Here is a 57,671-nt window from a genome sequence, read left to right as displayed (position 1 = left end):
GAAGCCGCTGGTCATCGCCCACCGCGGCGACAGTGCACACCTGCCAGAGCACACGCTGGCGGCGTATGCGCGTGCGATCGACGCCGGTGCGGACTACATCGAGCCGGATCTGGTCGCCACCCGCGACGGGGTTCTGGTCGCGCGGCACGAGAACGAGATCGGCGGAACCACCGATGTCGCGCAGCGGCCCGAGTTCGCCGCCCGCAAGCGCCGGCAGGTGATCGATGGCGAGGCATTCGAGGGCTGGTTCACCGAAGACTTCACCCTGGCCGAACTGAAGACGCTGCGTGCCCGCGAGCGCCTGCCCGAACTGCGCGGCACCGCGAACGATGGCCGGTACGACATCGCGACGCTGGACGAGATCATCGCGCTGGCGTCGGAACATGCCGCGCGCAGCGGACGCACGATTGGCCTGATCCCCGAGATCAAGCATCCCAGCCACTTCCACTGCATCGGCCTGCCGATGGAGGAACGCCTGCTGGAAATGCTGGCGGCTCACGCGTACACGCGCGAGGCTCCGGTGGTGATCCAATCGTTCGAACAGGCGAACCTGCGTGCGTTGCGCGCGCGCCTTGGCCCGTCGCACGGGAACATCCGTCTGCTGCAACTGCTGGGCCCGGCGGATACGCAACCGGGCGATGCGCTGGCGGCGGGAAAGCCGACACGCTATGCGGACCTGATGACGCCCGCGGGCCTGCAGGACATCGCCGGCTACGCCGACATCATCGGGCCGTGGACGCGCCTGCTGATGCCGGTGGCGGAGGACGGCGCGCTGGGAGCACCGACCGCGCTGATGGCGGATGCACTCAAGGAAGGCCTGCACGTATGGCCCTACACCTTCCGGCCGGAGAACCACTTTCTGCCGAAGGCGCTGCGCGAAGGTGACGATCCGCGCATGCGCAACGAAGCGGGATCCCTTGCCGAGATCCGCGCCTATCTTGCGCTGGGGATCGGCGGCTTCTTCACCGACGATCCGGCGCTGGGGCGTCGTGCGGTCGACGCCCGCTGACCGGCCTCACACCCGGCCGAATACCAGGCTGGCGTTGGTGCCGCCGAAACCGAAGCTGTTCGACATCACCGTGTCGAGCGTCGCCTCGCGGCTGGCCTGCACGATGGGGAAGCTGGCCGCGCCCTCATCCAGCGTCTCGATGTTCGCCGACCCGGCGATGAATCCATCCCGCATCATCAGCAGGCAGTAGATCGCTTCGTGCACGCTGGCGGCGCCCAGTGAGTGACCGGACAGCGCCTTGGTCGACGAGATCGGCGGCAGCGCATCGCCCAGCGCGGTGCGTATGGCGTCGAGTTCGATGATGTCGCCCAGCGGCGTCGAGGTGCCGTGGGTGTTGAGATAGTCCAGCTGCTTGGAGACGCCTTCCAGCGCCATCTGCATGCAGCGAACGGCGCCTTCACCCGACGGCGCGACCATGTCCGCACCGTCGGAGGTCACGCCATAGCCCAGCAGTTCGGCGTGGATGCGCGCGCCGCGCTTCACCGCGTGGTCGTAGTCCTCCAGCACCAGCATGCCGCCGCCACCGGCGATGACGAAGCCGTCGCGGTCCGCATCGTAAGGCCGCGAGGCGTGGGTCGGATCGTCGTTGCGCTTGCTGGACAGCGCGCCCATGGCATCGAACATCATCGTCAGCGCCCAGTGCAGCTCTTCGCCACCACCGGCGAACATGATGTCCTGGCGCCCGGCGCGGATCATGTCCGCCGCCGCGCCGATGCAGTGCGCGGAGGTCGCGCAGGCAGCGGAGATCGAATAGCTGACACCCTTGATCTTGAACGAGGTGGCCAGCGTCGCCGACACCGTCGAGCACATCGTGCGCGGCACCATGTACGGTCCCACCTTGCGGATGCCGCGCGCACGCAACAGGTCGGCGGCTTCGATCTGCCATTCGGCCGAGCCACCGCCGGAGCCGGCGATCAGACCGGTGCGTGGCTGGCTCACCAGTGCTTCATCGAGGCCGGCATCCGCAATGGCGTCGCGCAGCGCGATATGCGCGAACGCGGCCGCATCGCCCATGAAGCGCTTCTGCTTGCGGTCGATCTGCGCGTCCAGATCGATCTCCGGCGCACCGCCTACCTGGCTGCGGAAGCCGAGTTCGGCGTATTGCGGAATGTGGCGGATGCCGGAGCGGCCTTCACGCAGCGCGGCCGACACGGTGTCCGCATCGTTGCCCAGGCAGGAGGTGATGCCCAGGCCGGTGATGGCGACGCGGCGCATCAGAAGCTCTCCGTCGAGGTGAACAGGCCCACACGCAGATCGCGCGCCGTATAGATCTCGCGGCCGTCGACCAGCATGCGGCCATCGGCCATCGCCAGCACCAGCTTGCGGTTGATCACGCGGCTGATGTCGATCTCGTAGCTGACGCGCTTGGCGGTCGGCAGCACCTGGCCGGTGAACTTCACTTCGCCGGAACCCAGCGCGCGGCCGCGACCGGGCGCGCCGATCCAGGTCAGGAAGAAACCGGTGAGCTGCCACATCGCATCCAGCCCCAGGCAGCCCGGCATCACCGGGTCGCCGAGGAAGTGGCACTTGAAGAACCACAGGTCGGGATGGATATCCAGTTCCGCGCGGATGAGGCCCTTGCCGTGCGCGCCACCGTCCTCGCGGATCTCGGTGATGCGGTCGAACATCAGCATCGGGTCATTGGGGAGGCGGCCGCTGTCGGGGCCGAACAGTTCGCCGCGCGCGCTGGCGAGCAGCTGTTCGCGCGAGAAGGAAGCGGGGGCGGTCATTGCGTGATCCGTTCTACGAAGACGCAAATAATGCACACATGTGCATACGCTTGTCTTGATGCAAATCAACCGGGTTTTTCCATACGCCGGCGTACCATCGGCAAAGCGCAATTGCGGCAAGGGTTTCGCGCGGATTGTCCGCATCTCCACACGCGGGCGTATCGTGCGGGCGCGCGCCCATGCGATCGCGTACGGCGACCGATATCATCGCGTGATGCGCAAGATTATCCACATCGACATGGACGCCTTCTACGCGTCGGTGGAGCAGCGCGACGATCCGTCGCTGCGTGGACGACCGGTGGTGGTGGCGTGGCGCGGCGAGCGTTCGGTGGTGTGCGCGGCGTCGTATGAAGCGCGCGTGTTCGGCGTGCGCTCGGCGATGCCGGCGGTGCGCGCGGAGCGGCTGTGTCCGCAGGCGGTGTTCGTGCCGCCGGACTTCATCCGCTACAAGGCGGTGTCGCGACAGGTGCGCGACATCTTCCTGCGCCATACGGATCTGGTCGAGCCGCTGTCGCTGGATGAAGCCTATCTCGACGTCACCGCACCGAAATCGGATCTGCCGACGGCGACCGCCGTGGCCGAGACGATCCGCGCGCAGATCCGCGAGGAGACGCAGCTCACCGCATCGGCTGGCGTGGCACCAAACAAGTTCCTCGCCAAGATCGCGTCGGACTGGCGCAAGCCCGACGGACAGTTCGTGTTGCGTCCGCACCAGGTGGAGGCGTTCCTGACACCCTTGCCGGTCGAACGCATTCCGGGCGTGGGCAAGGTGATGCAGGGCAAGTTGAACGCGGCCGGCATCCACACCGTCGGCGACCTGCGCACCTTCGAGCAGCGCGATCTGGAACAGCGCTTCGGCAGCTTCGGCGGCAGCCTCTACCGGCGCGCACGCGGTATCGACGAGCGCCCGGTGGAGCCCGACCAGCCCGTCCAGTCGATCTCGTCGGAGGATACGTTCGCCACGGACCTGCTGTTGTCCGAGCTGGAACCGCACATCGTCCGCATCGCGGAAAAGGCGTGGCAGGCCAGCCGCAAGACCGAGCGCGTGGGCCGCACCGTCGTGCTGAAGCTGAAGACCTCGCAGTTCCGCCTCCTCACCCGAAGTTTCACGCCGGAGTCGCCTCCGGTGACGGCGCAGGATTTCGTCGGCATCGCACTCGCGCTGCGCGAGCGCGTGGACCTGCCGGCGGCCACGCGTTACCGGTTGGTGGGCGTGGGCCTGTCCGGCTTCCGCGACCGGGACGAGGTGGCGACCCAGCCGGGGTTGTTCGACGAAGCGGAGCGGGCGACGGGGTGATCAGATAAAGAAAGCCCGGCGATGCCGGGCTTTCTTCTGTCGCGTGCTCCGTCGTGTCATTCCGTCGGCTGGTAGCGCAGGCTGAGGCCGTAGGTGCGGCCGGCCTGGTTGTACCAGGCGATGGTTTCGTATTCGCGGTCGAACACGTTGCCCACCTTCGCCTGCAGTGTCCACGCCGGGGCGATCGCGTACTCCAGCCGCAGGTCCAGCGTGCTGTAGCCGCCCAGGCGGTCGGTGTTGGCCAGGTTGTCGTAGCGCTCGCCCGCAGCGTTGAACGTCACGCCGGTGCGGAATGCGCCGAACGCACGGTCCACGTCGATGCGCGCGGTGTCGCGCGGGCGGCGCGCCAGCAGGTTGTCATGGTTGGCGCCGGTGGAACGATTGCGCGGATCGGTGTGGCTCAGCTGGGTGGCGATGTCGAAGCCGCCCAGCGTGAAGTCGACAGTGAACTCCGCGCCGCGGATGCGTGCTTCGTCGATGTTGTTCGGCAGGAAGATCGCCGCGTCGTAGGAGATCAACTGGTCGACTTCGTTCTGGTACACGTTGAACGTCCAGCTCCAACCGTCCACGTACTGCGCGATGCCGAGGTTGATGCTCTCGGATTCTTCGGGCTTCAGGTCGGGGTTGCCGAAGAACGGGTAGTACAGGTCGTTGAAGCTCGGCGCCTTGAAGCCGGTGGCCAGGCTGGCGGTCAGCTTCAGGCCGTTGCCGAAGCCGAAGCCGTAGCCCAGGCTGCCGGTAGTGTGGTTGCCGAACTGCTCGTTGTCGTCGTTGCGGACGCTGGCCTGCAGCTGGTGTGCGCCGAAGCGGCCCTGGTACTCGACGAAGCCGGCCAGGTTGTCGCGCTGGGTGATGTCGAAGTCGGTGGCGCTTTCCACCTCGTCGTCCTGCCAGTCGATGCCGGTGGTCAGCAGCTGGTTGGCGGCCACCGTGAAATCGCCCTGCAGCGACGCCACGTAGCGGCGCGTCTCGAAATAGCCGGACTGCACATCGTCGTTGAAGTCGTCGGACTTGTCGTCGTTGCGGCCCAGGCTCAGCTGCAGGCTCGTCTTCTCGCTGGGCGCATAGCGCAGCTTGGCGCCGATCACCTGCTGCACGGTTTCGGATCGATTGGTGAAGCTGCCGTCGAATTCGCTCTTGCCCTCGGCGCGCAGCGCGTTGGCTTCCATCGTCAGCGTATCGGTGAAGGTGTAGCCGCCGCGCAGGTTGGCCGACGTATTGCGGTAGCCATCACGGTCGGGTTCGTCGGTGAAGCACCCGGCGCCGAAGTCGAACGGAATGCCCGGATCCGGACCGCGTCCACGGCAGGCGTTGAAGCCATCCGTCCGCGCATACGCCACGTCGGCGCCGTACCAGCCGCGCGCATTGCCCCCGCCGATGCCGGCACTGGCTTCACGGGTGCTGTCGCTGGCAACGCCGATGCGGAAGTTCGGGCGCACCTTGCCCGTGTTCCGACGGGTGAACACCTGGATCACGCCGCCGATGGCTTCCGAGCCGTACAGGCTCGAACGCGGGCCGCGCACGATCTCGACGCGATCGATCTGGTCGATCGGCAGATCCTGCAGCGCCGGCAGGCCGGCGGTCGCCGAGCCCATGCGGACGCCATCGATCAGCACCAGCACATGGTCCGATTCGGTGCCGCGCAGGTTGAGCGTGGTGATCTTGCCGGCGCCGCCCTGGTTGCCCAGCGAAATGCCGGCGCGGCCTTGCAGCAGTTCGGACAACGAACGGGCCTGGCTGCGCTGGATCGCTTCGCGGCTGATCACCTGCGCGGGGACCAGGCTGTCCTCGACCGCGACAGCGGTACGGGTGCCGGATACCACGACTTCGTCGAGGTCGGTCGTGTCGCGGTCCTGCGCGTGCACCGTGAACGGCAGTGCCAGCGCGACCGCGAGGGCCAGGTGGGAAAGGGGGAAACGGCTGTACATCGGATTCAACTCCATCGCGCGCCCCGCGCGCATTCTTCGGCGTGGAGTTGCGACGGGGAAGGGAGCGTTGCGGACAGCGCGGCAGACAGGCAGCGGCGCGGCACGCCGCGACGCCCTCCGCATCGCAACCAGTGGACTTCCAGGCCGGTCTCCGGGCTTGCGAAGGCGTGCGCGATGCACGCTGCCAAGGCGCCTTCCCATGCGTTGGACGCACAGTGGCCGATGCCGAGGTTGTCTTCGCCTACCGTTGCGGGGGCAGCGCCGGAATGCCGCCTGCGCGGTTCACCGGCTTCCCGTTTCAACCCGGACGCGGACGCCGCGGGTCACCTGAAAGCGCGCGCAGTATACGGGAAGCCCAAGCGTTCCTGTCCGCAGAGGTGTGGGAGGGGCTTCAGCCCCGATGCTTTTCGACCCGACCCCGACGGCGTTGCTGAAAAGCGTCGGGGCTGAAGCCCCTCCTACAGGAATCAGTCGTCGCTGCCCGGAGAGTCGAACAGGTTCAGCGATGGGCCCGTGTCTTCTTCGCGCTCGGTGTGCGTGGTTGTCACCGGGCCGGCGGCGGGGCGGCCGCGCGGGGGCGGCAGCAGCGCGGCGGCGGCATCGTAGGCCACCAGCAGTGCGCTACGGCGGTCCTCGGGCAGCTGCTGCCAGTGGCAGTCGAGCAGCGCGCCTTCCAGCGCGTAGAGCAGGTTGAGGCTGGGGCGGAACCCCGCGCGCTTGACCCGGATGAAGGCTTCCACCGCGCCTACCGATTCCAGATCCTCCTGCGTACGCAGGCCGACCTGGCGCAGCCAGGCGGCGGACTTGGGGCCGATGTTGCGCAGCTTGGTGCCTGTCATGTCAGCGAATCCACGAAGATGGCGGCGATGCGTTCCATGCCCGCCTGGTCGTCGGCATCGAAGCGCGCCAGGCGTGGGCTGTCCAGGTCGAGCACGCCGACCAGTTCGTCCCCTTTCACCAGCGGTACCACCAACTCCGAGCGTGAAGCCGAATCGCAGGCGATGTGGCCCGGGAAAGCCTCCACATCGTCCACGCGCTGGGTCTGGCGGGTGCGTGCGGCGGCTCCGCAGACCCCCTTGTCCAACGGGATCCGCACGCAGGCTGGTAAGCCTTGGAACGGGCCAACGACCAATTCCCGGCCATCGAAGAAATAGAAGCCGGCCCAGTTGAAGTCCGGCAGCGCGTGGTAGAGCAGTGCCGACAGGTTGGCGGCATTGGCGATCCGGTCGGGTTCGCCGGCCAGCAGGGCACGGGCCTGCGCGGCGAGCTGTGCGTATTGTTCCGGCTTGCTGCCGGTGAGCGTTTGCGAGGCGAATGACATGGGGACGATTCTACTCTGCGGGTCCAGGGAGGGCCGGATATGATCGCCGGCATGAACGTGGATTACCCGAATGCGCCGGCGTCAGGACTGGGCGATGGCAGTGTGGCGGCGGGACCTTGATGGACCGCGCATTGGATCGGCTGTTCGTCACCGGTACCGATACCGGCGTCGGCAAGACCGTCGCCAGCGCGGCCTTGCTACATGCGTTCCGTGCGCGCGGGTTGCGCGCGGTCGGCATGAAACCGGTCGCCAGCGGCTGTACCTCAACGGCGGCCGGCTGGCGCAACGACGATGCACTGGCCCTGCAGGCGGCGAGCGATCCCCTGCCGCCGTACGACGACCTCAATCCCTACGCCCTGCCTGCGCCGCTGGCGCCGGAGATCGCAGCCCGCGATGCGGGCGTCGACGTCCAGCTGGGCGTGCTGGTTTCAGCGTTCGACCGCCTGCATCCGCTGGCTGATCTGGTGCTGGTGGAAGGCGTGGGTGGCTGGGCCGCGCCGCTGACGGCGACGCTCGATCAGCGGCACCTTGTCCAGGAACTGCGCCTGCCGGTGCTGCTGGTGGTGGGCATGCGGTTGGGCTGCATCAACCATGCGCGGCTCAGCGCGCGCGCGATCCAGGACGACGGTGCGCGCCTGGTCGGCTGGATCGCCAACGAGGTCGATCCGGAGATGGAGCGCCGGGACGAGAACTTCGCCCTGCTGTCCGTGCGCATGCCCGTGCCGTGCTGGGGGAGGTTGCCGCATGCGCCGGACATCGACGCCAGGCAGCTCAGCTGGCACATCGCGATTTCCCTGTAGGAGGGCCTTCAGGCCCGACAGGTGATACCGGAAAAGCATCGGGCCTGAAGGCCCTCCACGAGAAAGCTTGGGTGCGCAGGCAATAAAAAACCCGGCAGCGTGGGGGCTGCCGGGTTGGCTGCGCGGAGGGAGGGGGAGCCGCGCAATAAACGAACGGTGGAGCGGGCGGGTCTTACTTGCCCTTGGCGGCCTTGGTCGCCTTGGCCACGGAGGCCTGGACGTTGTCGGTCGCGGTCTCGAACTGGGTCTTCACCAGCTGGCCGAAGGCCTCACCGGTCTTCAGGCCCAGGCCGAACACTTCCTGGCTGGCGGCGACGACGCGCTCGGCGTTGTCCTTGGCCACCTGCATGCCCTTCGGCCACAGGGTCTTGTAGCCTTCGAGGTCGCGGGTTTCAGCCAGCTCGCCGAAGAAGGCGGTGGTGGCGTCGATGTTCTTTTCGAAGGTCTTCAGCTGCACGCCGAACACGGTCTCGGCGCTTTCCAGGGCCAGACGGTTGGCGCGCGAGGCAGCGGCGGCGAACTGGTGCGTGAACTGGCTGAAGCTTTCGTTGAATTGCGTGGTCATGGCGTGCTCCTGAAAGGGGATTCCCATCTGTTGCGACGCAGCATAGACACATCCATGTTGCAGTGCAATAAGTGGCGTATGGAAATCCGACGAACGGTCAGGAGCCGTTAAAAATCAAACGCTTGTATGCGGTGGTATGAAACCGGTTTCATGCCTCAGGGGCCGGTATACCGACACCCGGACGTGCAGGTTTCATGCACCACGATGGCGCTCAGCAGCGGCAGTACCGGTTTGGTCTGGTCCCAGATCCACTTCGCGAGCTGCTCGCTGGTCGGGTTGTCCAGGCCGGGGATGTCGTTGAGGTAGTGATGGTCGAGCCGGTCGTAGATCGGCTTGAAGGCGGCCTTCACATCGGCGAAGTCCATCACCCAGCCGGCCTGCGGGTCGACCGGGCCGGAGAGATGCAGTTCGATGCGGAACGAATGACCGTGCAGGCGTGCGCACTTGTGCCCGTCCGGCACGTGCGGCAGCCGGTGCGCGGCTTCCACGGTGAAGACCTTGAAGATGTCCATGCGGCGATTCTAGAGGGCGTGGCAACAGACGTGCGGCGCCGGTGAGGGCGCCGCACGAACGACTCAACGGGCAGGGCGTGCCTGGCTGGGACGCGCACCACCGGGGCGGCGGTCGCCTTCGCGACGCGGACCGCTTCCGTGCTTCTTCGGGCCGGCGTGGGCGTGGCGCGGGGCCTCGCTGTGCGGACGACGCGCGTGCTTCTGCGGGCCGTTGCGGCGCGGGGTGCGTTCGCCGGCGGGTTGCTCAGCCTTGCCCGGCGCGCTGTTGCCCCAGCGGATCGGTGTCTGCGGTTCGAAGCCCGGCACGTCGCGCAGGTCCACGTCGCGGCCCAGCATGCGCACGATGGCGCGCAGGTACTTGGCTTCATCCTGCGCGACCAGCGAGATCGCTTCGCCCGTCGAGCCGTTGCGGCCCGTGCGGCCAATGCGGTGCACGTAGTCCTCGGCCACCATCGGCAGGTCGAAGTTGATCACCTGCGGCAGCTGGTCGATGTCGATGCCGCGCGCGGCGATGTCGGTCGCCACCAGCACGTTGATGCGGCCGGCCTTGAAGTCGCTGAGCGCGCGCTGGCGGGCACCCTGCGACTTGTTGCCATGGATCGCCGCGGTCTTGATGCCGCTCTTGTCCAGGAACATCGCCAGCTTGTCGCTGCCGTGCTTGGTACGGGCGAACACCAGCGTCTGCAGGCGGCTGTCCTTGGCCAGCAGGTGTAGCAGCAGGTCGCGCTTGCGGCTGCCATCGACCGGGTGGACGCGGTGGGTGATGGTCTCGGCCACGGTGTTCTTGGGCGTGACCTGGATCTGCTTGGGATCGCGCATGAACTCCATGGCCAGCTCGCGGATCGGTTCGGCGAAGGTGGCGGAGAACAGCATGGTCTGGCGATTCTGCTTGGGCAGCTTGGCCAGGATGCGCTTGATCGAGGGCAGGAAACCCATGTCAAGCATGCGGTCGGCTTCGTCCAGCACCAGGATCTCGATGCCCGACAGGTCCACGCTGCGGCGCTCGAGGTGGTCGATCAGGCGGCCCGGACAGGCGATCACCATGTCCACGCCGCGGCGCAGCGCGTCCAGCTGGTTGCCCATGCCGACGCCGCCGTAGATGGTGGTGCTGGGGATGCGCAGGTACTTGCCGTAGCCACGCAGGCTGTCATGCACCTGCACGGCCAGTTCGCGGGTGGGGGTCAGCACCAGCGCGCGCGGCTTGCGCGGGCCGCGGGTGGCGACTTCCTGCGGGGTGGTGGCCAGGTACTGGATCAGCGGCAGGCCGAACGCAGCGGTCTTGCCGGTGCCGGTCTGGGCGCCGGCCAGCAGGTCATGGCCGGCCAGGGCCAGCGGGATGGCCTGTTCCTGGATGGGGGTGGGCTGGGTGTAGCCCTGTTCGTCCAGCGCGCGCAGCAGGGCGGGCGCCAGGCCCAAGGTTTCAAACGTCATTGTCGAAGCTCCAAAGCCGGCCGGCCGGACACGCACGCAACGCCGGCACAGCGAAGTGCGGCAACGTGGAACGCGCGGAATGCGGTGAGGCCGTGACTCGAAGCGTTCCCTGAAACCGCGCTGCGAGAAGGGGTGCGGAGGCGCCAAAGCGGCACTACCGAGCTTGCGCAACGAAAGAAGTCGGAGCGGGGCGGGCGCGGGAATTCGCGGGGAATTCCCTGCGCCGGCGGACCATCGGGGAAACGAACGGCCGCAGGCAAGCGGCGCGCACTGTAACCGAATCCGGGCCTGAATGGGGGAACGGGCGCTGAAACCCCGGTCTGCGACCAATTGTCGCAGTCCGGAAATCAGTGGCTTGCGGGCGTATCATGGCCCCGAAGCCCCTCGCAGCCACCGCCATGAGCCTTCGCATCCTCCGCCAGAACGACGCTCCGGTCGCCGGCGCGCTCGTCGAGAGCGTGCTGTGCCAGGCCGCGCGCGGTTGCAGCGGCTGCCTGGTCCGTCACCTGGCCTTCTGCGCAGCCTTGCCGGTGGAGAAGGCCCATGCCATGGAAGCGCTGGCGGACGATGCGCGGCTGAAGGCGGGCGAGGCGCTGGTTCGCGAGGGTGAGCCGAGGCGCGGCGTGTTCACCGTGACCAAGGGCGCCCTGCGCCGCATCCGGCTGCTGCCTGACGGTCGCCGGTTGGTGGCCGGCTTCCTGATGCCGGGTGATTTCATCGGCTTCTCGGGCACTTCCCACTACAAGCACACGATCGAAGCGATCACCGACAGCACGCTGTGCGAGTTCTCGATGGCCGACATGCGCAGCCTGTGCCATGACCATCCGGAACTGGAGCGCGAGCTGCTGGAGCGGGCCTGCGTGGAGCTGGACGCCACCCGCGGCAACCTGATGGCGCTCGCACGGCTCAATCCGATGGAGCGGCTGTCCGGGTTCCTCGTCGACATGGCGCAGCGTCGCCGTCGCCAGGGTCAGGACGACACCGAGGTGATCCTGCCGATGACGCGCACGGATATCGCCGACTACCTGGGCCTGACCGTGGAAACCGTCAGCCGCAGCTTCACCCGCCTGCGCCAGGAAGGCAGCATCGCCACCGACGACCCGCACCACGTGCGGCTGCTCGACCGCAAGCGCCTGGACGCATTGGCCGAAGCGCGGGCCTGAGGTTTCGTTGCCAGGTCAGCCTGGCACGCGAACATCCGGCGCTGATCGCACGTCCAGCGCCTAGGCGCCTGGGGCTCAAGGGCGCGGCCTCGCCTGGCGATACTGGCGCTTCTCGCCCACGTGTTGCCCCTTGGGATCCTCGTTCGAGCAGATGCGGCCGCCGCAGACCACGGCATCGGAGGCATAGAACGCCCGGACGACGGGCGCGGCGTCCTCGTAGCGCTCCAGTTCTTCCTGCACCGCGGCCAGCTCCCGACGGTAGTACCCCAGCACGGCCCAGCACGCCATCAACACCAATCCCAGCAGTACCGTCGCGCCACCCAGCCACATCCACATCAGGCCGCCCGTCTGCTTCAGCTGCCTCGCGGTGGCCGATACGGCGTGGTCGTACTCGATGGCCGCCGGAGACAGCGCATCCTTTGCGTCGCTGGCGATCCTGGCGCCTGCCCCGTCGACGATGGAGGCGACGTCCCGGCGGAACTGGCCGACCTCCTGCCTCAGCGATTGGAGCTGCTGGTCGAGCGACGCTTCCCTGCGCGCTTCACGCTGCGAGACCTCCGACAGCAGCGCCAAGGTCGCCTTGGCGGCATTCTCCAGCGCCGTGCGTGCCGATACCGACTCCCCGTTCTCCATGCATCCTCCCTGAAACACCGTCGTTCGCCATCATCGGCTGATGGCCATCTCCTGCGCCGCGTGGGCCCGCTGCTCGTGGAGGTCCGGCAAGGCCATCGCCGGCGTCTGCCTGTGCAGCGCATCGCTCCCTTGCAAGAGGCGTTGCCCTTCCTCTGATTTCGCAAAGTCGAGCGCGATACGGTCAAGCCGTTCCCCGTCCCCTGCCATCAGCGCGGCATACGCCTGGTTGAGATGCGGGTTGTCGAACGGATCCCGGCGGGTTTGCGGGGCCAGCTTGTGGGTCTCCAGCCACTGCCGGGATTCGCGTTCCATCGCGTCGGTGTCTGCCTTCAGGCTCGGCAGGACCGTGGAGGCCATCAGGTGCCGTTCCGTGGCCTCGACCGCGGCGGCGGACGCGTGCTCGGAGAGTTGCGGTAACGTCCGTGCCAGTTCGGCGAGATCCGGTGCCGCCGCGGGATTCACGATCGGATTCAGGCTGGCATGGGTCGCCACCGTGCCACCCAGCACGGCACCGGTCGCCGGCGCATGATCGGTGATGGCTTTTGCGTGGCGCCCCGCTGAATCCAGCGCGTCATCCACCTGCGCGGTGGCGCCCTCGATCATGTTCCGCTGGGTGCGATCGACAGTGACATGCACCGTTTCCATCAGCTGGCAGACATCCTCGGCCGCCGCCCGGAGGGCGGCCGCGTCGCGGACCGCCTCCTGTCTCGCCGCACGCGCGTTGGCTTCCGCCGCATCGCGGGCCTGCACGTTGTCGGCGATGGTCTGATCCACACGAACGTCAGCGAAGCGCTCCAGCGCGCTGCCGTGCGGCGCCAGATTGGCCACGCCCTGCCAGAACACGCCCTCGGCCGCGGTGGCGGTCGTGGCGATGTCCGCTTTCAGTTCATCGGCCCGGGCTTCCACCGCGCCCGCCGCAAGGCGGGCTTTCGCGGAAGCCTCGGCCAGGGCGTCGCCGGTGGTGCAGGACGCCCACGCGATGCCCTCGCCGGCGGCGGACATGGCCTCGGAGGCGTGCGCGCCGCCCGCGCGCACCGCATTGCCGCTGGCGTCCAGCGTGCGCTGCGCGAGGCCGCCGGCTCCCTGCACGATCTCCCCGGCCTCATGGCCCAGGTGCGCGCCGGCCTGCACGTCGCGGACCGCGCGCAAGGCCGGTCCCGCGAGGGCCAGCACCTGGTCCAGCGGCATTTCCGCCGGCCGCTGCACGATCCGGCCGTCCTGCCAGGAGCGGGCGTCCAGCGTGCGCACCTGGCCGGTCGCCAGCGGCAGTTCGCGCAACATGCGGTCGGCGTCGCCGTCGGCGAGCGTGTCGACAAAGCGGGCCACCGACTCGCGGGCGTGGACGGGCATGTCCGTCGACTGCAACTGCCGCGTGAGCGTCTGCTTCAGTTGCGGCACGTCCTGCACCAGGTCCGCCGTCTCCTTCAGTACCGCGCCCAGTACGCGCCGCTGGGCCACGTCCATGCGCTCGACGTTGTTCTGCAGGCCATCGGTCAGCACCTCGCCACGCACCTGGTACGCGGTGATGCGAGCCTGGGGGTCGTACAGGCGCACATCGGGATTCTCCTGCTGGAAGCGGCGTGCGGTGTCCGGATGCAGGCCGGCGGCATTGAAGGTGGTGCCGCGCTCGCCGCTGACCGCGACCGCTGCCGAGGCGAGACCGCCGCCGAGGGAATGGCCGGCGTAGTCGACGGACACGCCATACTTCTTGAGCATGTTGGCCAGGTCCATCGCACGGTCGTAGTAATCCGTCTTCAAGCCGATGGCCTGCGGGAAATTGTTGGCGCCGAAATCCTCCGGGCCTGTCTCCCGGCGGGAACCATCCGCCTGCAGCACGTCGCCATTCGAACCCTTGAACACGACCGTGGGCTTGTAGCCGGGGCCGAGTACCACGGGGTCGGGCAGGTAGATCTCGGCCCGGAAGCCTGATCGTTCGGGTCGAAGCATTTCCCTGATCTGCTCATTACTCATGCCAACCAACTTGGGCATGTGCTGCCGCAGCAGATCGAGGTTCTCGCTCCCCCGCACCCAGCCCGCCGGAGGCTCGCCCCCGCCGTGGGCGGCCGCGTACACGTCCTCGCTCACCAGACCCATCTGTTCATCGTACTGGCGCGCCTGCAACGCGTCTGCCTGTGCGTGCGCATCGGGCTGGCCGCTTGCCCGCAGGTCGGCGACCAGCTGCCGCTGGGTCAGGATTTCCGCTTCAGTCCGCATGGTGCTGCTCCTGTGTCATAACAACGGGATGTCCTTCTCGTCGGTCGGGAAGCCGAAGGCCTCGCGCATCCGGCGGTAGCTGTCGGGCATGGGGGGGCGTTGGTAGCCGCGCTGGAGCAGCCATTGCTGGCAACGGCGTTGCCAAGCCGGATCATCGGGGTTGCCCGGGTGCCAGAAGATGGATTCGAGGGTGTACTGCTCCGGGCGTGCCCCGTGCTCCAGCAACCAGTGGGTGTGCATGAAGCCGCCCAGCCCGGCATACATCTCCACAAGTGTCATGCCTTGACTCTTGGCGTTCACATCCGCCCCGCGCTCTACCAGCAGCTTCACGTTCTCCCACTGGTTGCCCATCAATCGAGCCTGCTTTAGCAGCGTTTCGTTGTTGACATTGCGGGTATCCGGATCGCCGCCATGATCCAACAGCAATTGGAGATAGATCGGATCATCGGCCTTGGCGGCCCAGACCATCGCGTTGTCGTTGTTCCTCGGCGTTCTGTCGGGCGGCAATGGATAGGGTTTCGCCACGTTCGGATTCGCGCCGTTCTCCAGCATCGCCTTCAGCCCGGCCGGGTTGCCGGTGAGGATCGGCCAGGCCAGCAGCGGCAGGCCCTCGGGGCTGAAGATGGTGTCCGGGTCGACGCCTTCCTCCTTCATCAGCCGACGGACTTCGCGGGCATCGCCCCGCTCGGCCGCTACCGCAAGAGCCTGCGCCTTGGGATCGCCGGGGAACGACTGCTCCAGGTCCAGGAACGAGTTAGAGGTCGGCGGCGGGGACTGCAGGCAGGCGGTCAGCAGCAGTGCCGCGCAGAGTCCGAGTGCGCGTTGGAGGACATCCGTTCTCATTGCATCATCCTTCGGTATCTGGCCTTCCCTGCGGTCATCATCGCGTCGGCGTTGCGCGCCATGCTGTCGCGTTTCGCATGCCGGCGGTCGACGGCCTCATCACGGCAAGCATCCCAGTTCTTGTCGTCCATGCGTGTCATAGCAACGGGATGTCCTTCTCGTCCGTCGGGAATCCGAAGGCCTCCCGCATCCGGCGGTAGTGTTCGGGCATCGGGACGCGATGATGACCCTGCTTCAGCAGCCATTGTTGGCAGCGGCGTTGCCACTGGGGATTTTTGGGATCGCCCGGATGCCAAAACACATGGTCCAGCGTGAAGCGGTCGGGCTTGGCGCCATGTTCCAGCAGCCAATGCGTCTGCATGAAGCCACCCAGCGATGCGTATTCATTGACGAAGGCGCGTTGTTGGCTTCTCGCGTTCACATCCGCCCCGCGCTCGACCAGCAGCTTCACGTTCTCCCACTGGTTGCTCATCAGGCGGGCTTGCACCAGGAGCGTCTCGTCGTTGCTGTTACGCGTATCAGGGTCACCGCCATGATCCAGCAGCAGTCGGAGATAGATCGGGTCATCGGCCCTAGCGGCCCAGACCATGGCATTGTTCTTGTAGTAGGTGCCGACGCTCCCATCCTTGTAGCGCACGATCGTGGGCGTCTGGACACGTGCATTGGGATCGGCCCCGTTCTCCAGCATCGCCTTCAGTCCGGCCGGGTTGCCGGTGAGGATCGGCCAGGCCAGCAGCGGCAGGCCCTCGGGGCTGAAGATGGTGTCCGGGTCGACGCCTTCCTCCTTCATCAGCCGACGGACTTCGCGGGCATCGCCCCGCTCGGCCGCTACTGCAAGAGCCTGCGCCTTGGGATTGCCGGGGAACGACTGCTCCAGGTCCAGGAACGACTGCGAGGTCGGCGGCGGAGCCTGCAAGCAAGCGGTCAGGAGCAGTGCCGCGCAGAGTCCGAATGCGTGTTGGAAGAAATCCGTTCTCATCGCATCATCCTTCGGCATCTGGCCATCCATGCGGTCATCGCCGCGTCGGCCATCCACGTCGTGCCGTCGTCGTTCGCAGGCCGGTGATCAACAGCCGCATTGAGGCATTCATTCCAATCCGCATGATGCCGCTCCTGTGTCATAACAACGGGATGTCCTTCTCGTCGGTCGGGAAGCCGAAGGCCTCGCGCATTCGGCGGTAGCTGTCGGGCATGGGGGGACGTTGGTAGCCGCGCTGGAGCAGCCATTGCTGGCAGCGGCGTTGCCACTCCGGGTCTTCAAGCTTGGTAGGACGCCAGAAAATCGCTTCGATGGTGTGTTTGTCCGGGATCGCCCCATGCTCCAGCAGCCAGTGCGCCTGCATGAACCCACCCAAGCCGGCATACTCGGTTACGAAAGCTATCCCTTGGCTCCTCGCGTTCACATCCGCCCCGCGCTCGACCAGCAGCTTCACGTTCTCCCATTGGTTGCCCATCAGTCGGGCTTGCAGGAGAAGCGTTTCGCCATTGCTGTTGCGGGTATCCGGATCTCCGCCACGATCCAGCAGCAGCCGGAGGTAGATCGGATCATCGGCCCTGGCGGCCCAGACCATGGCGTTGTTTCGTGTGCGGCCCTTGAATCGTGTCGTGTGCTGCAGGGGGTGCAGCTGGGCGGCATTGGGATCGGCGCCGTTCTCCAGCATCGCCTTCAGTCCGGCCGGGTTGTTGGTGAGGATCGGCCAGGCCAGCAGCGGCAGGCCCTCGGGGCTGAAGAGCGTGTCCGGGTCAATGCCTTCATCCTTCATCAGTCGACGGATTTCGCGGGCATCGCCGCGCTCGGCCGCTACCGCAAGAGCCTGCGACTTGGGATCGCCGGGGAACGACTGCTCCAGGTCCATGAACGACTGCGAGGTTGGCGGCGGGGACTGCAGGCAGGCGGTCAGCAGCAGTGCCGCGCAGAGTCCGAGTACGCGTTGGAAGAAATCCGTTCTCACTTCATCACCGTTCGGCATCTTGCCTTCCGTGTCGCATCACCGGAGTGGGGTTCCGGTACATGCTGTCCCGCGACAGTCGTCATCTCCCTGGCTGCATCGCAGCCAGCATTCCATGGACCAGCCCTGCCTCCGAAGCAAGACGCCGTACACGAAACGACATTGCCGGGAAGCTAGTCCGTTTCGAGCGATCGTACAACTCACATTCTCACTGCCTTCCGTGTCAGATACCGCCGGATTCTGCTCGCGAATCCCGTTCCTTGGCCAAGGTTCCGTCGCGCAGCCGGTAACGCGTATCCACCACGCCCTCGGGCAACGTCGCATGGCTGATGATCAGCACGCTGCGTCCTTCGCTGGCGGTCGCGATGTCGCGCATCAGGGCATCGGCGGTGTCCTGGTCCAGGCCTTCGGTGGGCTCGTCCAGCAGCAGCAACGGCGCATCGCGCAGCAGGGCGCGTGCCAGTGCAAGCCGGCGCGCCTGGCCCGCTGACAACGTCGCGCCGTTCTCGCCTACCCAGGTATCCAGACCGTCGCCGGCATCGCGGAACCGGGCGTCCAGCTTCACCTGCGCCAGTGCCTGCCACAGGCGCGCGTCGTCCGCATCGGGATCGCCGAGGTGCAGGTTTTCGCGCACGCTGCCCGAGAAGACCGGCGCATCCTGCGGCAGCCAGGCGATGCGGGTGTGCCAGAGCGCAGGGTCCAGTGTGCGCAGATCGTCGCCAGCGAAGCTCACCCGTCCTTGCTGCGGCGTACGCAATCCGAGGACGAGCGCCAGCAGCGACGACTTGCCTTCGCCGCTGTCGCCCGCCACCAGCACGCGCTCGCCGGGTGCGACATGCAGGCTGGCGCCATCGAGTACGCGCCGCGTCGTGCCAGCCCATGCGAACGCGACGTCCTGCAGTTCCAGCGCGCCCCGTCCTGCCGGCGACCGTGTAACGGTGGCGTCGCATTCCGCGGCAGGAGGATCGACCACCTCCTGCAACCGTTGCGCGGCGACGATCGCCGCGCGCCAGGCCTGCCATGCCGGTCCGATGGCGGCACAGGCTTCGAGCACGGCGACGGTCATGAAGAACAGGCCGCCCGCCGCTGCGGCGCCGATGCGCTCCACGTGCACGGCCTCCAGCAGCACCCACAGCATCGCAGGCAGCGTGAGCGCCGTGACCAGCGCATGGGCGAGCGTGGCCAGCGCGAGTCGCTGCTTGCGTCGGTCCTCCCAGCGCGCAACATCGCGGCTGCGTGCGTCCAGCGCAGCAAGCCACGCTGCCGTCGCATCCATCGCGGTCAGGTCCTGCTGGCCTTCGATCCCTTCCTGCACGGTGGCGCGCAGGTGCATGCGGGCTTCTGCGCGCTCGCTTTCGAGCGCGGCGACGCTGCGCGCCGCCAGCCACGGCACCAGCGCCGCGAGCAATGCCAGCGCAACCAGCAGCACGGTGCCGGCCAGGGGCAGCACGACCAGGGCCACCGAGGTCGCGAGCACGCACAGCGACAGCACCGCGAGCAGTGGACCGATGGCGCGTACCAGAAGACCGTCGATGGCATCGATGTCCGCCATCAGACGCGCCATCAGTTCGCCGACGCGGAACCTGCCAAGCCCCAATGGCGCCAGCGGCAATGCGCGCCGGAAAAACCACACCCGCAGGTCGCGTGCCAGCCGCAGCGTCGCGTCGTGGCCGAGCAGCTTCTCTGCGTAGCGCGACAGGATGCGCACGAAGGTCAGCGCGCGGATGCCGGCCGACGGACCGAAGAAGTTGAAACCGAGCGCGGTACTGCCCGCCAGCGCCGCAGCAGTGAGGAAGTGTCCGGACAGGCCCAGTAGTGCGGTGCCCGCGAGGAGCGTCAGCAACAGCAGCGCCACGGCGAGCACGATCCGTTTGCGATGGCGCAGCGCCACGTCGCGCAGGCGCATCGGGGGCGTGTCGTGGCGAGTGCTCATCCGGCGACTCCGGCGGTTGCGTGCAACCTTCCGCCATGCACGCGCCAGGTCTGCGCCATCGCCGCCTGCGCAGCGGCGCTGTGCGTGGCCATCACCAGCCCGCGGCCGCGCGCGAAGTGCAGGATCGCCCGCAGCACGGCGGCTTCCGTGTCGGGATCGAGGAAGGCCGTTGGCTCGTCGAGCAGCAGCAGGTCGGGGTCGCGCAGGAACACGCGCGCCAGCGCGATGCGTCGCGCTTCGCCGCCGGACAGGCCGAAGCCGCGTTCGCCGATCACCGTATCCAGTCCGTCAGGCAGGCGGTCTGCGAAACGCAGCACCTGTGCCGCGTCGGCCGCTCGCCGCAGTTCGTCGTCGCCTGCATCCGGCTTCGCCAGGCGCAGGTTGTCGAGCAGGCTGCCGGCGAACAGGAACGGACGCTGCGGCGCATAGCCGATGCGCAGGCCGGGCGCGCGTTCCATCGCGCCGGTCGTGGCCGGGATCCAGCCGGCCAGGGCTTCAAGCAACGTACTCTTGCCGTCGCCGCTGGCACCGACGAGGGCGATGCGCTGGTCGCGATACAGGTCCACATCGACACCCCGCAACACGTCGCGCGCGCTGCCCGCATGACGCAACGTGATGCCGCGCATGCTGACAAGCGCGGCTGCTGGCGGAGCGGTCGGAGGAAGGACGGGCGTGGCGGCGCGCGCATCGTCCAGCACCTGCGCGAGCTCGTCCATCGCCGCCAGCGCCGCGGCGCGGTCGTGGTAGTGCGTGGCCAGCCGTCGCAGCGGCGCATAGAACTCCGGCGCCAGCAGCAGGCAGAACACGCCCGCGCCCAGCGTCAACGGCTGCGCGCGCAGATCGATCATGCCGAGGTAACTCAGGCCGAGGTACAGCGCGATCATCGCCACGCTCAGCGAGGCGAAGAACTCCAGTACCGCCGACGACAGGAACGCGATGCGCAGCACGCGCAGGCTGCGCACGCGAAGTTCTTCGGCGGAGGAACGGATGCCTTCCAGTTCAGCCTCGCCACGACCATACAGGCGGATCAGGCCCAGTCCGCGCAGGCGGTCGGCGAAGTGTCCGCCCATGCGTGCGAGCGCCTGCAACTGCCGATGGCTGGCGGCCTGCGCACTCAAGCCGACCAGCATCATGAACACCGGCACCAAGGGCATCGTCAGCAACAGGATCAGGCCGACCGTGCGGTCCACGAAGAACGCCGCCAGCAGGATCGCCAGCGGTACGCCCACCACTTCGACACGCAAGGGTACGAAGCCGCCGTAATACCCTTCGAGCGCATCCACGTGCGCGCCCATGCGCTCGGCCAGCGCGCCGCTCTGCTGGCTGCGCACCCAAGCGGGACCGCGCGCCACCAGGGCGCGCGCGATGCTGCCGCGCAGGTCAACGCGGATGCGCTCGACCGCATGGTCGGCGCATCGCCGGCTTGCCCATCCCAGTCCGGCGCGCAGCAGCAACAGGATCAGCAGGCCGCCGAGCAGTGGCAGCAGGACGATGGGGGGATCGTGGGCGACGAACGCGCGCTGCATGCACAACGCGATGAGCGCGGCCTGTGGCACGAGCAGCCAGCCAGCGAGCAGGGCGAGGGCGCTGGCGGCCCGCAGGGGACCGCGCGCCACGCGCCCCAGCGTCTGCAGGCGCAGCCTCGCGTTCGCGCCGTCGGAAGCGGCCCTCGCATTCGCACTCATGCGGGCAGTGGCTGGCAGCCCAGTGCCGCAAGCACCCCGTGCAGCGCCGGATGCTGCATCAGCCAGGGCGAGGCGATGGTCAGCAGGCCGGCCGCAAGCACGAAGGCCGCGGCCACGCGCCGTACCGCCGGTTGTTGCCAGCGCAGCCCCAGGCGTGCGCCGGACCAGGTCAGGGTGACCATCATCGGCAGCGTGCCGAGCCCGAACGCGGCCATCGTCAAGGCGGCGTCGCGCGCATTCGCCTGCAGCCATGCGACGGTGAGCAGGCTGAGGCTGAGCCCGCAAGGCAACCATCCCCATAGCGCGCCGGCCACCAGGCGACGCGGCAACGTGTCCGCCGGCAGCACGCGGGCATGCAGTGGGCGCAGCGCCTGCCATACCTTCGCGCCGGGTCGCGCGAGGAAATCCAGCCGGCCACGCTGGTCGAGCAGGCGCAGCGCCAGCACCACCAGCGCCAGCCCCACGCCGACGCGCATCGCAAGGACGGCGATCTCATGCCGTGCCAGCGACAACAGGCCGCCGCCGAAGGCACCGACGATCGCGCCCGCCAGCGCGTAACCGGCGACGCGGCCGAGGTTGAGCTGCAGGGCACCGCTCCAGCCTGGTTGCCGGGACGCCATCGCGGAGAAGCCGGTGGCGATGCCGCCGCACATCACCGCGCAGTGCGTGCTGCCCACCAGGCCGGCCAGCAGCGCGGCGAGCAGGACCGGAACGTCAGGCGCCATCGTCGCCTTCGCGGATGGGGGGCGTGGCCGGCGCGCGCGGTTTCGGCGGTGCGTCGTCGAGGATGTCCAGCGCCGGCGTGTCGAGGTCGTCGAACTGGCCCTTGCGCACCGCCCACGCGAACGCGGCGATGGCCAGGCCCAGCAGGACCAGGCTGATCGGCAACAGCATCAGCAGGATGTTCATGCCGCCATCTCCGTGGAGGTGCGCGCCAGTCGCAGCGCATTGAGGGTGACCACCAGCGAGGATACCGCCATGCCCAGCGCGGCGATCCATGGCGTGACCATCCCGGCCGCCGCCAACGGCACGGCGAGCAGGTTGTAGCCGGCCGACCAGGCCAGGTTCTGCTTCACCAGCCGGCGCGACAGGCGCGCGATGCGCACGGCGTCGGCGATGCGCAGCAGCGACGGGCCGGTGGCGACGAGGTCCGCGGCCTGCTGCGCGAGCGGCGCGCCTTCGCCCATCGCGATCGAGACATCCGCGCCGGCCAGCACCGGCGCATCGTTCAGTCCATCGCCGACCATCGCCACGATGCGGCCTTCCGATTGCAGCTGCCGCACGCGTGCCAGCTTGTCTTCCGGCGACTGGCGGGCGAGGGGCGACACGATGCCGAGCACGTGCGCCAGGCGCTGCACGGCGCCCTCGCTGTCGCCGCTGGCCAGATGGACGTCCAGGCCCTGTGCGCGCAACGCCCGGATGGTGGCCGCAGCATCCTCGCGCGGTCGCTCGTTCAAGGTGAAACGGGCGACACCATGCGCGACATCGCCAAGCCACAGGCCACCATCGTCTGCCCGGTGCGCGGCCCAGTCCGCGCGCCCGAAGCGCCAATGGCGACCGTCTACATCGCCTTCCACGCCCTGGCCTGGACGCGCGACCACCGCCTGCGCCCATGCGCGTGCATCGATATCCGCGAACGCGGTCGCGATCGGATGGCCGCTGTCCTTTTCCAGCGCGGCCACGATGCGGGTGGCCGCATCCGCGTCCAGTTCACCGAACACCTCCACGGCCACGCGCGCGGGGCGGCCGTCGCTGAGCGTGCCGGTCTTGTCGAACACCACGTCCGTGGCGCGCGCCAGCGTGTCCAGCGCCTCGGGCCGCGTGGCGAGAACACCGCTGCGCGCCAGCGCACCGTGTGCGGCGGCGAGCACTGCCGGCACCGACAGCGACAGTGCGCAGGGGCAACTGATGACGAGCAGGGCGAGCGTCACTTCGAACGCGCGTTCGGGCTGGTACATCCGCCAGCCGATGTAGACGCACACCGCCAGCACCAGCAGCGAGACCACGAAATGGCGGCCCACGCGATCCGCCAGTTGTGCCATCGGCGGGCGATGCCCCTGCGCGCGGTCGACCAGTTCCGCCAACTGCGACAGCCGCGTCGCGGTGCCGGTGGCGGTCACACGCAGCCGTGCCGGGCGCTCGCGGCAGGTGGTGCCGGCATACACGGTTTCGCCTGCGTGCCGGCGCACCGGTCGCGATTCCCCGGTCAGCAGCGCTTCCTCGAAATCGGCGGCATGATCGAGCAATACGCCATCGGCGGGCACGCCTTCGCCAGCGGACACGCAGACCACATCGGTCACCCGCAGCGCCGACGGCGGTACCGATTCGCGCGTACCGTCGGCGCGCTCGCGGATCGCGAACACCGGCTGCGCGCGCGCCAGGGCATCCACCTGTGCGGTGGCGACGTTGCGCGCGCGCTGTTCCAGCATGCGCGCGGCCAGCAGCAGGAACACGAACATCACCGCCGCGTCGTACCAGACATGCGTGCCTCCGCGGATCGTCTCGGCCAGGCTGGCGAAGTAGGCGAGCAGGGTGGAGCTGGCGATCAGCGTGTCCATGCCCACGTGGCGCGCCCGCAGTTCGCGCGCCATGCCGGCCAGGAACGGCCAGCCGCTGTAGAACACCACCGGCGTGCTGACGAGGAATGTCAGCCAGCGGAACAGGTCGCGCGTCGGCAGCGGCATGGTCGCGTTGACGTCGAGGTACAACGCCTCGGCCAGCATCATCGCCTGCAGCGAACCGAGGCCGGCCACGCCGAGCCGCAGCAGCCAGCGGCGGCGTTCGGACAGGCGCGCCTGTTCGCGGGCATCGCCGGTGGCGAGATACGGACGGTAGCCGAGCATCGCCACGCGTTGCAGCAGCGCGGAAAGCTTCGTGCGTGCTGGATCCCACGCGATGCGGATGCGGCCGGTGACCGCATTGGCGGTGGTGTCGAGCACGCCGGCTTCGCGTGCGAGGGCGCGATCGATCAGCCAGGCGCAGGCCGCGCAGCGCATGCCGTCGGTGAGCAGCACGATCTCGCGCCCGCCTTCGACGGCGCGACTGTGCTCGTCCAGCAGTTCGCTGCGGTCCCAGCTTTCCAGGTCCAGCCGGTCGGCCTGCACGCGGTTGGCGTTCGCGCTGCGCAGGCGGTAGTAACTGCCAAGGTCGGCATCCTGGATCCACGCCGCCGCCGCGGCACAGCCTTCGCAGCAGAACCTGTGGTCGCCCGCGGTGACCGGATGCCCGCCGGCGACCGGCTCGCCGCAGTGATGGCAGGGCACCACGGGGATGTCCATGCAGGGGTGCTCAGCCGGTCCCGCGCGAGGCCGCCAGCCGCACGGCCTGGGTGTCTTTCTGCAGGCGTCCACGGATACGCCATGCGCCGTCCTGCGGCGCGAGCTGTATGTTCCAGTCGTGGGTGGTTTCGATTTCGGCGGGTGCGGTCCAGCTGGCGGTGTCGCGTGCCAGGGTCAGGACGACGTCCTTCGCGGCTTCCGTCGGATGGGCGAGCGTCAGCACCAGCGGGGACGTACCCGCGAAATCGCCGGTGACGGCGATCATCTCGACGTGATCCGTGCGGATCTGCACGATCGCGCTGAGCTTGCGTTTCGCGGCATTGTCGTCGGGCCCCAGGTCGGTGGTCTGGATCTGCGACACGCGCTGCACCTTGTCGGTGACGGAATCCGCTCCACCCGCGCGCACGGCGGTCACCACCAGCCAGATGCCGGCGACGACCGAGGCCAATGGAAGGCCCCACACCAGCCACACCATCGGCTCTTTCCAGAACGGGCGATGGGCGCCGGCGGGCGAATCGGGTTTCGTGGTCATTGGATCGGTCCGAAGTAGCTGCTGTCCACGGTCTTCTCGGTGCCGGTATCGACGTCGCGGACGGTGAACGTCACGGCATGGCGGCCGCGCAGGGTGGCGGGCGCCGTGGCGGTGACGGCCAGCGACAGGACTTCCTCGGGTTCGGCACGCACCGTCAGGTCGCCGTCGCGCAGGCGGATGCCAGCCGAGCCGGACGCCAGCGTCACGAGGTAGCGATGCGATTGCTGGTCCTTGTTGACCAGCTTGAGGGTGTAGTCGTTCTCGACCTGCGCGCCGGCCACGTCGCGGTACAGCGCATTGCGGTCGCGCAGCACTTCCGCGATCAGCACGTCGCGGTTGAACACGCCCCAGCCCCACGCCGCCACCAGCGCCAGCAGGATGGTGCCGTAGACGAAGATGCGCGGCCGCAGCACGTTCGACGGCTTGCCGTCGATGGCGTTCTGGGTGGTGTAGCGGATCAGACCCTTCGGGTAGCCCATCTTGTCCATCACGTCGTCGCAGGCGTCGATGCACGCGCCACAGGCGATGCACTCGTACTGCAGGCCGTTGCGGATGTCGATGCCGGTCGGGCAGACCTGCACGCAGATCGTGCAGTCGATGCAGTCGCCCAACTGGTCCGGGACGAATTTCGGCAGCGGTTCGATCACCGCGCCGGCGCCGGCGAAGGTGATGGTGCCGTGCGCGCCGAGGCGCTGGTCGGCGGCGCTGGGATGCGCGTTGGCACGCACCACGTAGTCGTAGGCGGTGATCTGGTCCAGCAGGCCGCGCGCACGTTCCAGCACGCTGCCCAGGCCGCGCTTGCGCGGGCCACGCGGTTCGCCGCGCATCGGGTCGTAGGCGATGATCAGCGTGTTGCGGTCGAACATCGCGCTCTGGAAGCGCGCGTACGGGCACATGTACTTGCAGACCTGTTCGCGCAAAAAACCGGCGAAGCCCCACGTGGCCAGCGCATAGAAGAACACCCAGAACGTCTCCCAGCCGCCCCATGCGAACGGCCACAGGCGCGCGCCGAGATCAAGGATGGGCGTGAAGAAACCGACGAAGGTGAAGCCCGTCCACAGCGCGAACAGCGCCCACAGCACGTGCTTGCCGCCCTTGCGCATCAGCTTGTTGGCGCTCCATGGCGCGGCATCCAGCTTGATGCGCGCGCTGCGGTCGCCTTCGGTCCAGCGCTCCATCCACAGGAACACTTCCGTCCACACTGTCTGCGGACACGCATAGCCGCACCACAGGCGGCCCGCCAGCGCGGTGAAGAAGAACAGCGACAGGGCCGCGATGATCAGCAGCACCGCCAGCAGCAGGAAATCCTGTGGCCAGAACACCAGGCCGAACACGTAGAACTTGCGCGCGGGCAGGTCGAACAGCACCGCCTGGCGGTCGTCCCACTTCAGCCACGGGAACACGTAGTACATGCCCAGCAACCACCACACCGCGGCCACGCGCAGGCGGTTGAGCGTGCCCGCCACGTCGCGCGGATAGACCTTGCGTTCGCTGACGTAGAACGAGTTGCCCTGCGCATCCACCACGTCCAGCGGAATGCGCCGCTTGGCGGTGTCGGGTGCGGGGGAGGGAGGTGGTGCTGGCGTGGACATGGGCGGCTCTGTCTTGGCTGGCGTCATGCTCGCGCCGCATCGGTGCGCGAGGGAGCGACGGTTTGTCGCAGGCCGCGCTCAGTCCGGCGGCAGCGCGCGGTTGAAGCGGCTGGCCGGGCGCAGCAGGATCCAGGTGAACAGGCTGCTGGCCGATGTCGCCAGCCAGAACATGAAGAAACCCAGCGTGTAGCCGAGTTCGCGGCTGATCGCCAGGTCGGGGAAGGTCATGTCGCGCAGCGTCAGCGGGTCGACGAAGGCGAAGAACACCATCGTGGCCACGCCTGCCGCGAAGAAACTCGGCCAGAGCACCGCCCCGACGCGCTGCGCGAGCGGCCGGGGCGGATGGTCGAAGCGGGGCTCGGTGAAATCGGTCATTTCGCGCCGGCAGTCGCCTGGTCCTGTTTGTGCGAGAGCGACCAGACATAGGACGCCACCAGGCGCGCACGCGTGTCGCCCAGCAGTTCGCGGTGGGCGGGCATTACGCCGTGACGGCCCTTGTTGATCGTCGTGCGCATGCTGTCCTTGCTGTTGCCGTACAGCCAGTAGTCGTCGGTCAGGTCGGGGGCGCCCAGTTCCTGGTTGCCCTTGCCGTCCACGCCGTGGCAGGCGACGCAAAGGCCATCGTACAGCGGCTTGCCCTGGGCGGCCATGAAGTTGTTGCTCATGCCTTCCCGCGGATCGTTCAGCACGTTGACGTAGGCGATGACGTAGTCGACGGCGTTGTCGCCGCCCATGTTGGTCAGTGCCGTGCCCCATTCGGGCATCACGCCCTCGCGGCCGTCCAGCACCGTCTGCAGCACGAGGTCGGGCGTGCCACCCCAGTGCCAGATGCCATCTGTCAGGTTGGGATAGCCGATCGCGCCCTGGCCGGTGGAGCCATGGCAGGTGGCGCAGGTGTTGTTGAAGATCGAACGGCCCAGTGCCAGCGCCTTCGGGTCCTTGGCCAACTGGTCGATGGGCTGGTTGGCGAACGGGGCGAACGTCGCTTCCAGCTTCTTGTCCTGCACGGCCTTGACCTGGTCGTGTTCGCCGGCGGACGACCACTTGGCATAGCCCGGAATGATGCCCAGGCCGCCGTACCACGCGATGTAGCCGATGCTGAAGAAAATGGTGATGTAGAACAGGTTGATCCACCACTTCGGCAGCGGCTTGTTGTACTCGGTCAGGTCGCCGTCCCACACGTGCGAGGTGTCTTCCGGCGCGGGGTCGCCGGGCCGGCGGCGGCCGGTCCACCACAGCAGCCACACGCAGCCCAGGATGTTCAGTACGACCAGCGCGACGATGAATCCGATCCAGCCTGCGCTCATGGGTTGTTCTCCCCTTCCTCACCCAGCGGCATGCGTGCCGCATCCTCGAAATCCGCCTTGCGGCGCGGGCTCCAGGCCCACACCCAGCCGGCGATGAACAGCACGATCAGTGCCCCGGTCACGATCCCCGATACCATGGCTCAGCCTCCCCTCGGCGCGGCCTTGCCCAGCCCTTGCAGGTAGGCGACCACGGCGTCCAGTTCCGTCCTGCCCTCCACGTCGGAGGCAGCGTTGTCGATCTCTTCGTTTGTGTACGGGTCGCCGATGCGCTGCAGCGTCTTCATGCGCTGGGCGACTTCGGCGCCGTCGACCTTGGCCGATTCCAGCCAGGGGAAGGACGGCATGTTCGATTCCGGCACCACGTCGCGCGGGTTGATCAGGTGCACGCGGTGCCAGTCGTCGGAGTAGCGCCCGCCCACGCGGGCCAGGTCGGGCCCGGTGCGCTTGCTGCCCCACTGGAACGGGCGGTCGTAGACCGATTCGCCGGCCAGCGAGTAGTGGCCGTAGCGCTCCGATTCGAAGCGCAGCGTGCGCACCATCTGCGAGTGGCAGTTGTAGCAGCCCTCGCGGATGTAGATGTCGCGGCCGGCCAGTTGCAGGGCCGGGTAGGGCTTCACGCCTTCCAGCGGCTTGATGGCCTCGGCCTGGAACATCAGCGGGACGATCTCGGCCAGGCCGCCGAACGACACCGCCACCGCGATCAGCACCGCCATCAGGCCGACGTTCTTCTCGACTTTCTCGTGTGAATTTCCGTTGCTCATGTCAGGTCCTCAGGCGCGCGCTTGGCTGGCATCGGGCGGCAGGATCGGCTGCGGTGCGGTGGACCTGGCCGCCTGGAAGGTCTTCCAGGTGTTCCAGGCCATCAGCAGCATGCCGACGAATACCAGCAGGCCGCCGCCCAGGCGGACCAGGTAGTAGGGATAGGTGGCGTTGAGCGCTTCGACGAAGCTGTAGGTCAGCGTGCCGTCGGCGTTGGTGGCGCGCCACATCAGGCCCTGCATCACGCCGGCGATCCACATCGAGGCGATGTAGAACACCACGCCCAGCGTGTGCAGCCAGAAGTGCGTGTCGATGGCCTTGATGGAGAACATCTGCTCGCGGCCCAGCAGCTTGGGCAGCATCGCGTAGACCGAACCGATGGTGATCATCGCCACCCAGCCCAGCGCACCGGCGTGCACGTGGCCGATGGTCCAGTCGGTGTAGTGGCTCAGCGAGTTGACCGTCTTGATCGACATCATGGGACCTTCGAAGGTCGACATCATGTAGAACGACAGCGAGACGATCAGGAACTTCAGGATCGGGTCGGTGCGCAGCTTGTGCCACACGCCCGACAGCGTCATCACGCCGTTGATGGCGCCGCCCCAGCTGGGCGCCAGCAGGATCAGCGAGAACACCATGCCCAGGCTCTGCGCCCAGTCCGGCAGCGCCGTGTAGTGCAGGTGGTGCGGGCCGGCCCACATGTAGATGGCGATCAGCGCCCAGAAGTGCACGATCGACAGTCGATAGGAGTAGACCGGGCGGCCGGCCTGCTTCGGCACGAAGTAGTACATCATCCCCAGGAAGCCGGCGGTCAGGAAGAAACCCACCGCGTTGTGGCCGTACCACCACTGCACCATCGCATCGACCGCGCCGCTGTAGACCGGGTAGGAGTGCAGCAGGCTGCTCGGCAGCGCCAGGCTGTTGACGATGTGCAGCAGCGCCACCGCGATGATGTAGGCGCCGAAGAACCAGTTGGCCACGTAGATGTGCTTGACCGCACGCTTGGCGATGGTGCCGAAGAACAGCACCGCGTAGGACACCCAGACCACCGCGATCAGCACGTCGATCGGCCAGATCAGTTCGGCGTATTCCTTGCCTTGGGTCAGGCCCAGCGGCAGCGAGACAGCCGCCAACACGATCACCAGCTGCCAGCCCCAGAACACGAAGGCGGCCAGCTTGTCGGAGAGCAGCCGCACGTGGCTGGTCCGCTGCACCACATGCAGGCTGGTGGCGAACAGCGCGCAGCCGCCGAACGCGAAGATCACCGCATTGGTGTGCAGGGGGCGCAGGCGACCGTAGCTGAGCCATGGCAGGTCGAAACTCAGCGCCGGCCAGTAAAGCTGGGCCGCGATCAGCACCCCCACCAGCATCCCCACGATGCCCCAGACCACGGTCATCACCGTGAACTGCCGCACCACCTTGTCGTTGTAAGTCCCCTGGACGCCTTGCATGCGGCCTCTCCTATTCTGGTACGGTGGATTCTCGGGTCCATTCAGGGGGCCCGCATTGATCAGGATCAACCCTTTCCCGACAGCCGGTCGGCGGCGGGGCGCGCAGGATGCCGCAGGGCCGCGCGAAGAGGGGTGCGACAGAAGGTCACCCCCCTTTGCGATGGGGGGGGTCTAGAATCCACCACGGACACCCGGGAGCCCCTACGCCATGCCGGACATGACCGTTGTCGAACTGTCCCGTCTGCAATTCGCGCTGACGGCGATGTACCACTTCCTGTTCGTGCCGCTGACGCTGGGGCTGTCCTTCATGATCGCGATCATGGAGAGCGTCTACGTGATGACGGGGCGCGACATCTGGCGCCGCATGACGATGTTCTGGGGCACGCTGTTCGGCATCAACTTCGCCATGGGCGTGGCCACCGGCATCGTGATGGAGTTCCAGTTCGGCATGAACTGGTCCTACTACAGCCATTACGTGGGCGACATCTTCGGCGCACCGCTGGCCATCGAAGGCCTGATGGCGTTCTTCCTGGAAGCGACCTTCATCGGCCTGTTCTTCTTCGGCTGGGACAGGCTGTCGCGCGTGAAGCACCTGATGGTGACGTGGCTGGTGGCGCTGGGCACCAATTTCTCCGCGCTCTGGATCCTGATCGCCAACGGCTGGATGCAGTATCCGGTGGGCGCCGAATTCAATCCCGTCACCATGCGGATGGAGGTCACCGACTTCGCGGCGGTGCTGTTCAACCCGGTGGCGCAGGCGAAGTTCGTGCACACCGTCAGCGCAGGGTACGTGCTGGGCGCGGTGTTCGTGATGTCGATCAGCGCGTTCTACCTGCTGCGCGGACGCCATGCGGACCTGGCCAAGCGCTCGATGGCGGTGGCGGCCAGCTTCGGCCTGGCCGCGTCGCTGTCGGTGGTGGTGCTGGGCGACGAGAGCGGCTACGTGGCCGGCGAGAACCAGAAGATGAAGCTGGCCGCCATCGAGGCGATGTGGGAGACCGAGCCGGCGCCGGCGGGATTCACCGCCTTCGCGATTCCCGACCAGGAGGCGCGCGCCAACCGGTACGCCGTGCACATCCCGTGGGTGATGGGCCTGATCGGCACGCGCTCGTTCAACACCGAAATCCCCGGCATCGGAGAGCTCGTCGAACGCGCCGAGGGACGCATCCGCAACGGACAGCTGGCCTACGCGGCGCTGCAGCAGTTGCGCGCCAACCGCGAGGATGTGCAGGCGAAGGCGGTGTTCGATCAGCACTGGCGCGACATGGGCTATGCGCTGCTGCTGAAGCGATACCGCGAGGACATCGGCAGCGCCACCGACGCGGAGATCACGCGCGCCGCGGCCGACACCATCCCGCGCGTGGCGCCGCTGTTCTGGAGTTTCCGCCTGATGGCGGGCATCGGCTTCTACTTCATCGCGTTCTTCGCGCTGGCATTCTGGCTGGCGACGGTGCAGAAACTGGACAGGTACCCGTGGTTCCTGAAACTGGCGCTCTACAGCCTGCCACTGCCCTGGCTGGCGATCGAAGCCGGTTGGCTGATCGCCGAGTACGGACGGCAGCCCTGGGCCATCGATGGCGTGCTGCCGACCTTCATGGCGGCATCGGGGCTGCAACTGCACCAGGTCGTCATCTCGCTGACCGGTTTCGTGCTGGTCTACACCACGCTGGCGATCATCGACGTGTACCTGTTGCGCAAGGTGATCCTGAAAGGGCCGGATGACGTACCCGGTGGCGAGCGGCGACCCGACCAGGCAGGCGCGCCGCTGGCGCCCGCGTCCACGACCGTGGCCTGACAGGAGGACGACATGGACACGATTCCCCTCGACTACGCGACCCTGCGCCTGATCTGGTGGCTGCTGCTGGGCATCCTGCTGATCGGCTTCGCCGTGATGGACGGCTTCGATCTCGGCGTCGGGACGTTGCTGCCGGCGGTGGCGCGCACCGACGCCGAACGCCGGCTGGTGCTGAATGTGGTGGGCCCGGTCTGGGAAGGCAACCAGGTGTGGCTGATCCTGGGCGGCGGCGCGATCTTCGCGGCGTTCCCGGCGTTGTACGCGGTCAGCTTCTCGGGCTTCTACCTGGCGATGTTCCTGATCCTGTTCGCGCTGATCCTGCGCCCCGTCGGCTTCAAGTTCCGCAGCAAGGTGGAAGACCCGCGCTGGCGCGCGGTGTGGGACTGGGCATTGTTCGTCGGTGGCTTCGTGCCCGCGCTGGTGTTCGGCGTGGCCATGGGCAACGTGCTGCTGGGCGTGCCGTTCCATTTCGACGACACGCTGCGCATCCACTACAGCGGCGGCTTCTTCGCGCTGCTGTCGCCGTTCGCGGTGCTGTGCGGCCTGGTCAGCGTCGCCATGCTGGTGGCTCATGGCGCCAGCATGCTGGTGCTCAAGACGGACGGGCCGGTGGCGATGCGTGCGCGGCGCCTCGGCTCGCTGGCGGCGGTGGCGACGGCGGTGTTGTTCGTGCTGGCCGGCGTGTGGGTGGCGAGGGGCGTGGACGGTTACGCCGTGGTCGGGGCTGCCGTGACCGACGCCGCGTCCAATCCGCTGTTCAAGCAGGTGACCAGTGCGCGCGGCGGCTGGATGGCCAACTACCAGGCCATGCCCTGGACCTGGCTCTTCCCGGTACTGGGCGTGGCGGGGTCATTGGCCGCGGCGGCACTGTTGCGTGCCGGGCGCGGCATGGCGGCCTTCCTCGCCTCCGCGCTCGCCATCGCCGGCATCATCCTGACCGAAGGGCTGGCGGTGTTCCCGTTCCTGCTGCCGTCCTCCACCCATCCCGCATCCAGCCTGACACTGTGGGATGCCTCTTCCAGCCACCTGACGCTGTTCGTGATGCTGGTGGCTACCGTCGTGTTCCTGCCGCTGGTGCTGCTGTACACCGCCTGGGTCTACCGCGTGCTACGCGGCAAGGTAAGCCCGGAAAGCCTGGAACAGAACCACAACGCCTACTGAGGAACGACCATGTGGTACTTCTCCTGGATACTCGGCGTCAGCCTCGCGGCCAGCTTCGCCATCCTCAATGGCATGTGGTACGAGATGCGCGAGAACGATCGCGCCAACGCAACCGACGACGCGACGTGACGCGCCTCAGGCGAGCGCGCGGTAGCGGAAGTCGCTGAACTCGACCGCACCCGTGCCGGCACTGTAGAGCGCCAGCCGGAGACTGAGGAAACCGCCGAACACGTTGTGATGCAGGCCGGAAACTTCCATCCGCGTGTCCAGCCGCGTCCATGTGCGGCCATCGTCGTGCGAGTGGTGCCAGGTCACCACGTGGTCGTCGTTGGTCAGGCGCAGGCGCACGCGCCGGCTCGGCAGCGACTGCCGTGCCCAGGTCTGTTCTTCGGCGTACTGGAACACGCGCAATCCTGATGGCGTGAAGCCGAGCCCGACGAAGGCCTTCGGGTTGTAGAACAGCAGCAGGCCCCCTTCGCCTTCTCCCACCAGCGTCAGCGTGACCTCGGCCTGGTAGGCACGGTCGCCGACGATGCAGGCCAGCGGGCTGCCATCGGCAGGCGATGTGCCGGCGCCGGCGAGGCGGAGCGATCGCGTTCCGTAGCGGATGCGCTGCATCTCGTCAGGCCGGGGCGCGTGGAAGGCCCATTGCGTGCCGAGCCGGTCGGTCGAGAAATCATCGGACAGCGCGACACCGGCGATGCCGACTTTGCCATTCCGTGGAGCCGGCAACGGTTTCGACAGATCGCCGCCACGCGCACGGAACCAGCCGTCGTCCGTCCATTCGATCGGTTCCAGCAGCGTCTGCCGCCCGAGCGTGCGGTACCCGTTCTCGTAGCCGTGGTAGACCATCCAGCTGTCACCGGCTGGACCGTCGACGAGTGTTGCGTGGCCGCGCGACCACCAGGGTTCGGACGCGTCCTGCGTGCGTACCAGCGGGTTGTGCGGGCAGTGCTCCCATGGGCCGTGGATCGAACGCGAGCGTGCGGCGATCACCATGTGGCCGGTGACCGGGCCGGCGGTGCCGCCCACCGCGGTGACCAGGTAGAACCAGTCGCCGCGGCGCGTCAGCTTGGGGCCTTCCGGCGCGAAGTTCTCGGTGATCCAGTCGTCCGGATAACGCCACGGGCTGTATGCATGCTCCAGCATGCCGTCGGTCGCCAGGCCATCGTCGGTGAGCCGCACCTTGCGGATGCCGTTGACGAACAGATAGCGCCGGCCGTCTTCGCCGACCGCGTGGCCGGGATCGATGCAGCCATCGATGTGCAGGTCGACCGGTTCGCTCCAGGGGCCGCGGATGTCGTCGGCCCAGATGACGTGGATCTTCCACGCCCCGCCTTTCGCCAACGAAGGCAGGTAGATGAAGTAGCGGTCGCCATGCTTGCAGAGATCGACGGCCCAGACGGTGCCGACGGGCGTGTGCAATGCGGGTCCGAGCGGCGTCCAGTTGACCAGGTCGGTGGAATGCCAGATCACCAGGCCGGGATAGGCATCGAACGACGAGAACGTCATGTAGTAGTCGTTGCCGTCCTTGAGGATCGTGGGATCCGGGCGGTCGCCCGCGACGACGGGATTGAGATAGGTGCCGTCGCCGAGATCGGCCTTGCGCTGGCCTTCGATGCCGGTGGCGTGCGGTGGCAGCGACGGCGCACAGGCGGTGGTCGCCGCAGCGCGTGATGCCAGCGGCCATGCGGCCAAGCCGGCGAGGCCGGCTTTGAACAATCCGCGACGCGAGGTACCTGGCATGTGGCTTCCCGTGATGGCGTGGTCAGCGGCGGACCGCGTACGGTCCGAACGTGTTGCCGATGAAACCGCCCGCGGTCTCCACGCTCAGCAGGCTCGCATCCAGGCCGGAGGCGACGGATGTCCACTCGCCTGGTGCCAGCGCGTAATCGGCATCCAGGCGCGGGCCGTCGAGGCGGAAGCGCAGCGTGATCGGCATGGCGCTCGCATCCAGCGGGATGCGCGCCAGCCGTTCGCCTTCCTTCGCGCCCTCGCGGCTGCTGCGCCGGTACAGCGACACCGCCACGCCACGCGCGTCGCGTTCGACACCGAGCACGTAGTGACCGTATTCGTTCTGGATCAGCGCGAGTCCGGCCAGCTCCCCGGGCGCGGGATCGAACGAGGCGATCGTCGTTTCCAGCGTGGCGTTGTGGTGCTGAAGACGGTGCGCGACATAGGACGGTTGGCCGGGCGTGGCGCCGAATCCGCCGAGCGGCATCACGCCGGGCGAGAGCGTCAGACCCTCTGCGCCGGTGGTGTACCACTTCGTCTCCGGCGGATGCAGCGTCATCCACGACAGCGGCAGCGCCGGCGCATCGAAGCGCTCCCTCCATTCGATCGGCCCGGTGGTCGGCAGCGGCTGTGGATTGCGCGGCAGGTCCGGGCGCTTCACGACCACCGGCACGCGTTCGCCGCGCGGCAGGATCACCGGCCAGCCGTCCTGCCACGTGACCGGCAACAGGAAGGTCTCGCGGCCCAGGTTGTACTGGTTGCCGCGGTACGGACGTGTGGCAAGGAAGACTGCCCACCAGGAGCCGTCCTTCAGCTGCACGAACTGCGCATGCCCGGTGGACGTCACCGGATCGGCGCGTTTCGGGTCGAGATCGCGCTGGGTCAGCGACGGATTGCCCGGGAATGCCGCGTACGGACCCGTCAGCGTGCGGCTGCGCCAGACCATCTGCGCGTGCTGCTCGCCGGTGCCGCCCTCGGCGGCGGTCAGGTAGTACCAGCCGTCGTGCTTGAAGATGTGCGGCCCTTCGACGTGCTCGGGATTCGTCGACGGGTCGGCGCCGCCGTCCACCAGCAGGATGCGTTCGCCCACGCGTTCGCGCCTGTCGAAGTCGAAGCGCTGCAGCCAGACCGCGCGGTGGCCGTCATAGCGCAGCTTTCCATCGGGCACGTCGTTGTGCACCACCCAGGCGCTGCCATCGTCATCGAAGAACAGCGAAGGGTCGATGCCGCTCGCCCCGAGCCAGATCGGGTCCGACCACGGGCCTGCCGGATGCTTCGCGGTGACCACGAAATTGCCACGGTCGCAGTAGAAGCAGGTGTTGGCCACGTAGAACGTGCCGTTGCGGTGGGCCAGGGTGGCGGCGAAGAGGCCGCGCGTCAGTTCTTCCTTGTCGCCGTAGTCGATCTGGCCAGGGCGGTGGATCGCGTTGCCGATCTGCGTCCACGACACCAGGTCGGTGCTGTGGAAGATCGGCAGGCCAGGGAAATAGCCGAATGTCGAGGTGACGAGATAGAAGTCGTCGCCGACGCGGATGGCGGACGGGTCCGGATAGAAGCCGGCCACCACCGGGTTGCGGAACTGCGTGGTGTCGATGGGCGGGCCACCATCGTCGCCCGCATAGCGCACCTCGCGGAAGACGGCATCCCCCGCGCATGCGGACGCCATCGAAAGAATGCCCATCACCGCCAGTGCGCAACGTGTCAACATGGTTTGCTTCCTCAAGTGGTGGTGGCGGCGCTCGTGCGCCGTGACCACAGCGCATGCAGCCCGCGTGCGGCCAGGTCTTCCGGGTGTCGCTGCACGCCGACGCCCAGCGTGGTCAGCGCATGCGCATAGGACGCCAGCAGGCGGTCGTTGCCGACCAGGTGGACCTGTGCAGGACGCGGTGCGTGCGAAAACAGGCCCGACGCGCGCAGTTCATGGCCGATCAGCAGGCCGGACAGGTACGACGGCAGCGCCGGCTCGGCGAGCTGCTGGAACAGGCCGGTGGTACGGACCCCGAACAGATGGTGCAGCAGGCCGCCTGCGTCCGCGCTGCGCTTGAGGCCGGCGTCGAACGCATAGCCGTCGAAGCGCACGTCGCCGACCGGCATCAGGCGTCCCAGGATGCTGTGCTGGCGCAGGACCGCGTAGAGCTCGCCGGTCATCGCGGTCGCGATCCGCTGCACCCTGCCGTCGCGCACCGTGACCCATTTGCTGTGCGTCCCGGGCAGGCAGACCAGGTGCGTGCCGCCGGGCAGCACGTCCAGCAATGCCGCCAGTTGCGTCTCTTCGCCGCGCATCACGTCGGGCACGGTATCGGAATCGTTGTCCCGCAATCCCGGGACCAGCCACAGCGCCCGCTCGTCGAAGCCCGGAGGCTGGAAGCGCTGCATGCCCAGCGCCAGCGCATGGTTGCCGGCGGGGCAGGGCAGATAGGGCATCTCGTGCCAGCCGCCGCGACCGCCGACCATCCCGCACAGCAGGACGTCGGTGTCGTCCCAACCGGCGATCTCCTGCGCCAGCACGTCGCCGAAGCGTCCACCGCAGGCCATCACGCCGTGGTCGCTGCGACGGCGCTCGCGGACCTGCCCATCGTCGGCCATGCGGTACAGGCGCAGGGTGCTGGTGCCCCAGTCCACGGCGATCATGGCAGCCGCACCCGGTCGATATCGCGGGCGAGACGACGTTCGTTGCGATGGGCGAACACGCCCCCCGACAGCGGGTGCATCGCCAGCGCGGCGGCATCCAGTCCGACGCGGGCGCTGGTGATGTAGAGCGTGTCGTCGTGCAGCACGCAGCAAGAAGGCTGCGGTGCGGGGACCGCCACGATGCGGTCGATCCGGCCATCCGGCAGGTAGCGCACCACGCGGCCCGCGCCCCACTGTGCATTCCACAGCGCGCCTTCGGCATCGACGATGGAACCATCCGGCTCCGCGCCGGTCAGGTCGAGGTCGACGAACACCGCGATGTCGGACACGCTGGCGGTCGCCGCGTCGTAGCTGCAATGCAGGATCCGCGGCGTCACCGAGTCGCAGAAATACATCCGCGTGCCGGTGGCATCGAAGCAGATCGAATTCGGGATGGCCACGCGCGGCAGCGCGAGTTCACGCAGGCCATGCGTGGCCGTGTACTGGTGGAAGCGGCCGGCCGGACGCAGGTCGGCGTGTTCGCTCTTCGTGCCGAACACGAAGCCGCCGTGACGATCCGCGCGGCCGTCGTTGATGCGGGTCATCGGGTCGTCGGCTTCGACGTCGGCCAGCTTGTCGAGGGAAAGTTCGCGGCTGGACAGCTGCGCTTCGACATCACTCGCGTACAGGCCTTTGGCCAGGCCCAGCAGCAGGCGTCCGTCTTCGCCCAGTGCCAGGCAGCCGAGCGGCGCGGGCAGCGACCAGGTATGCGTGTGCCCGCTGTCGGGATCGTGCCGCCACAGTTCGGCGGCGAGGATGTCGGTCCAGTACAGGACGCGCCGGCGGTCGCACCACAGGATGCCTTCGCCCAGTGCGCAGCGGCTGTCGACGACCAGGGTCGCCAGCGCCGTCGTCACGGCGTCACCACTCGGCCACGCTGCCATCGGCATGCCGCCACAGCGGGTTGCGCCAGCGCGGCGGCTGCCGGTGCGCTTCGATCAGGCGTTCTTCGTCGATCTCCACGCCCAGCCCGGGTTTGGGCAGCGCGGCGATGCTGCCGGTGCCGTCGCAGCGGAAATCCTCCTTGTTGAGCACGTAGTCCAGCAGGTCGGCGCCCGTGTTGTAGTGGATGCCGATGCTCTGTTCCTGCAGCATTGCGTTGTGCGACACGAAGTCCACCTGCAGGCACGCCGCCAGCGCCACCGGGCCCAGCGGGCAATGCGGTGCCAGCGCGACGTCATGCGCTTCGGCCATCGCCGCGATCTTCACGCACTCGGTGATGCCGCCGGCATGCGACAGGTCGGGCTGCAGGATCGCCAGTCCGCCGGCGGCGAGCACCGGTTTGAACTCGGCGCGCGAGTACATGCGCTCGCCCGCGGCCAACGGGATCGAGGTCGCATCGGACAGCGGGCGGTAGTACTCCCATTGCTCGGGCAGTACCGGCTCCTCGACGAACAGCGGCTTGAACGGCGCCAGTTCGCGCAGCAGCACGCGCGCCATCGGCGCGCTGACACGGCCGTGGAAGTCGATGCCGAAGTCGACGCGGTCGCCCATCGCGTCGCGGATCGCGGCGACCTTGGCCACCGCCGCGTCGATCGCGCGCGGGCTGTCGATCAGCTTGAGTTCCTCGGTGCCGTTGAACTTGAACGTGTCGAACCCTTGCGCCTGGTACGTCCGCATCTGCGCGACGATGTCGGCGGGGCGGTCGCCGCCGACCCAGCGGTAGGTCTTCATGCGGTCGCGCACCAGGCCACCGAGCAGCTGGTACACCGGCACGCCCAACGCCTTGCCCTTGATGTCCCACAGCGCCTGGTCGATGCCGGCGATGGCGCTCATCAGGATGGCGCCGCCGCGATAGAAGCCGCCGCGATAGAGCACCTGCCACAGATCGTTGATGCGTGCCGGATCCTGGCCGATCAGGTAGTCGGACAGTTCGTGTACGGCCGCTTCCACGGCGTGCGCGCGACCTTCGATGACCGGCTCGCCCCAGCCGGTGATGCCTTCGTCGGTTTCCACCTTGAGGAACAACCAGCGCGGTGCGGCATGGTAGGTGCTGAGGCGGACGATCTTCATGCGGCGTGGTCCAGGTAGGCCTGCCGGAAACGCCGCGCGTGTTCGCGCGTGCGTTCGACCGGTTGGCCGGGCTTGTAGAGTTCGCCGCCGATGCCGGCGCCCTGACAGCCGGCTGAGAGGTAGCCGGAGAGGGTGTCGGGCGTGACGCCACCGACGGCGAAGAGGGGAACCGGCGGCAGCACGCTGCGCAGCGCGCGCACCATCGCCGGTCCGTAGACGGATGCGGGGAACAGCTTCAGCATCTGCGCGCCGGCATCGAGTGCGTCGAAGGCTTCGCTCGCGGTGGCGAAGCCGGCGGCGACCTGCAGGCCGCGTTCGATCGCGTGCCGGATCACCGGCGGACGCGTGTTCGGCGTGACCATCAGGCGCCCGCCGGCGGCGACCAGTGCATCGACATCCGCGGTCGTCAGCACGGTGCCGGCGCCGATCATCGCGCGCTGGCCGAAGGCGTCCACGGCGATGCGTACGCTGTGTTCCCAGTCCGGCGAATTGGCCGGTATCTCGATCGCGTCGTAGCCTTCCGCCACCAGCACGCCGACATGCGCGGGTACCTCGGCGGGCGTGATGCCGCGCAGGATCGCGATCAGCGGCAGGGCGAAGGGGAGGGGTGGGCTGTCCATGCGCTCAGTCGTGATAGACCTGCGAACGGCCGCCATCGATGGTGATGTCGGTGGCGTTGATGAAGCGGGCTTCGTCGCTGGCAAGGAACAGCGCGGTATAGGCCACTTCCTCCGGCGTGCCGATGCGTTGCGGCGGCAGCAGCGCGGTCTGTTTCTCGCGCGTGCCGGGCTCGCGTTCGAACCAGGCTTCGATGCGCGGCACCAGGATCAGGCCGGGCGAAATCGAATTCACCCGGATGCCGTGCGCGGCGTACTCGATGCCGAGCGAACGGGTCAGGCCGATCAGGCCGTGCTTGGCCACCGGATAGGGGAAGCAGCCGGCGATGATCTTGTGCCCGTGTACCGAGGCGATGTTGACGATGGAGCCTGCACCCTGCGCCAGCATGGCCGGCAGCACCGCGCGACACAGGTGCCATGCACCCTTGAGGTTCAGCGCGAAGCAGCGTTCCCAGTCTTCGTCCGACAGCGACAGCGGCTCGGCGAACACGTCGGCGCCGGCGTTGTTCACCAGCGCATCGATGCGGCCATGCCGTGCGCGCACGGACTGCACGACGGCATCGACGGCGGCGGCATCCGTGATGTCGGCGAGGTGGTGGGTGACGCCCGCGTCGGTGGAGGTCGCCGGCTGCCGATCGAGCCCGATGACGGTGGCGCCCTCGCGGGCGAACAGGCGCGCGGTCGCCGCGCCGATGCCGCTGGCGGCGCCGGTGACGATGGCGATCTTGCCGGACAGTCGCGTGCTCACGGATGTCCGCTTGCGGGTGGCGTGGACGCGACGATGGCGCCGGCACGCGGGGTGCCGTCGGACTGCGATGTCGCCATGGGGCCCTCCTCCCGGCGTGGATCGGATGCGGAATCACCATGCGGCGGGCCTGTGCCGGCCGTCCGCGGGTGACGCCGTGGCGGGCGGCCCGGAGTCCCGGCCAGCCCGCCCTTGAAGCGTGGCATAGCCTCGCGTGGGCATCTATGTACGACAAATGAAATTTTTGTCATAGGCTATTCCCAGTGCGAATAGCTCATTCGCCCGGAGGTTCCCATGGTCCAACCCACCACCGGCTGGTTCGGCGCCACCCGGCTCAAGACCCGCCATCTCACCCTGCTGCTGCACCTGTACGAGCAGCGGTCGGTGCTGCGTGCCGCCGAGGCCGCCAACATGACCCAGCCTGCCGCGTCCAAGCTGCTGGCGGAAATGGAAAGCCTGCTGGGCGTGCCGTTGTTCGAGCGTCACGCGCGCGGCGTGGAGCCCACCTGGTATGGCCAGGTACTGATCCGCCGGGCGCGCTCCGCGCTGTCGGAGATCGGTCGTGCCCACGACGAGATCGCCGCGCTGCGCAGCGGGCGGATGGGCCAGGCGTCCATCGGCACGGTGGTGAACCCGGGCACCACCCTGGTTCCCCAGGCGGTTGCGGCGGTGAAGCGCGACTTCCCCGACATCCTCATCAAGGTCGAAATGGACTACAGCCGGCCCCTGGTCGCCAAGCTGCTGGATGGGCAACTGGACATCGTCATCGGTCGCATCATGGGCCCGGAAGGCGCAGGCGAGCTGGACTTCGAGCCGCTGGCGGACGAGCCGCACGCCGTCATCGTGCGCGCCGGGCATCCGCTCACCCGGCGCCCGCGCATCACCCACGCCGATCTGGTCGACTACGGCTGGATCATGCCGCCGGCCGCCAGCGTGCTGCGCTCGCGGCTGGACGCGGTGTTCCTGGAGCACGGCCAGCCACCGCCGCAGAACATCGTGGAGACCGCCTCGCTTCCGGTGATCATCCACCTGCTGCGGCACAGCGACATGCTCACCGCGCTGCCGGCCGAATCCGTGGGCCCGTACCTGCAGACCGGCCAGATGTGCGTGCTGCCGATCGAGCTGGGGGTGCGCATGGAGTTCTTCGGCATCGTGCGCCGCCGCGACCAGCTGCTGTCGCCAGGCGCCGAGCGCGTGCTGGAGGCGCTGCGGGCGACTGCCCGCCGCCTGTATGCCGAACCGGAGCCGCCGCGTCCCGCAGGCGCATCGCCCCCGGGTGAGGGTCCCCCGGGCTGAGCCGGCCGAGCTATTCGGGTTCGATATAGCTGGTGATCAATATTTCATTGGTACGGCATGTCAGCGCCGCCTATGCTCCCGCCGCAGTCACAAAGAGCGGTCCCACGGCCGCCGGTTGATTGTCCGGGTCGGGCCAGATGCCTTTCGCCGCCCTGACATCCGCCACGGATGGATCCGCACCACCGACGACCGCGGCCGGAGCCGCAGCCGCCACATGCTTCATCCGGCCGAAAGACGCGAAGACGTCCGCGGATCGGGACCACAACTCAATCGCTTGTCATGTGTCCTGGGAGGGAACATCCATGTCAACGCTCCAGCGCCGCCCTGCGGCGGCCGTCCGTGCCGTCCGCTCCGATGGCCGCAAGCTGCAACCCACCGTCCTCGCCCTGGGCATCGCCATGATGCTGGCCGCGCCTGCGTACGCGCAGGACACCGCGCCCGCCACGCAACAGGAAGAGGCCGCTACCGAACTTGATGCCGTCGTCGTCACCGGTATCCGCGGCTCCGTCTACCGGGCGCAGGACATCAAGCGCGACGCCGACACGTTCGTCGACTCGGTCACCGCGCTCGACATCGGCGCATTGCCCGACCGCAGCGTCACGGAAACACTGTCGCGCATCCCCGGCGTGACCATCGATCGCTTCCTGACGGTTGGCGATCCGGAGCATTTCTCCGCCGAAGGCGGCGGTGTGCAGGTGCGCGGCCTGACCCAGGTGCGCTCCGAGTTGAACGGTCGCGACAGCTTCTCCGCGTCCGGCGGCCGGGCGCTGAGTTTCCAGGACGTGCCCGCCGAGCTGATGGCCGGCGTCGACGTCTACAAGAACCAGAAGGCGGACATGATCGAGGGTGGTCTCGGCGGCAGCGTCGACCTGCGCACGTTCATGCCGTTCGACATCGAAGGCAGCCGCTTCGGCATGTCGTTCAGCGCCAACCGCGGTGACTTCGCCGAGCAGGTCAAGCCCGCGGGTTCGGTGCTCTTCAGCAATCGCTGGGACACTGACGCAGGCGAGTTCGGCATCCTGGTCAACCTGGCCCATTCCGAGTTGGCGACACGCACCGATGGCATGTTCGTGCGGCCGTTCTTCAACACGGCCAACTCGGACCTCGACAACGACGGCACCAACGAGAACCTGTGGCTGCCCCGCGGCGCCGACTGGCGCACGCTGGAGTACGAGCGCGAGCGCCAGGGCGCCTACGTCGCCCTGCAATGGCGGCCGAACGACAACCTGGAGCTGTTCGCCACCGCCTTCCAGAGCCGATACGACGAGCTCTGGTACGAAGACGCGATCTTCGTCTCCAACGATCCGCTGCAGGTGCGCGTCGATGCCAGCCAGCCTTACGAATTCGACGGCAACGTGTTCGTGTCGGGCCGGCTGCGTTCGAACGGCGACATCCCGATGGGCACGGACATCCGCGCCTCGCACCGCAAGTCCGACACCACCGACTACTCGTTCGGCCTGAAGTGGCTGTTCAGCGACCGCACCGAGTTCTCCACCGACCTGCAGTACATCAAGGCGAATACCGAGGCGCTGGATTCCACCGTATCGCTGGGCCTCAACGTGCCCTACATCGACATCGACCTGGGCCACGGCGTGCCGCGCATCGGTGTCGACAACCAGTTCACCGCCAACCCCGCGAACTACTACTGGGGGTTCACGATGGACCACCAGGACGACAACACCGCCGACGAAGTCGCCTGGCGCGCGGACCTGAAGCACAGCTTCGACAGCAACGTCTTCGATTCGGTGAAGTTCGGCGTGCGCGTCACCGACCGCGATGCGCACAGCATCGACACCGGCTACGACTGGCAGCCGGTGTTCCAGCCCTGGATGCAGGGATGGGCGTTGCCCGGCGGCGCGCTGCCGGGGCTCGACCTCAATGGCACGGTCAATTCCAGCCTGACCAACCTGATCACCTTCGATAATTTCTATCGCGGCGGCGCGTCCACGCCGGGATCGTTCTACTCGCCGGTGCTGGCCACCGCGCTGGGCTTCCCTAACAGCTACCTCGACATCCACGGCGCAGCCACTCCGTACTACACCTGTTGCTACGGCCAGATCACGCCACGCAACCTGTCCGATCCGCAGTGGGGTAACGTACAGAACGAGAAGACCTACGCCGCCTACGCGATGCTGAACTTCGCGATGGACGAAGCGCGCATCGACGGCAACGTCGGCGTACGCGTGGTGCGCACCGAAAACAGCGCCGAGGGCTACCTGGTGTATCCGAACAACGCGTTCGCGCCGTACCTGGGCACGGGTCAGTCGGAGCCGATTTCCGCGGAGAACTCGTACACCGACGTGCTGCCCAGCGCGAACGTGAAGTGGGAGCCGAGGGAGAACTGGGTCGTCCGCTTCGCCGCGTCCAAGGCCATCGCGCGTCCGGCCTTCAGCGACATGCAGGCCTACCAGGTGCTCAGCGTGGCCGTCCGCGACGGCGTCAATCCGGAGCCGGGCGACCAACTCGGCCCGGAGGACCTGGAGCTCACCGGCAGCTCCACCGACAACCCTTACTTGAAGCCGATGGAGGCCAACCAGTTCGATCTGTCGCTGGAGTGGTACTTCGCACCGGATAGCGGCGGCATGGCCTGGGTGAACTTCTTCTACAAGGACATCAAGGACTATTTCCGCCAACAGACGGAGCTGGTCGCCTACCCGGGCATCGACGGCAACGACTACGACTATCGCGTGTCCCGCCTGGTCAACGTCGGCAAGGCCAAGATCCAGGGCGCAGAAATCGGCTGGAACCAGTTCTTCGATTTCCTGCCGGCGCCGTTCGATGGCCTGGGCATGTCGGCGAACTACACCTACATCGACAGCTCGACGAGCATCCCGGCCGCCTCCAACGCGGTGCCCGTCGACACCGACGGATCGCTGTTCGGCGACCTGCCGGCCGATGGACTGTCGAAGAACTCGTACAACGTCGCGGCGTTCTACGAGAAGGGACCGTGGCAGATCCGCCTGGCCTACAACTGGCGCAGCGAGTACCTGCTGTCGATCGGCCCGAACGGTTACAACGGCGGCGATGGCGGCATCCCGTGGAAGCTGCCGGTGTACAGCGACAGCTTCGGCCAGCTCGACGGATCGATCTTCTATCGCTTCTCCGACAACGTGCAGTTCGGCCTTGAGATGAACAACCTCAACAACGCCGAGCAGCGCACGCTGATGGACCAGAACGGTGCCGGCAAGCGCATCACGTCCTGGTACGTCAACGACCGCCGCTACGCCGCGACACTCCGCTTCACGTTCTGATGCAGCCCCCGGGAGCGGCCGGTACGCCGGCCGTTCCTTCGATGGACCGGCGCACGCTTCGTGCCGCGCCCGAGGTGTGCTTCCTGCCGGCGCACCGCTGTTCCCCGACAGGAGATTCCGTGCACACGCTTCGCCTGACCCTCGCGCTGTTCGTTTTCCTGCTGGTGCCCGGCGCGGCGGCGAAGGATGACGTGGCCGGCTACCGCTGGCGCAATGTCGCCATCGGCGGCGGCGGCTTCGTCAGCGGCCTGGTCTTTCATCCGCATGAGAAGGGCCTGCTGTACGCCCGTACCGATATCGGTGGCGCCTACCGCTGGCAGCCGCGCGACCAGCGATGGCTGCCGCTGATGGACTGGATGGGCCATGAGGACAGCGGCCGTTTCGGTGTGGAGAGCCTCGCGCTGGATCCGTCCGATCCCGATCGCCTGTATCTGGCGGTCGGCACGTATCTGCACGAGCGTGGGCAGGAGGGCGTGATCCTGCGCTCGACCGATCGCGGCGCGACTTTCCAGCGTGCGGCGCTGCCGTTCAAGCTGGGCGGCAACGAACAGGGGCGCGGCAACGGGGAGCGCCTCGCGGTGGATCCGCATGACGGCCGCGTGCTGCTGTTCGGCACACGCGCCAACGGCTTGTGGCGGAGCGACGATGCCGGCGCGACATGGCGCGAGGCCGCAGGTTTTCCCGCCATCGCCAAGGCGCAGTCGGCCTGGGCGATGGGCTGGCGCGAGCTGCGCCCGGTGGGCATCGCCTTCGTCGTGTTCGATCCGGCTGACGGTGCGAAAGGCACACCGACCAGAACGATCTACGCGGGTGTTTCGACGAACGAGACCAGCCTCTACCGCTCACGCGACGGCGGTGCCACATGGCAGGCCGTGCCCGGCCAACCTGTCGGGCTGCGTCCGAGCCACATGGTGCGCGACGCACGCGGGCGCTGGCTGCTCAGCTACGGCGACGAGCCCGGCCCCAACAACATGGCCGACGGCGCCGTGTGGCGGTTCGATCCCATCGGCGACCGCTGGGAAGACATCACCCCGGCGCCCCGTTCCTCCGACACGTCCGGGAAGGGGTTCGGCTGGGGCGCGGTCGCGGTGCAGGCCGACAATCCGGACGTGATCGTCGCCACCACGTTCCGTCGCTACCAGCCGCACGATGACCTCTACCGCAGCGTCGATGGCGGACGTACGTGGACGGCCACGCTGCCGCGGTCCCGCTTCGACCATTCGTCCGCGCCGTGGACGGCGGATGCGAAGCCGCACTGGATGGCCGACATCGAGATCGATCCGCACGATCCCGACCGCATCCTGTTCGTCACCGGCTACGGCGTGTGGGCATCGACCAACGCACGTGCATTCGACCAGGGTGCCGAGATGCAGTGGCGCTTCGAGCAGGCGGGCTTCGAGGAAACCGTGCCGCTGGCACTGGCCAGCCCACCGCAAGGCGCGCACCTGGTGAGCGGCCTCGGTGATGTCGATGGCTTCGTCCACGACAATCTCGATGTCTCGCAGCAGCGCTTCGCCGGCGTGCGCTTCTCCAACACCGAAAGCCTGGCCTTCGCCGGACAGGCGCCGGAGGTGATGGTGCGCACGGGCTATTTCCACAACCGGCCGGAAGGCGCGGTGCGGGGTGCATGGTCGAACGATGGCGGCCGCACCTGGACCGCCTTCGCGACCGAGCCGCCGGATGGCGAAGGCGCAGGGAAGATCTCGCTGGCGGCCGATGGCAAGCGCGCGATCTGGCAGCCGCGCAATGGCGAGCATCATTGGATCACCGCCGACATGGGCGGGCGCTGGCAGCAGGTGAAAGGCCTGCCGAAGACGGCGGTGGTGGAAGCTGATCGCGTCGATGAAGGCATCTACTACGGCTTCGATGCGATCAGCGGCAAGCTGTATGTCAGCGGCAACGGCGGCGTCGCGTTCGAGGAAGTGCGCGCGCCGGTCGGCGAGATCGGCGACTGGTATCGCGCGGAGATCCGGCCGCATCCGCAGCGTGCCGGAGAAGCCTGGATCGCGTCGTCCTGGCGTGGCCTGCTGCATCTGTCCCCCGGCAAGCTGGCACGCGTTCCGGGCGTGGACAACGTGATGTCGGTGGGACTGGGCAAGCCGGCGAAGGACGGCGATGCGCCGGTGCTGTTCGTGTTCGGCGAAGTGCAGGGACAGAGGGGACTCTACCGGTCCGACGACAGCGGACGCCGCTGGCGGCGGATCGACCGTGATGCACTGCGGTTTGGCGGCATCATCCGTCACGTGACAGGCGATCCCCGCCTGCATGGCCGCGTCTACTTCGGCACCGAAGGGCGCGGCATCTGGTACGGAGATCCGCAGTGAATCGAATCGCCCTCGCTCTTCTCGTTCTTCTTGCAATGCCGGTCGCACACGCCGTCGAGCTGCCGCGCCTCTTCGCCGATGGCATGGTGGTGCAGCGCGACCAGCCGGTGCAGGTCTGGGGCCAGGCGGCCCCGGGCGCGCGCGTCGTGGTGACGTTCGCCGGCCGTGATGGCGCGGCGCAGGCCGATGCCAGCGGCCACTGGTCGCTGGAACTGCCCGCGCTGTCCGCCGGTGGACCGCACGTGATGCGCATCGACGATGGCACCGGCGCGCGCGTGCTGCAGGACGTGCTGGTCGGCGACGTGTGGCTGGCCAGCGGTCAGTCGAACATGGAATGGCCGATCGCGCAGTCCGCGGATCCGGAAGGGGAAATCGCGCGCGCGACCGATCCGCAGATCCGCCATTTCAAGATCCCCAAGTCCTGGGCGGGAACGCCGCAGGCGCAGCTCGCAGGGGGTGAATGGGTCGCCTCGTCGCCGCAGGCCGCGGGCACGTTTTCGGCGGTGGCGCATTTCTTCGCGCGCGAACTGCGCAAGGTCACCGGCGTGCCGATCGGCATCATCGACAGCACCTGGGGTGGCAGCCGCATCGAAGCCTGGATGGATGCGCCATCGCAGGGGCTGGACGAAAAGGCGCTCGCCCAGCAGGCCAGCACGCTGCGCGCGCAGGACGAGCAGGCGCTGGCACGGACGCACCGCAATCTGGCGCGCTGGCCTGATCTTCCCGTCGATGATGCCGGCTGGCAGTCCGCCAGCATCGATCCTTCCGCATGGACATCGATCAAGGTTCCGGCATTGTGGGAAGCCACGGGCTGGAACGGTATGGACGGCGTGGCGTGGTACCGCACCACGTTCACGCTGACTGCCGAAGAGGCCGCTGCCGGCGTGACGCTGGGCGTGGGCCGCATCGACGATTCCGACATCACGTGGGTCAACGGCGTGCAGGTCGGCGAAACGCGAATGCAGTACAACCTGCCGCGTCGCTACACCGTGCCGGCATCGGCCCTGCATGCGGGCGTCAATCACGTGGCGGTGCGTGTATCCGATTTCGGCGGCGGGGGCGGCATCCACGGTGACGCGACCGAGGTCTTCGTCCAGCCGCAGGGCGCCGCACCGCGCACGCTGGCGGGCTGGTCGTTCCGGCCGGCCGACGTCAGCGTCGCCCTGGTCGACGACAAGAACCAGCATCCCACCCTGCTGTACAACGCGATGATCCATCCGCTGCAGCCCTACGCGCTGCGCGGCGTGATCTGGTACCAGGGCGAATCGAACGCGAACACCGTGGCGGACGCGCTGCGTTACCGCCGGCAGTTCCCTGCGATGATCGAACAGTGGCGGGCGCAGTGGCGCACGCAGTGGGATGCGCCCAGTCTGCCGTTCCTGTGGGTGCAGCTGGCCAACTTCTCCTCCGGCACCGACAAGGGCGACGAGAGTCCCTGGGCGGTGTTGCGCGAGTCGCAGTCGATGACCTTGTGGATGCCGGGCACCGCGCAGGCGGTGACGATCGATATCGGCAACCCCAAGGACATCCATCCAATCAACAAGCAGGACGTCGGCAAGCGCCTTGCACTGGCCGCACGGCATGTGGCGTACGGCGAAGCCGTGGACTTCCATGGCCCGACGCCCCAGCACACCCGCTTCGAGGGTGGTGCTGCACATGTCGAATTCGGCAGCGCGGGCGGCACGCTGGCGGTGCGCGGTGGTGGCACGCGCGTGCACGGCTTCGCGCTCGCCGGCACGGACCAGGTCTTCCATCCGGCGGCGGCTTCGCTGGCGGAGGGGCGCGTGGTGGTGCGCAGTGCGGCGATCCCGCGCCCGGTCGCCGTGCGCTATGCGTGGTCCGACAATCCCGCCGACGCCGACCTGATCAACACCGCGCAGTTGCCCGCTTCGCCCTTCCGCAGCGACACCTGGTGACCCTGGAGTGCTCCCGATGATGTCCCGCCTGCTTCGCCTGTCCACGCTCTGCGGTCTTCTGGTCGCGATCTGCGCACTCCCTGCATGCCGGTCTCCCGACGATGCGGCGAAGCCTGGCGAAGCCGCATCGGGCGCAGACAGCCGGAGCAGCGGCGGGGCGCCCATCCCGCAGATCGTCAGCAAGGACGGTCGGCATGCGCTGATGGTCGATGGCGCCCCGTTCCTGATCCTGGGCGCGCAGGTCAACAACTCCAGCAACTGGCCGCAGGCACTGGACGAGGTGTGGCCGGCCATCGATGTGGTCAAGCCGAACACGGTGATGGTGCCGGTCGCGTGGGAACAGATCGAAGCGAAGGAGGGGACGTTCGACTTCTCCTTCGTCGATGTGCTGCTCAAGCAGGCGCGCGAGAAGGACGTGCGGCTTGTGCTGCTGTGGTTCGCTACCTGGAAGAACAACGGGCCGAACTACGCGCCGGCCTGGGTCAAGCTGGACAACGCCCGCTTCCCGCGGGTGATCACCGCCGATGGCCGCACGCTGAACTCGCTGTCGCCGCACGCACAGGCCACGCTGGACGCCGACCGCAAGGCCTTCGTCGCGCTGATGACGCACCTGAAGGCCGCGGATCCGCAGCGCACCGTCATCCTGGTGCAGCCGCAGAACGAGCCCGGAACCTACGGCAGCGTGCGCGATTTCTCGCCGCTGGCGCAGAAGGTGTTCGAAGGACCGGTGCCCGACGCGCTGCTGAAGAAACTGGGCAAGTCGCCGGGCACATGGCGCGAGGTGTTCGGCACGGATGCGGACGAGTTCTTCCATGCCTGGCATATCGCGCACTACATCGACCAGGTGGCCGAGGCGGGCAAGGCGGTCTATCCGCTGCCGATGTACATCAACGCCGCGCTGCGCGGACCATTCAATCCCGGTCAGCCGGGCCAGTACGCCAGTGGTGGCCCGACCGACAACGTCCTGGATGTGTACAAGGCCGCGGCGCCGCACATCGACCTGCTGACGCCCGACATCTACATGCCGGAGTACACGCACTACACCACGGTGCTGGATCGCTATGCGCGCGCGGACAATCCGCTGTTCGTCTCCGAGACCGGCAACCGCGAGGAGTACGCGCGCTATTTCTTCTCCGCGCTGGGCGAGCAGGCCATCGGCTGGTCGCCGTTCGGCATCGACTACTCGCGCTATTCCAACTGGCCGCTCGGCGCCAAGCACATGGACGAGAAGACGCTGGCCACGTTCGCGCTGAACTACGCCCTGGTGGCACCGGCGGCACGGGTCATCGCGCAGGCGAGCTTCGAGGGCAAGGTGCGCGGCACCGCCGAGCAGCCGGGGCAGGCCGTGCAGACGGTGAAGATCGACGACCGCTGGAACATGGTGGTGACCTACGGCGTGCCGCAGTTCTGGTTCCAGGGCGAGCCGCCCGGCAATCCCGAGCCCATCGGCCGCGCGCTGGTGGTGCAGCTGGGGCCGGACGAGTTCCTGGTCACCGGCGCACATGCGCGCATCAACATCCATGCCGCCGATCCTGCGCTCGCTGCGCGGCAGATCTACGACTACGTCGACGAAGGCACCTATGTCGACGGCAAGTGGGTGTTCCGCCGTCGCTGGAACGGCGACCAGACCGACTACGGCCTCAACTTCTCCAGCGTCCCGCAATTGCTGCGGGTGAAGCTGGCGACCTACTGAACGATCCACGGGCCGGTACCGCCGGTCCATGAACCGGGTCGCCCGCGGGCGCCCACGAGGAGCAAGCGATGGGTTACTTGAAGACGTTGACGGTGCCGCTGCTGGTCCTGGCCGCAGCGGGCGCCAACGCCGCGGGCAACGACGCTGTCGAGAAGATCGACCACGGCGTGATCGTGCGTCCCGTCGACGCGTCCGCCGCCGACGTGAAGGTGGAAGCGGTCGCGCCGGGCATCCTGCGCGTGATGGCCGACCCCGACGGCGACTTCGCGCGCACGCCCAGCCTGATGCGGGCGAAGACCGGCGCACCGCCGGCGGTGAAGGTGGGCGAAGCCGGCGGGCAGGTGACGGTCAGCACGCAGGGCATTTCGGCGAAGGTCGATGCCCGCACGGGCCAGGTCAGCTTCTTCGACGCTGCGGGCAAGCCGTTGCTGGCCGAGCATGCGCGCACCTTCACGCCGACGAAGGTCGAAGGAAAGGACTACTACAGCATCCGCCAACGCTTCGAATCGCCGGATGACGAAGCCTTCTACGGCACGGGCCTGCACCAGCAGGGCTGGATGAACCTCAAGGGCCGCGATGTCGAGCTGCTCCAGCACAACATCGACAAGGCGATTCCCTACCTGGTGTCCACGCGTCACTACGGCATCCTGTGGGACAGCAACGCGATCACCCGCTATGGCGATCCGCGTGGCCTGCAGCCGCTGGGCGCTTCACTCGACCTGTTCGACGCCCAGGGCAAGCCGGGTGCGCTGACGGCGCGCTACACGGTCAACGGCAAGCAGGTGGTGGAGCGTCGCGAAAGCGAGGTGAACTACCAGTACATCAAGGATCTCGCCAACTTCCCGGCGGCCGGCAAGAACATGGCGCAGGGCGGACGCAGCGACGTGGTGTGGGAGGGCGAGATCGCGGCGCGCACCGATGGCCGGCATACGTTCTCGGTCTACAACAGCGAGTACGCCAAGCTGTATGTCGACGGCAGGCTGGTCATCGACCGCTGGCGCCAGAACTGGAACCCGTGGCACCACGAGTTCGCGCTGGAGATGAAGGCCGGCCAGCGCCACAAGGTGAAGCTGGTGTGGGACCGCATCGAGCCGGCCTACATCGCGCTGCTGCATCGCGATCCGCTGCCTGCCGACGAAGCGAAGGACCTGTCGATCTGGTCCGAGGCCGCGCAGGCCATCGACTACTACGTGGTCGCGGGCGACAACGCCGACCAGGTCCTGGCCGGCTACCGCACGCTGACCGGCAAGGCCGTGCTGCTGCCGAAATGGTCGTACGGCTTCTGGCAGAGCCGCGAGCGCTACAAGACCCAGGCCGAACTGACCGGTGCGCTGGACGAGTACCGCAAGCGCAAGCTGCCGATCGACGCCATCGTGCTCGACTGGTCGTACTGGCCGGAGGACGCCTGGGGTTCGCACGACTTCGACACGAAGAATTTCCCCGATCCGGACGGCATGGTCGACCACGTGCACGACCAGCATGCGCAGATCATGATTTCGGTCTGGCCGAAGTTCTATCCCACCACGGCGAACTACAAGGAACTCGACGCGGCCGGCCACATGTACCACCGCAACGTGGAAGTGGGCGAGCTGGACTGGATCGGCAAGGGCTACCTGAACTCGTTCTACGACCCGTACTCGAAGGAAGCGCAGGACATCTTCTGGCGCCAGGTCAACGGCAAGCTCAACGCCAAAGGATTCGATGCGTGGTGGCTGGATGCCAGCGAGCCCGACCTGCACAGCAACATCGACGTCGGCGAGCGCAAGGCGCGCACCACACCGACCTCGCTGGGCCCGTCGGTGGAGTTCTTCAACTCGTATCCGCTGGTGCATTCCGAAGGCGTCTACCGCGGTTCGCGCGAGCAGGATCCGGACAAGCGCGTCTTCATCCTGTCGCGCGCGTTCTTCGCAGGCCAGCAGCGTGCCGGTGCGGCGTTCTGGAGCGGCGACATCGTGCCGCGCTGGGATGACCTGCGCGAGCAGATCTCCGGTCTGGTGAACGCCTCCATGGCGGGCGCACCGAACGTCAGCTTCGACATCGGCGGCTTCTCGCCGGAGAAGCGATACGAGACGAAGGACCCTGCGCACCTGGCCGAATGGCGCGAGCTGAGCCTGCGGTGGTTCCAGCATGGCGCGTTCGTGCCGATCTTCCGCCTGCACGGCCAGTTCCCGTACCGCGAGATCTGGGAGATCGCGCCGGAAGGCACGCCGCACTACGACAGCTTCGTGCACTACCTGAAGCTGCGCTACACGCTGCTGCCGTACATCTACACGCTGGCCGGCGACACCTGGCACCAGGACGGCACGCTGCTGCGCACGCTGGCGATGGACTTCCCGTCAGACCCCAAGGTACGCGACATCGCCGACCAGTACCTGTTCGGCCCGGCGTTCCTGGTCGCCCCGGTCACCACGTTCAAGGCGACCACGCGCCCGGTCTACCTGCCGGCGGGCACGAGCTGGATCGACTTCGAGACCGGCAAGCGCCATGACGGCGGCCAGACCATCCAGGCCACCGCGCCATTGCAGCGCATGCCGCTGTTCGTGCGTGCGGGTTCGATCATCCCGCGCACGGTGGTGCAGCAGTACGTGGACGAGAAGCCGGATGCACCGCTGACCATCGAGGTGTACACCGGCGCCGACGGCACGTTCTCGCTGTACGAGGACAACGGCCGCAGCTACGGCTACGAGCGCGGCGAGTCCAGCCGCATCCCGCTGGCATGGGACGAGAAGGCGGGCGAGCTGCGCATCGGTGCACGCGAAGGTCGCTACCCCGGCATGGTTGCCCAGCGCGAAGTGCGCGTGCGTTTCATCGATGGTCCGCGTGCCGATGCAGGCACGCTGGAACCGGCGGCAGACGTCACCGTGCGTTACGACGGCAAGGCGCAGGTCGTGCGGTTTCCCCGCACTGCACGATGACAGCAGGGTGGTCGGGCGGCACCATGGAAACCGGTAGACAACACCTGTCCGGGAGGGCTGGATGATGCAGTCCCCGCGTCCGGGCATGTCGCCGGTCGCCGTCGATGCCCGGCCACATGATCCCGGCCGCCGTACCCTGTTCAAGGGCGTGGCGGGCGGTGCGCTGGTGGCGGGACTGCCGTGGGATGCCGCTGCGTTGCCGGCGGGCACGACCACGGCGCAGGGCCTGCGCCTGTGGTATCGCCAGCCGGCGCGCGTCTGGGTGGAAGCCTTGCCGGTGGGCAATGGCCGGCTGGGCGCGATGGTGTTTGGTGGCGTGGCGCACGAGCGCCTGCAGCTCAACGAAGACACGCTGTACGCGGGCGGGCCGTATTCGGCGGTCAATCCGAAAGCGCGCGAGGGCCTGCCGCGGGTGCGCGCGCTCATCTTCGCCGGCCGCTACGCGGAGGCCGCCGCGCTGGCCGACGAGACACTGATCTCGCGCCCGGTGAAGCAGATGGCCTACCAGCCGCTGGGTAACCTGTGGCTGCAGTTCGACCGCCTGGACGGCGTGGCGGACTACCGCCGTGAACTCGACCTCGACGCCGCCGTCGCGCGCACGACCTTCCGCGTGGGTGCCGGCGTGCATCGGCGCGAGGTGTTCGTGTCACCGGTCGACCAGTGCATCGTCGTCCGCTACGCCGTCGACGGTGGTGACGCGATGATCGGCCGCCTCCGCACCGGCAACGAACACGCGACCACCACGCGCGTCGTCGATGACAGCTGGCTGGTCGGCGGGCGCAACGTCGGCAAGCACGGGATCGAGGGCCGCCTGCGCTTCGCCTTCCGTGTGCAGGTCACGCATCGCGAAGGCCAGGTGCGCGTGGAGCAGGACCAGATCGTGTTCGACGGCGTGCGCGAGCTGGAGCTGCGCATCGTCGCGGCGACCAACTATGTGGCATACGACGATGTCAGCGGCGATCCCGACGCGATCACCGCCGCGCAGCTGGCGCGGGTGAAGGACAAGGGCTTCGATGCTGTGCTGGCCGACCATCTGGCCGAGCACCGCCGGCTCTTCCATCGCGTGCGGCTGGACCTGGGCCGTACCGCCGCGGCCGACCTGCCCACCGATGAGCGCATCGCCGCGTTCGCGCAGGGCGACGATCCCGCGCTGGTGGCGCTGTACCACGCCTATGGGCGCTACCTGCTGATCTGCAGCTCGCGGCCCGGCAGCCAGCCCGCCAACCTGCAGGGGATCTGGAACGACCTGATGGATCCGCCGTGGGAGAGCAAGTACACGGTCAACATCAACACCGAGATGAACTACTGGCCCGCCGAGGCGAACGGCCTGGGCGAATGCGTCGAACCGCTGCAGCGCATGCTGGAGGAGCTGGCGAAGACCGGCGCCGATGTCGCCCGCGACATGTACGGCGCCGGCGGCTGGATGCTCCACAACAACACCGACCTGTGGCGTGCGGCCACGCCGCCGGATGGCGCGCGCTGGGCGCTGTGGCCGACGGGTGGGGCGTGGTTGCTGCAGGCGCTGTGGGATCGCTGGGACTACGGACGCGATCCGGAGTACCTGAAGCAGGTCTGGCCGTTGTTCAAGGGCGCGGCGCAGTTCTTCGTCGATACGTTGCAGGACGATCCGCAGACCGGGCACAAGGTCACCGTGCCGTCGCTGTCGCCGGAGAACGAACATCCTTTCGGCGCGGCGATCTGCGCCGGCCCGACGATGGATGCGCAGATCCTGCGCGACCTGTTCGGCCAGTGCATCGAAGCGGCGCGCGTGCTCGGCGTGGACGCCGATTTCGCCGCGCGCCTGGCCGCGCTGAGCGCGCAGCTGCCGCCCAACCGGATCGGCAAGGCCGGGCAGTTGCAGGAGTGGCAGCAGGACTGGGACATGCAGGCGCCCGAGATCCACCACCGCCACATCTCGCATCTGTATGGCCTGCACCCGAGTGCGCAGATCAACCGGCGCGACACGCCCGAGCTCTCCCGTGCCGCGCAACGCACGCTGGAGATCCGCGGCGACGACGCCACCGGCTGGGGCATCGCGTGGCGGTTGAATTTCTGGGCACGCCTGTGGGACGGCGAGCACAGCCTGAAGATCCTGCGCATGCTGCTGTCGCCGCAGCGCAGCTACCCGAATCTGTTCGATGCGCACCCGCCGTTCCAGATCGACGGCAACTTCGGTGGCGCCGCCGGCATCGTCGAGATGCTGGTGCAGAGCTGGGGCGGATCGATCTTCCTGCTGCCTGCGCTGCCGTCGTCATGGCGCGAAGGCGAACTCGAAGGCGTGCGCGTGCGCAATGCCGCACGGCTGGACCTGGCCTGGAAAGCAGGACGCTTGGCCCGCGCCACGCTGCACTCGGACAAGGGCGGCCGCTACCAGCTGGTCCATGCGGGCCGCACGCTCGATCTCGAACTCGCCGCCGGCACCTCCGCAACGGCACGACTGCGCGACGGTGCGCTGGTGAACGCATGAAGAAGGAAATGGCATGAGCCTGGTCGCCGGCATCGATGCAGGCACGCAGAGCCTGAAGGTGGTGGTCTACGACGCCGCCGCGCGCGCCCTCGTGGCCACGGCCAGTGCGCCGCTCGACTTGATGAGCGGCGACGACGGCAGCCGCGAGCAGCACCCCGCCGACTGGGTGACCGCGATGCAGGCCTGCTTCGATCGCATTGATCCGGCCGTGCGTGCGCGCATCGTGGCGTTGTCGGTATCGGGCCAGCAGCACGGCTTCGTGCCGCTCGATGCGGAAGGCAATGTGCTGGCCCCGGCCAAACTGTGGTGCGACACCAGCACGACCGCCGAGTGCGCGCAGATCATGGATGCCGTGGGCGGTTCGACAGCGACGATTGCGCTTGCGGGCAATCCGATCCTGGCCGGTTACACCGCCTCGAAGCTGCCGTGGACGAAGACGCATCGTCCCGATGCCTACGCACGGCTGGCGACCATCCTGCTGCCGCACGACTACCTCAACTTCGTGCTGACCGGCCAGCGCTTCTGCGAGTACGGCGATGCCTCCGGCACCGGCTGGCTCGATGTCCGCACGCGCACCTGGTCGGCCGAGCTGCTGCATGCGACGGATGCGGAGCGCGATCTCGCTGAGTGCCTGCCGCCGATCGCGGCCCCGGATGCGCTGTTCGACATCAATCCCACCGCAGCCGCGCGACTGGGCCTTCCGGCGACGGCGAAGGTCGCCGTCGGGGGCGGCGACAACATGATGGCGGCCATCGGCACCGGCTGCGTGGAAGAGGGCCGGCTGGCGATGAGCCTGGGCACCTCGGGCACGCTGTTCGCCTATTCGGACACGCCCGTGGTCGATCCCGATGGCGCCTGGGCCGCGTTCTGCTCCTCCACCGGCGGCTGGCTGCCGCTGATCTGCACGATGAACTGCACGGTGGCAACCGAACAGGTGGCCAAGGCCTTCGGCTTCAGCACGCGCGAGGGCGATGCGCACCTGCATGCCACGCCGCCCGGCGCGGACGGGCTGGTGATGCTGCCCTTCCTCAACGGTGAGCGCACGCCGGACCTGCCGCGGGGCAAGGGCGTGCTGGCCGGGATGGACACGAACAACCTGACCGCCGCGCACGTCTACCGCGCCGCGATGGAAGGGGCGACCT

At 67.9% G+C, this 57,671-nt stretch carries 47 protein-coding genes, 1 pseudogene and 1 riboswitch (2 of these 49 only partly in view); of the genes and pseudogenes, 15 read left to right on the top strand and 33 right to left on the bottom strand.

Annotated elements, in window-relative coordinates:
• On the top strand, positions 1-1,009 hold the 3' portion of the coding sequence (locus tag OY559_RS18035) for a glycerophosphodiester phosphodiesterase (RefSeq protein WP_277730054.1). The gene continues 38 nt to the left of window position 1, outside the view; the window shows 1,009 of its 1,047 coding nt (coding positions 39-1,047); its start codon lies off the left edge, out of view; its stop codon occupies positions 1,007-1,009.
• 6 nt (positions 1,010-1,015) lie between these two features.
• Here OY559_RS18035 and fabB read toward each other — a convergent pair whose 3' ends face one another.
• Positions 1,016-2,224, bottom strand: coding sequence for a beta-ketoacyl-ACP synthase I (fabB, locus tag OY559_RS18030; protein WP_277727659.1), 1,209 nt, complete (start codon positions 2,222-2,224; stop codon positions 1,016-1,018).
• Entirely contained in the window at positions 2,224-2,739 is a 516-nt protein-coding gene (gene fabA / locus OY559_RS18025) for a 3-hydroxyacyl-[acyl-carrier-protein] dehydratase FabA (protein WP_277727658.1), read from the bottom strand. Before fabA ends, fabB begins: the two co-directional genes overlap by 1 nt.
• 214 nt (positions 2,740-2,953) lie before the next feature.
• On the opposite strand from fabA, the gene dinB reads away from it, so the two are divergent.
• Positions 2,954-4,036: a DNA polymerase IV gene (dinB, locus tag OY559_RS18020; protein ID WP_277727657.1), complete on the top strand. Its 1,083-nt coding sequence runs from the start codon at positions 2,954-2,956 to the stop codon at positions 4,034-4,036.
• A gap of 56 nt (positions 4,037-4,092) precedes the next feature.
• On the opposite strand, the gene btuB is transcribed toward dinB, so the two are convergent.
• From btuB to OY559_RS18005, 3 genes are all read right to left on the bottom strand, one after another.
• Positions 4,093-5,964, bottom strand: coding sequence for a TonB-dependent vitamin B12 receptor (gene btuB / locus OY559_RS18015; protein ID WP_277727655.1), 1,872 nt, complete (start codon positions 5,962-5,964; stop codon positions 4,093-4,095).
• A 124-nt stretch (positions 5,965-6,088) separates the two neighbouring features.
• Positions 6,089-6,310: riboswitch (cobalamin riboswitch) on the bottom strand.
• Positions 6,311-6,431: 121 nt separating this feature from the next.
• Complete coding sequence (locus OY559_RS18010; protein ID WP_277727653.1) at positions 6,432-6,803, bottom strand: TfoX/Sxy family protein; 372 nt, start codon at positions 6,801-6,803, stop codon at positions 6,432-6,434.
• A complete protein-coding gene (locus OY559_RS18005) occupies positions 6,800-7,285 on the bottom strand; it encodes a free L-methionine (R)-S-oxide reductase MsrC (RefSeq protein ID WP_277727652.1) in 486 nt (161 codons plus the stop codon). Before OY559_RS18005 ends, OY559_RS18010 begins: the two co-directional genes overlap by 4 nt.
• Before the next feature lie 119 nt (positions 7,286-7,404).
• Between OY559_RS18005 and bioD the strand changes: the two genes are divergently transcribed.
• Entirely contained in the window at positions 7,405-8,085 is a 681-nt protein-coding gene (gene bioD, locus OY559_RS18000) for a dethiobiotin synthase (protein ID WP_277727651.1), read from the top strand.
• Positions 8,086-8,257: 172 nt separating this feature from the next.
• On the opposite strand, the gene OY559_RS17995 is transcribed toward bioD, so the two are convergent.
• The 3 genes and pseudogenes from OY559_RS17995 to OY559_RS17985 form a co-directional block, all read right to left on the bottom strand.
• Positions 8,258-8,650, bottom strand: a complete 393-nt coding sequence (locus OY559_RS17995) for a TIGR01841 family phasin (protein ID WP_192202952.1) — start codon at positions 8,648-8,650, stop codon at positions 8,258-8,260.
• Positions 8,651-8,805: 155 nt separating this feature from the next.
• Positions 8,806-9,162, bottom strand: coding sequence for a 6-carboxytetrahydropterin synthase QueD (gene queD / locus OY559_RS17990; RefSeq protein WP_277727650.1), 357 nt, complete (start codon positions 9,160-9,162; stop codon positions 8,806-8,808).
• 135 nt (positions 9,163-9,297) lie between these two features.
• A pseudogene (locus tag OY559_RS17985) lies at positions 9,298-10,593 on the bottom strand (DEAD/DEAH box helicase); the annotation flags it as partial.
• A gap of 398 nt (positions 10,594-10,991) precedes the next feature.
• On the opposite strand from OY559_RS17985, the gene OY559_RS17980 reads away from it, so the two are divergent.
• Positions 10,992-11,756, top strand: coding sequence for a Crp/Fnr family transcriptional regulator (locus OY559_RS17980; protein WP_277727649.1), 765 nt, complete (start codon positions 10,992-10,994; stop codon positions 11,754-11,756).
• 75 nt (positions 11,757-11,831) lie between these two features.
• On the opposite strand, the gene OY559_RS17975 is transcribed toward OY559_RS17980, so the two are convergent.
• The 18 genes from OY559_RS17975 to ccoN all read right to left on the bottom strand — a co-directional run bounded on the left by OY559_RS17975 (position 11,832) and on the right by ccoN (position 29,932).
• Positions 11,832-12,389 (bottom strand): hypothetical protein, encoded by a 558-nt coding sequence (locus OY559_RS17975; RefSeq protein WP_277727647.1) that lies wholly within the window; start codon positions 12,387-12,389, stop codon positions 11,832-11,834.
• 30 nt (positions 12,390-12,419) lie between these two features.
• The gene (locus OY559_RS17970; RefSeq protein ID WP_277727646.1) at positions 12,420-14,510 is read right to left on the bottom strand and encodes a Tle-like phospholipase domain-containing protein; all 2,091 of its coding nucleotides are present in this window, start codon (positions 14,508-14,510) and stop codon (positions 12,420-12,422) included.
• Positions 14,511-14,618: 108 nt separating this feature from the next.
• Complete coding sequence (locus OY559_RS17965) at positions 14,619-15,446, bottom strand: ankyrin repeat domain-containing protein (protein ID WP_277727645.1); 828 nt, start codon at positions 15,444-15,446, stop codon at positions 14,619-14,621.
• The gene (locus OY559_RS17960; RefSeq protein WP_277727643.1) at positions 15,443-15,577 is read right to left on the bottom strand and encodes a hypothetical protein; all 135 of its coding nucleotides are present in this window, start codon (positions 15,575-15,577) and stop codon (positions 15,443-15,445) included. Before OY559_RS17960 ends, OY559_RS17965 begins: the two co-directional genes overlap by 4 nt.
• A 5-nt stretch (positions 15,578-15,582) precedes the next feature.
• Complete coding sequence (locus OY559_RS17955; RefSeq protein WP_277727642.1) at positions 15,583-16,455, bottom strand: ankyrin repeat domain-containing protein; 873 nt, start codon at positions 16,453-16,455, stop codon at positions 15,583-15,585.
• Positions 16,456-16,564: 109 nt separating this feature from the next.
• Complete coding sequence (locus tag OY559_RS17950) at positions 16,565-17,416, bottom strand: ankyrin repeat domain-containing protein (protein ID WP_277727641.1); 852 nt, start codon at positions 17,414-17,416, stop codon at positions 16,565-16,567.
• A gap of 202 nt (positions 17,417-17,618) precedes the next feature.
• On the bottom strand, positions 17,619-19,328 hold the full coding sequence (gene cydC, locus OY559_RS17945) for a thiol reductant ABC exporter subunit CydC (RefSeq protein WP_277727640.1): 1,710 nt from the start codon (positions 19,326-19,328) through the stop codon (positions 17,619-17,621).
• On the bottom strand, positions 19,325-21,013 hold the full coding sequence (cydD, locus tag OY559_RS17940; protein ID WP_277727639.1) for a thiol reductant ABC exporter subunit CydD: 1,689 nt from the start codon (positions 21,011-21,013) through the stop codon (positions 19,325-19,327). Before cydD ends, cydC begins: the two co-directional genes overlap by 4 nt.
• Positions 21,010-21,738: a sulfite exporter TauE/SafE family protein gene (locus OY559_RS17935; protein WP_277727638.1), complete on the bottom strand. Its 729-nt coding sequence runs from the start codon at positions 21,736-21,738 to the stop codon at positions 21,010-21,012. Before OY559_RS17935 ends, cydD begins: the two co-directional genes overlap by 4 nt.
• A complete protein-coding gene (ccoS, locus tag OY559_RS17930; protein WP_277727637.1) occupies positions 21,728-21,922 on the bottom strand; it encodes a cbb3-type cytochrome oxidase assembly protein CcoS in 195 nt (64 codons plus the stop codon). Before ccoS ends, OY559_RS17935 begins: the two co-directional genes overlap by 11 nt.
• Complete coding sequence (locus OY559_RS17925) at positions 21,919-24,291, bottom strand: heavy metal translocating P-type ATPase (protein WP_277727636.1); 2,373 nt, start codon at positions 24,289-24,291, stop codon at positions 21,919-21,921. Before OY559_RS17925 ends, ccoS begins: the two co-directional genes overlap by 4 nt.
• Before the next feature lie 10 nt (positions 24,292-24,301).
• Complete coding sequence (locus tag OY559_RS17920; RefSeq protein WP_277727635.1) at positions 24,302-24,823, bottom strand: FixH family protein; 522 nt, start codon at positions 24,821-24,823, stop codon at positions 24,302-24,304.
• On the bottom strand, positions 24,820-26,415 hold the full coding sequence (locus tag OY559_RS17915; RefSeq protein ID WP_277727634.1) for a 4Fe-4S dicluster domain-containing protein: 1,596 nt from the start codon (positions 26,413-26,415) through the stop codon (positions 24,820-24,822). Before OY559_RS17915 ends, OY559_RS17920 begins: the two co-directional genes overlap by 4 nt.
• Before the next feature lie 78 nt (positions 26,416-26,493).
• Entirely contained in the window at positions 26,494-26,790 is a 297-nt protein-coding gene (locus OY559_RS17910) for a hypothetical protein (protein WP_277727633.1), read from the bottom strand.
• Positions 26,787-27,722: a cytochrome-c oxidase, cbb3-type subunit III gene (gene ccoP / locus OY559_RS17905; protein ID WP_277727632.1), complete on the bottom strand. Its 936-nt coding sequence runs from the start codon at positions 27,720-27,722 to the stop codon at positions 26,787-26,789. The genes OY559_RS17910 and ccoP overlap by 4 nt, the downstream gene beginning before the upstream one ends.
• Positions 27,719-27,859 carry a cbb3-type cytochrome oxidase subunit 3 gene (locus tag OY559_RS17900; protein ID WP_142126089.1) on the bottom strand — a complete coding sequence of 47 codons (141 nt, stop codon included), beginning with the start codon at positions 27,857-27,859 and terminating at the stop codon, positions 27,719-27,721. Before OY559_RS17900 ends, ccoP begins: the two co-directional genes overlap by 4 nt.
• Positions 27,860-27,862: 3 nt before the next feature.
• Positions 27,863-28,483: a cytochrome-c oxidase, cbb3-type subunit II gene (ccoO, locus tag OY559_RS17895; protein ID WP_277727631.1), complete on the bottom strand. Its 621-nt coding sequence runs from the start codon at positions 28,481-28,483 to the stop codon at positions 27,863-27,865.
• Between the two features lie 9 nt (positions 28,484-28,492).
• Entirely contained in the window at positions 28,493-29,932 is a 1,440-nt protein-coding gene (ccoN, locus tag OY559_RS17890; RefSeq protein WP_277727630.1) for a cytochrome-c oxidase, cbb3-type subunit I, read from the bottom strand.
• Positions 29,933-30,140: 208 nt separating this feature from the next.
• Between ccoN and OY559_RS17885 the strand changes: the two genes are divergently transcribed.
• Genes OY559_RS17885 through cydX form a run of 3 tightly spaced genes read left to right on the top strand, consistent with a single transcriptional unit; the run spans position 30,141 to position 33,017 of the window.
• On the top strand, positions 30,141-31,727 hold the full coding sequence (locus tag OY559_RS17885; RefSeq protein WP_277727629.1) for a cytochrome ubiquinol oxidase subunit I: 1,587 nt from the start codon (positions 30,141-30,143) through the stop codon (positions 31,725-31,727).
• Between the two features lie 12 nt (positions 31,728-31,739).
• A complete protein-coding gene (gene cydB / locus OY559_RS17880) occupies positions 31,740-32,888 on the top strand; it encodes a cytochrome d ubiquinol oxidase subunit II (RefSeq protein ID WP_277727628.1) in 1,149 nt (382 codons plus the stop codon).
• A gap of 9 nt (positions 32,889-32,897) precedes the next feature.
• A complete protein-coding gene (gene cydX / locus OY559_RS17875) occupies positions 32,898-33,017 on the top strand; it encodes a cytochrome bd-I oxidase subunit CydX (RefSeq protein ID WP_277727627.1) in 120 nt (39 codons plus the stop codon).
• Between the two features lie 6 nt (positions 33,018-33,023).
• Here the strand turns inward: cydX and OY559_RS17870 are convergent, their stop codons facing one another.
• Genes OY559_RS17870 through OY559_RS17840 form a run of 7 tightly spaced genes read right to left on the bottom strand, consistent with a single transcriptional unit; the run spans position 33,024 to position 40,670 of the window.
• Positions 33,024-34,634, bottom strand: a complete 1,611-nt coding sequence (locus OY559_RS17870) for a family 43 glycosylhydrolase (RefSeq protein ID WP_277727626.1) — start codon at positions 34,632-34,634, stop codon at positions 33,024-33,026.
• Positions 34,635-34,656: 22 nt separating this feature from the next.
• Positions 34,657-36,330 carry a glycoside hydrolase family 43 protein gene (locus OY559_RS17865; RefSeq protein ID WP_277727625.1) on the bottom strand — a complete coding sequence of 558 codons (1,674 nt, stop codon included), beginning with the start codon at positions 36,328-36,330 and terminating at the stop codon, positions 34,657-34,659.
• 11 nt (positions 36,331-36,341) lie between these two features.
• Positions 36,342-37,253, bottom strand: a complete 912-nt coding sequence (locus OY559_RS17860; protein WP_277727624.1) for a 2-dehydro-3-deoxygalactonokinase — start codon at positions 37,251-37,253, stop codon at positions 36,342-36,344.
• Positions 37,250-38,149, bottom strand: a complete 900-nt coding sequence (locus OY559_RS17855; RefSeq protein WP_277727623.1) for an SMP-30/gluconolactonase/LRE family protein — start codon at positions 38,147-38,149, stop codon at positions 37,250-37,252. The genes OY559_RS17860 and OY559_RS17855 overlap by 4 nt, the downstream gene beginning before the upstream one ends.
• Before the next feature lie 4 nt (positions 38,150-38,153).
• Positions 38,154-39,305 (bottom strand): galactonate dehydratase, encoded by a 1,152-nt coding sequence (gene dgoD, locus OY559_RS17850; RefSeq protein WP_277727622.1) that lies wholly within the window; start codon positions 39,303-39,305, stop codon positions 38,154-38,156.
• Complete coding sequence (locus OY559_RS17845; protein WP_277727621.1) at positions 39,302-39,925, bottom strand: 2-dehydro-3-deoxy-6-phosphogalactonate aldolase; 624 nt, start codon at positions 39,923-39,925, stop codon at positions 39,302-39,304. Before OY559_RS17845 ends, dgoD begins: the two co-directional genes overlap by 4 nt.
• Positions 39,926-39,929: 4 nt before the next feature.
• Complete coding sequence (locus OY559_RS17840) at positions 39,930-40,670, bottom strand: SDR family oxidoreductase (protein ID WP_277727620.1); 741 nt, start codon at positions 40,668-40,670, stop codon at positions 39,930-39,932.
• 291 nt (positions 40,671-40,961) lie between these two features.
• Between OY559_RS17840 and OY559_RS17835 the strand changes: the two genes are divergently transcribed.
• From OY559_RS17835 to xylB, 8 genes are all read left to right on the top strand, one after another.
• Positions 40,962-41,963: a LysR family transcriptional regulator gene (locus tag OY559_RS17835; protein WP_277727619.1), complete on the top strand. Its 1,002-nt coding sequence runs from the start codon at positions 40,962-40,964 to the stop codon at positions 41,961-41,963.
• Between the two features lie 302 nt (positions 41,964-42,265).
• Entirely contained in the window at positions 42,266-45,214 is a 2,949-nt protein-coding gene (locus OY559_RS17830; protein WP_277727618.1) for a TonB-dependent receptor, read from the top strand.
• 119 nt (positions 45,215-45,333) lie between these two features.
• The gene (locus tag OY559_RS17825; protein WP_277727617.1) at positions 45,334-47,538 is read left to right on the top strand and encodes a sialidase family protein; all 2,205 of its coding nucleotides are present in this window, start codon (positions 45,334-45,336) and stop codon (positions 47,536-47,538) included.
• Between the two features lie 35 nt (positions 47,539-47,573).
• The gene (locus OY559_RS17820; RefSeq protein ID WP_277730053.1) at positions 47,574-49,454 is read left to right on the top strand and encodes a sialate O-acetylesterase; all 1,881 of its coding nucleotides are present in this window, start codon (positions 47,574-47,576) and stop codon (positions 49,452-49,454) included.
• Positions 49,455-49,473: 19 nt separating this feature from the next.
• Positions 49,474-51,147: a GH35 family beta-galactosidase gene (locus OY559_RS17815; protein ID WP_277727616.1), complete on the top strand. Its 1,674-nt coding sequence runs from the start codon at positions 49,474-49,476 to the stop codon at positions 51,145-51,147.
• Between the two features lie 68 nt (positions 51,148-51,215).
• Complete coding sequence (locus OY559_RS17810; protein ID WP_277727615.1) at positions 51,216-54,062, top strand: TIM-barrel domain-containing protein; 2,847 nt, start codon at positions 51,216-51,218, stop codon at positions 54,060-54,062.
• A gap of 85 nt (positions 54,063-54,147) precedes the next feature.
• On the top strand, positions 54,148-56,529 hold the full coding sequence (locus tag OY559_RS17805) for a glycoside hydrolase family 95 protein (protein WP_277730052.1): 2,382 nt from the start codon (positions 54,148-54,150) through the stop codon (positions 56,527-56,529).
• A gap of 13 nt (positions 56,530-56,542) precedes the next feature.
• A protein-coding gene (gene xylB / locus OY559_RS17800) for a xylulokinase (RefSeq protein ID WP_277727614.1) crosses the window boundary here: on the top strand, positions 56,543-57,671 show its 5' portion. Its footprint extends 365 nt past the window's final position; only the first 1,129 of its 1,494 coding nucleotides appear in the window; it begins with the start codon at positions 56,543-56,545; the stop codon falls past the right edge of the window.

Origin of the sequence: Pseudoxanthomonas sp. SE1 (assembly GCF_029542205.1) — a bacterium.
GTDB lineage: Bacteria > Pseudomonadota > Gammaproteobacteria > Xanthomonadales > Xanthomonadaceae > Pseudoxanthomonas_A.
Note: the sequence above shows the minus strand (reverse complement) of the source record. Positions and strands in the feature narration are given on the sequence as shown.

Bases quoted from the DNA above. Each gene is read 5' to 3' on its own strand.
- OY559_RS17935 (WP_277727638.1), bottom strand. From the start codon at position 21,738: ATGGCGCCTGACGTTCCGGTCCTGCTCGCCGCGCTGCTGGCCGGCCTG.
- OY559_RS17975 (WP_277727647.1), bottom strand. From the start codon at position 12,389: ATGGAGAACGGGGAGTCGGTATCGGCACGCACGGCGCTGGAGAATGCC.
- OY559_RS17995 (WP_192202952.1), bottom strand. From the start codon at position 8,650: ATGACCACGCAATTCAACGAAAGCTTCAGCCAGTTCACGCACCAGTTC.
- OY559_RS17885 (WP_277727629.1), top strand. From the start codon at position 30,141: ATGCCGGACATGACCGTTGTCGAACTGTCCCGTCTGCAATTCGCGCTG.
- dinB (WP_277727657.1), top strand. From the start codon at position 2,954: ATGCGCAAGATTATCCACATCGACATGGACGCCTTCTACGCGTCGGTG.
- OY559_RS17870 (WP_277727626.1), bottom strand. From the start codon at position 34,634: ATGCCAGGTACCTCGCGTCGCGGATTGTTCAAAGCCGGCCTCGCCGGC.
- OY559_RS17835 (WP_277727619.1), top strand. From the start codon at position 40,962: ATGGTCCAACCCACCACCGGCTGGTTCGGCGCCACCCGGCTCAAGACC.
- OY559_RS17845 (WP_277727621.1), bottom strand. From the start codon at position 39,925: ATGGACAGCCCACCCCTCCCCTTCGCCCTGCCGCTGATCGCGATCCTG.
- OY559_RS17860 (WP_277727624.1), bottom strand. From the start codon at position 37,253: ATGATCGCCGTGGACTGGGGCACCAGCACCCTGCGCCTGTACCGCATG.
- OY559_RS17915 (WP_277727634.1), bottom strand. From the start codon at position 26,415: ATGTCCACGCCAGCACCACCTCCCTCCCCCGCACCCGACACCGCCAAG.
- OY559_RS17955 (WP_277727642.1), bottom strand. From the start codon at position 16,455: ATGGATGGCCAGATGCCGAAGGATGATGCGATGAGAACGGATTTCTTC.
- OY559_RS17980 (WP_277727649.1), top strand. From the start codon at position 10,992: ATGAGCCTTCGCATCCTCCGCCAGAACGACGCTCCGGTCGCCGGCGCG.
- cydB (WP_277727628.1), top strand. From the start codon at position 31,740: ATGGACACGATTCCCCTCGACTACGCGACCCTGCGCCTGATCTGGTGG.
- OY559_RS17830 (WP_277727618.1), top strand. From the start codon at position 42,266: ATGTCAACGCTCCAGCGCCGCCCTGCGGCGGCCGTCCGTGCCGTCCGC.
- btuB (WP_277727655.1), bottom strand. From the start codon at position 5,964: ATGTACAGCCGTTTCCCCCTTTCCCACCTGGCCCTCGCGGTCGCGCTG.
- fabA (WP_277727658.1), bottom strand. From the start codon at position 2,739: ATGACCGCCCCCGCTTCCTTCTCGCGCGAACAGCTGCTCGCCAGCGCG.
- OY559_RS17820 (WP_277730053.1), top strand. From the start codon at position 47,574: ATGCCGGTCGCACACGCCGTCGAGCTGCCGCGCCTCTTCGCCGATGGC.
- ccoN (WP_277727630.1), bottom strand. From the start codon at position 29,932: ATGCAAGGCGTCCAGGGGACTTACAACGACAAGGTGGTGCGGCAGTTC.
- queD (WP_277727650.1), bottom strand. From the start codon at position 9,162: ATGGACATCTTCAAGGTCTTCACCGTGGAAGCCGCGCACCGGCTGCCG.
- OY559_RS17805 (WP_277730052.1), top strand. From the start codon at position 54,148: ATGTCGCCGGTCGCCGTCGATGCCCGGCCACATGATCCCGGCCGCCGT.
- cydD (WP_277727639.1), bottom strand. From the start codon at position 21,013: ATGAGTGCGAATGCGAGGGCCGCTTCCGACGGCGCGAACGCGAGGCTG.
- fabB (WP_277727659.1), bottom strand. From the start codon at position 2,224: ATGCGCCGCGTCGCCATCACCGGCCTGGGCATCACCTCCTGCCTGGGC.
- OY559_RS17900 (WP_142126089.1), bottom strand. From the start codon at position 27,859: ATGGTATCGGGGATCGTGACCGGGGCACTGATCGTGCTGTTCATCGCC.
- cydC (WP_277727640.1), bottom strand. From the start codon at position 19,328: ATGAGCACTCGCCACGACACGCCCCCGATGCGCCTGCGCGACGTGGCG.
- OY559_RS17925 (WP_277727636.1), bottom strand. From the start codon at position 24,291: ATGGACATCCCCGTGGTGCCCTGCCATCACTGCGGCGAGCCGGTCGCC.
- OY559_RS17810 (WP_277727615.1), top strand. From the start codon at position 51,216: ATGGGTTACTTGAAGACGTTGACGGTGCCGCTGCTGGTCCTGGCCGCA.
- ccoP (WP_277727632.1), bottom strand. From the start codon at position 27,722: ATGAGCGCAGGCTGGATCGGATTCATCGTCGCGCTGGTCGTACTGAAC.
- OY559_RS17815 (WP_277727616.1), top strand. From the start codon at position 49,474: ATGTCCCGCCTGCTTCGCCTGTCCACGCTCTGCGGTCTTCTGGTCGCG.
- OY559_RS18010 (WP_277727653.1), bottom strand. From the start codon at position 6,803: ATGACAGGCACCAAGCTGCGCAACATCGGCCCCAAGTCCGCCGCCTGG.
- OY559_RS17950 (WP_277727641.1), bottom strand. From the start codon at position 17,416: ATGCCGAACGGTGATGAAGTGAGAACGGATTTCTTCCAACGCGTACTC.
- ccoO (WP_277727631.1), bottom strand. From the start codon at position 28,483: ATGAGCAACGGAAATTCACACGAGAAAGTCGAGAAGAACGTCGGCCTG.
- OY559_RS17965 (WP_277727645.1), bottom strand. From the start codon at position 15,446: ATGAGAACGGATGTCCTCCAACGCGCACTCGGACTCTGCGCGGCACTG.
- OY559_RS18005 (WP_277727652.1), bottom strand. From the start codon at position 7,285: ATGTCATTCGCCTCGCAAACGCTCACCGGCAGCAAGCCGGAACAATAC.
- dgoD (WP_277727622.1), bottom strand. From the start codon at position 39,305: ATGAAGATCGTCCGCCTCAGCACCTACCATGCCGCACCGCGCTGGTTG.
- OY559_RS17920 (WP_277727635.1), bottom strand. From the start codon at position 24,823: ATGACCACGAAACCCGATTCGCCCGCCGGCGCCCATCGCCCGTTCTGG.
- cydX (WP_277727627.1), top strand. From the start codon at position 32,898: ATGTGGTACTTCTCCTGGATACTCGGCGTCAGCCTCGCGGCCAGCTTC.
- ccoS (WP_277727637.1), bottom strand. From the start codon at position 21,922: ATGAACATCCTGCTGATGCTGTTGCCGATCAGCCTGGTCCTGCTGGGC.
- OY559_RS17865 (WP_277727625.1), bottom strand. From the start codon at position 36,330: ATGTTGACACGTTGCGCACTGGCGGTGATGGGCATTCTTTCGATGGCG.
- bioD (WP_277727651.1), top strand. From the start codon at position 7,405: ATGGACCGCGCATTGGATCGGCTGTTCGTCACCGGTACCGATACCGGC.
- OY559_RS17960 (WP_277727643.1), bottom strand. From the start codon at position 15,577: ATGGACGACAAGAACTGGGATGCTTGCCGTGATGAGGCCGTCGACCGC.
- OY559_RS17910 (WP_277727633.1), bottom strand. From the start codon at position 26,790: ATGACCGATTTCACCGAGCCCCGCTTCGACCATCCGCCCCGGCCGCTC.